Raw genomic sequence first — 56,416 nt, 5'->3', positions numbered from 1 at the left:
AAGAGGCCGACCATGTCCTCGATGCCGGGCACATCCGCGTCACGGCCGGAGACCGTGGAGCCGAAGACGACGTCGTTGCCGTGGAGGATGCCTCCCAGCGTCACCGCCCAGGCGCTGTGCACGGCCACGCTGAGCGGCACTCCCGCCGACCGGACGGCAGCCTCGGTGTCGTCCTCGGGCTCCACGGCGGTGTCGTGGAACCGGTCGGACGGGGTGTGCCCGTCGGCGACGAGCGAGGGTCCGGGCAGACCGGCGAGCTCTTCGCGCCAGACGCGGTCGCTCTCGTCGTCGTCGAGTCCGGCGAGCCGGCGCACGTAGTCGGGGAAGCCTCCCAGCGGGTACAGGGTGCCCGGCGCGTGGTACTCGGTGAGCAGGGCCCGGAGCATCGGCGGCACCGACCAGCCGTCGGCGATGATGTGGTGCACGGTCTGCACCAGTACGTTCCTGCCGGAGCCCGCGCGGATGAGGGTGTACCGCATCAGGGGGCCCTCGGCCAGGGCGAACCCCGTGCGGCGGTCACGCTCCGCGTGGTCACGTATCTCTTCGTCGCTGATGCCGGGGCGGTCGAGCGTGGTGAAGGGTGCCGTCACCGCGCTCTCCAGCACGGAGACGACGCGTCCGTCGGCGAGGGCCGTGAACCGGGCCGCCAGATTCGGGTACAGCGCGAGCAGCCGGGTCGCCGCCGCCGCGAGCCGCCCCGCGTCCACCTCGCCCTCGAGCGTGAGCAGTTGCTGTTCGACGTAGCTGCCCGCCGAGTCGTCGTCGAAGACCGAGTGGAAGTAGAGGCCCTCCTGCAACGGGGTCAGGGGCAGGATGTCACGGAGTTCCGGTCCGTCCAGGGTGTCGACGTCGGCCTGCGTGAGCGGCACCAGGGGGAAGTCGCCGGGAGAGTGGCCGCCCCGTTCGAGCGCGGCGAGGCCGGTCAAGGCCTCTCGGAGGTAGGCGCCGATGGTCGCGGTGTCCTCGTCGGCGAACACCCCGTCGGGCCAGGAGACGGTGGTGATCAGCTCGTACTCGCCGCTCGACGCGGGTTCGGCCACGGCGTTGAACTCCAGGGCGCGCGGCAGCCGCATCCTCAGGTCGCGCCGCTCACCCAGTTGCCCGGTGGCGCCGGCGAACTCCCAGTCCCCGGACGTGCCCGAGTCGAAGCGGCCCAGGTAGTTGAACAGCACCTGAGGCGCCGGTGTCGCGAGCCCGGCGTCGGTCAGATAGCGCAGGGCGCCGTAGGAGACGCCGTTGCTCGGCACGCGCCCGAGATCGTCCTTGACCGCCTTGAGGGCTGCCGCCAGGTACGCGGGCGAGGTGAGGTCGGCCCCCGCACCGGGATCCACGACCACCGGGAACAGGGTGGTGAACCAGCCCACGGTCCGGGACAGTTCCGGCTCGAAGCCGGCGCTCCCGGCCACGAAGCGTCCTTCGCGGCCGTGTCCTTCGAGCTCGATGTGCGCGAAGGTCTGGTCCTGACCGAGGTCGCGGCGCCACCGGGCCAGGGCGACGGCGAGCGCGGTCAGCAGCACGTCGTTGACGCCCGCGTGGAACATGCCGGGAATCTCCCCCAGCAGTGCGGCCGTGACCTCGGGCCCCACCCGGACGATGTGGATCCGTTCCCCGGCGACGGTGTCGGTGTCGGACAGGGCGCGCCTGCCCAGCGGCGCGTCCGTGCCCGGCAGTGGACGCTGGAAGGCCGCGCGGTCCGATTCGAACGCTGCGCCTTCCAGCAGCTGGGTCCAGCGCCGGAACGACGTTCCCACCGGCAGGAGCTCGATCGCACCGCCGGAGGCGAGCCCGGTCCATGCGGTGGCCAGGTCCTCCATGAGGATCCGCCAGGACACGCCGTCGATCACCACGTGATGGGCGACCAGGACCAGTTGCCGGGCCTCGCGGCGCCAGACGGCCCGCAGCATCACGCCGTTGTCCGGGTCGAGCCCCTCGGTGGCGCGCTCGACGCAGGCGTCGAGCGGGAGGCCGCTCTCCTCCCACCCGGCGAAGGTCCGGCCGGCCCGGTCCGCCTCCGGGATGTGGAAGCTCCACCGGTCGCCGCGCACCAGTTCGGCGCGCAGCATGTCGTGCCGCCCCACCACGGCGTTCAGGATCGCGTCGAGGGCTTCTGCGGTGAGGTCGGCCGGGGTGTTCAGCACGACCGACTGCACGAAGCCGTCGATCGCGTCCGTGGTCTCGCCGAGCCATTGCACGACGGGAGACCCGACGACGGTGCCGGTCGCCTCGTCGCCGTGCTCGGCGGCGGAGACGTCCTCGCGGCTCACGACCGCCGCCAGCGCGCCGACCACGCTGTGGGTGAAGATCTGCCGTGCCGTGACGTACAGACCGGCCCCGCGGAGCGCGCTGAGCAGCGAGATGGCCAGGATGCTGTCTCCGCCGAGCCGGAAGAAGTCCTGGTCGACACCGACCTGGTCCAGTCGCAGCACGCTCGCGACGGCCTCGCACACCAGGCGCTCGTTGTCGGTGACGGGCAGGACGAGCGTGCCCGTCCCGATGCGGGGTTCCGGGAGCGACACCCGGTCGAGCTTGCCGTTCGCGGTGAGGGGGAACTCCTCCAGCACGACGATGTGGGCGGGCACCATGTACTCCACCATGTGCTCGCCGGCCCACGCCTTGACGTCGTCGCCGTGCAGGGCCTCGCTGCCGGCGGCCGGGATCACGTACCCCACCAGGTAGGTACCGCCCGCCGTGTTCTTCTTCGCGACGACGCAGGTGTGCCGTACCCCGGGGTGCTCCGCGAGGCCCACCTCCACGTCCTCGATCTCCAGCCGCATGCCGCGGATCTTTATCTGGTTGTCGGCCCGGCCGAGGAAGTCCAGCGACCCGTCCGGGGCGAACCGCGCGAGGTCGCCGGTCCTGTACAGCCGGGAACCGTCCCCCGCGAACGGGTTCGCGACGAACCGGGACGCGGTGAGTCCGGCGGCGTTGACGTACCCGCGCCCGAGGAGGAACCCGCCGACGTACAGCTCGCCGCCGACCCCGACGGGGACCGGGCGCAGCTCGTCGTCCAGCACGTACAGCTGGGTGTTGGGGTTCGCCCTGCCTATGGACGTCGACAGGCGCTCGGCCTCGCCCCGGTAGATGACGTGCGAGACGCCGATCGTCGTCTCCGCGGGGCCGTATCCGTGGTACATGGGGATGTCGAGCCGGGTGCGGAACCGTTCGTACAGTTCCGGGGTCAGCACCTCCCCGCCGCACCACACGTGCCGCAGGCTGTCGAGACGCCCGGTGTCGCCCGCCATCTCCAGCAGCACGTCCAGCATGGACGACACCAGGTAGGTGAAGGTCACGCGCTGCTCGGCCAGCACGCTCAGCAGGTGTTGGGGGTCCCGTTCGCCACCGGGGCGCAGGACGACCAGCCTGCCCCCGCGCACCAGGGGCAGGAAGATCTCGTTGATGGAGATGTCGAAGGACAGCGGCGCCTTGAACAGTGACGCGTCGTCGTGTCCGAAGCCGAGGATCTCCTCGGACTGCCACAGCAGGCGCTCGCTGATCGCTTCGTGCCGGATCATGGCGCCCTTGGGGCGGCCGGTCGATCCGGACGTGAAGATCACGTACGCCAGGGCGTCGCCGTGCACGCCGACCTCGGGCCCCTCGGCGGGGAAGGAGCCGTACCGCCAGTCGGAGAGGTCGACCGGGACGGCCTCCGGCTCTCCGTCGTGCCGGCGGCCCGAGTCGTCGATCTGCAGGACGACCCGGGCGTCCTGGATGACGACGGCCCGGCGCGCGGCCGGCCACTGCGGGTCGAGGGGCACGAACGCGCACCCCGCCTGGAGCACTCCGAGCAGCCCGATCACCATGTCGGCCGAGCGGCCCAGCGAGATGCCGACGACCTGCTCGGCGGTGAGTCCGCGCTCGATCAGGTGATGGGCCAGCTGGCCGGAGAGCGCCGCTGCCTCACGGTAGGTCAGTGACCGGTTCTCGTCGACGATCGCGATCGCGTCCGGCCTCTTCCGGGCCTGCTCGCGGAACATCTCCACGACGGTCGGACGGATCCGGTCGGCCGCGGTGTCGTTCCACTCGGTCAGGGCACGGAGCCTCTCCGCAGCTCCGGTCGGACCGATCGTGCCGACGGGCCGGTCAGGGAAGTCCGCGAGGTCGTCCAGCGCCAGCTGCGCTTCGGCCGTGACGACACCGTCGGGGGTGGCGATGCTCCGACCGTCGGGGCCTGTCTCCCAACCGGCAGGTGCGGCACCGCCGTTGTCGGCCCACCGGAGGACGTCGGCGAACAGGGTGCCCGGGGTCAGGTCGATGCCGTCGGGGCTGCGGCCCGTCGCCCAGTACGACAGGCCGATGGCGCACGCCTCGGTGATGGTCCTGTCCGGGTAGTCGCCGGTCCGCCTGCGTACGTCGTCCAGGCTCGTGGGGGAAAGCAGCACGAGGCGAGCAGTCTGATCCGTCATCGAAGACCCATTGTCCTTCCAGCGTATGAGAGTGGGACCAACCTCGACCCGGGACGTGCCTAACTGCCCTCGCGCCAGGCCCGCCACAGTCGTGCGTACCGCCCGCCGAGAGCAACCAGCTCGTCGTGGGTTCCCTGTTCCACCACCCGCCCCGCGTCCAGCACCGCGATGCGGTCCGCGGCCATCGCCTGGGTCAGCCGGTGCGCGACGAACAGCGTGGTCCGGCCGGCGCACGCGGCCTGTACGGACCGCTCCAGCTCGGCCGCGCCCTCGCTGCCGGCTTCGGCGGTCGACTCGTCGAGCACGACGACCGGGGCGCGGTTCAGCACCAGCCGGGCCAGGGCGATCTGGGCGACCTTGGTGACGTCCAGGCGTTCGCCGCCCTCGCCGACCGGGGTGGCCGGGCCGTCGGGCAGCGCTTCCACCCAGCCGGCGGCGCCGACCGTGCGCAGGGCGTCCATCAGTCCGGCGTCGGTCGCGCGTGGCGCGGCCAGCCGGAGGTCGTCGGCGAGCGGACCGGAGAACACGTGCGTCTCCTGCGTCAGGATGCTCACGAGGGCCCGCGCGCCCGCCTCGTCCATCTCCGCGAGGTCGTGCGGACCGATGCGCACGGACCCGGCTTCGGGAGTCCCGATGCCCGCGATCAGCGCTGCCAGCGTCGACTTGCCCGCGCCGGTCGCCCCCACCAGGGCGAGCGAACCACCCGCCGGGATCGTCAGACTGACGTCCCGCAGCACCGGGTCCTCGGCACCGGGATAGCGGAAGGTCAGCCCTTCCACCGTCACGGGGTACGGCACGGCGTCCGCGGTCGCCACGGAGGCGTCGCCCACCAGCCGGTCCTCCGCGGGCTCCCCCAGCACCCCGACGAGCCGCGTGAGGCTCGCGCCCGACTTCTGCACCTCGTCGAAGGTGAACATGATGGCGCCGAGCGGGGTGAACAGCCGGTGGAACATGAGCGGCGCCGCCGACACCTCGCCCAGGCTCGCGGCGCCGTTCTCCAGGAGGACGTAGCCGACCAGAAGGATCAGGACCAGCCCGATGAACTCGGCGCGGTTCTCCCTGCCGACGAACCGGCCGAAGATCCGGAAGACCTCGATGCCGAGCTCGCGCACGCGCCACGACCTGTCGGTGACCTTCTCGCGGAAGGCGGTCTCCAGACCGTATGCCCGTACGGTGTCGATCCCGTTCAGCCCGCTGATCAACGCCTGTGCACGGTCGGCCTGGGCCACCCGCTGCCGCTGGTAGAGCGGCGCCGACCGGGGCAGGTACCAGCGCAGGGCCAGCGCGTAGGCGGGCAGCGCGCCGGCGCCCGCCAGGCCGAGCCTCCAGTCCAGTCCGAACATGCCGACCGTGGCGATGGCGACCAGCACACCGGCGGAGAACACCGTGGGGATGGCTGTGCGGATGCCCCTGGAGAGCACGGCCACATCGTCGCCGACCCGGGAGAGCACGTCTCCCCGGCCGACCTGTTCGATGCGTGCGCTCGGCATCCCCAGCACCGCCCGGACCGCGGCTTCCCGCAGCTGGGCCAGGAGATCCGCGCCCAGCCGCCCGATCAGAAAGGTCGAGACCGCGGTGGCCGCCGCGCCCAGCAGCGCGGCGGCTCCCATCAGGATGCCGACCGTGACCAGGACCGAGCGGTCGTCGCCCTGGACCACGCCGTCGACGACCCGGCCGAGCAGGAGCACGGGGAGCACCTGGAGCGCCGCCCCGGCCACCGTGGTGAGCACGGTGGCCGACGTGAGCCACGGCACCTCGCGGCAGCGCGCGGTGACCCAGCGGGTGGACTCGCCCCCGGCCGCGGTGCGCAGGGCGGCCGGGGCGACGCGCGTGTCGGTGGTGCTCACGCAGGCGCCGGGACGGGCATGTGGCGGGGCGGGCCGGCCGGCGTCACTGGTCGACCGACTTGACGAGCTCGTCGATCGCGTAGGGCAGGGACAGCAGGGTGCCCTGGGACATGGCGGCGCCCACCGCGGGGCCCTCGCTGTCCAGGAGGTAGGACACCTTGCCCGCCTTCACCGCGGGCAGGTTGGCGAACAGTTCGAACTTCTTCAGCGCGTCCTGGTCCGCCTTGTCGTTGATGACGAAGAGGCGGTCGACGTCGATCAGGTCGATGCGCTCGGGCGAGAGCTGGGTGTAGAACTTGTCGCCCGCGATCTCGTCGATCTTCGTGTTGCCCTTGAAGCCGATGCCCGTCACCAGCCGTCCCCGTACGTCGGTGGTGGTGAACGGCGCCACCTTGTCCTCGTACCAGGACAGCGGCACGGCCGTCTGGTCCGCGAACTCCGGGTGTGCCTCACGGGCGGTGTCGAGCTTGTCCTGGATGCCCTTCACCAGCGCGGTGCCCTCGTCCTCCTTGCCGAGCGCCTTGGCGATGTGGACGGCGTTGTCCTGCCACGGCGCGCTGAAGAGCTCCTTCTCGGCCTTGGTCCGGCCCACGGTCGGGGCGATCTTCGAGAGCTTGTCGTAGGCGGCCTGGTCGACCTCGGAGTAGACCGCGATGATCAGGTCCGGCCGCAGGGCGGCGATCTTCTCGTAGTTCGGGCCCGTGTCACCGTTGCTCATGATGACTTCCGGCTTCGCGTCGCCCCACTTGTCCTTCACCCAGGGCCACTGGGTGTTGATGTCGGGGGACGTCCCTGCCGGGTTCGGGTACTGGTCGACCATGCCGACGGGCTTGGTGCCGAGCGCCAGGACGGCCTGGTCGTCGGTGTAGCCCACGGTGACGACCCTCTCGGGGGTCTTGGTGATCTTCGTGGATCCGAAGGCGTGCTCAACCGTGACCGGGAACGCGCCGGCTTCGGCGGCCGGGGCCTTGTCGCTCGTCCCCTCGTCCGCGGGGTCGGAGCTGCAACCCGCGAGGAGGCCCACCCCGAGGGTCACGGCGGAGAGGGTCGCCGCCAGCCGCAGCCATGGCTGCGGAAACGTCGATCTGTGGAAGAGCATCCTTCAATCCCCTGCTTTCACGCTGTCCGCTACACCCCGTCCGAGGGCAGCCAAACCTTATCCGTGCCGAGTGAGGTTAGCCTAGCCTAACTGAAGCTATTTCCCTTATTGAAACATCAGTTGAGACGCACATGGGTGCGACCGATGGGAACGATGAGGGGGCGGTCGCCCACCGGATCGTCGATCACCATGGCCCGCAGCCCGAACGCCTCCTCCAGCAGCTCGGCGGTGATGACGTCGCGCGGATGCCCCTGTGCCAGGATCGCCCCCGCCCGCATGACGACGAGGTTGTCGCTGTAACGGGTCGCCAGGTTGAGGTCGTGCAGCACCATCACCACGGTTCGGCCCGACTCGTGCAGGTCGTCCACGAGATCGAGCACGTCGATCGCGTGCGCCAGGTCCAGATACGTCGTCGGCTCGTCCAGCAGGAGCAGATCGGTGCCCTGGGCCAGCGTCATCGATATCCAGACGCGCTGGCGCTGCCCGCCGGACAGTGAGTCGACCGGCCTGTCCGCCAGGTCCGACACCCCTGTCATGGCCAGCGCGCGCTCCACGACTGCGGCGTCGTCCGACGACCACTGCCGCAGCCAGCTCTGGTGCGGATGCCGCCCCCTGGCGACCAGGTCGGCGACCGTCAGCCCCTCCGGCGCGACCGGCGCCTGCGGGAGGAGGCCGAGTTTCTTGGCCACCTCCCTGGTCCTGAGCCTCACGATGTCCTCGCCGTCCAGCACGACCGCCCCCGCGGTCGGTTTGAGCAACCGCGTCAGCGTCCGCAACAGGGTCGACTTCCCGCACCCGTTGGGACCGATGATCGTGGTGATCAGCCCCGACGGGACGGTCACGTCGAGGCCGTCGATGACGGTCCGGCCCCCGTAGCCGACGGAGACACCCCGGGCGGCCAGCCGCGGGGTGTCACGGACCGCGGGATCGGCCTCGGTGATGTGCTGAACGCCCACAGGTCCCCCCGGTTGCCAGGTTCGTACGGTCTCTTCGGTCATCTATCTGAGGTTCGCCCGCACCAGCAGGTATACAAGGAAGGGCCCGCCGATCGCCGCGGTGACCACGCCGACCGGGAGGGTGACCGGCAGCGCAGAGCGCGCGACCAGGTCCGATCCGATCAGCAGCAGCGCGCCCACCAGCCCGGAGGCCGCCAGGGGCGGAGTGGGGCAGCGGGCGAGGCGCACGGCCACCTGGGGCGCCACCAGGGCCACGAACGGGACCGGGCCGGCCGCGCTCACCGCGGCGGCCGCCAGCAGCACCGCACACAGCAGGAGGACCGCCCGCACCCTCGAGAAGCGGACGCCCAGCCCCGCGGCCACCTCGTCACCGAGGTGCATCGGCTTGAACTGGAACGCGGCACCCGTCAGGACCAGCACGAGGACGAGCGTGCACCAGAACACCACCCGGACCTCGTCCCACGAGCGGTTGTCAAGCGAACCGACCAGCCATGCCTGGGCCCTTGCCACGTCCCTGATGTCGGCCGTGGCCAGGAGCCAGGTGGTGATCGCCTGCATCACCGCGGTCACCGAGATCCCGATGAGGATGAGCCGGAAACCGTCGATCCCGCGCCGCCACGCCAGGAAGTACACCAGCAGACCCGTACCGAGCCCGCCCGCCAGCGCCGCGGCCGAGAGGCCCACGGAGCCGACGACCGCGGCGGCGGTCCCGCCCGACACCGTCACCAGGAACACCGCGACGGCGCCGGCTCCCCCGGTGATCCCCAGGATGTCCGGGCTGGCCAGCGGATTGCGCGCGACGGACTGGGTGACGGCCCCGGACACCCCCAGGGCGATGCCCACCAGGAGACCGGCCAGGGCGCGCGGCATACGCAGGTCCATGACCACGAACTCGTCGACCTGCTCGCCGCGCCCCAGGATCGTGGCGATCACCCGGTCCAGCCCGAGCGGGAAGTCCCCGATCGAGATGGACAGGCAGAACACCAGGAAGGTGGCCGCCGCCAGCAGCAGGGTGACGCAGACCATCCAGGGCCGCCAGACGAAGGACATCTGCCCGAGCCGCACGCCGGGGACCACCGGTCGCTTCACATCTGTCGCGTTCATGCGCTCCTGAACTTTCCTCGCCACACCAGGACCGCGAAGAACGGGGCGCCGAGAAGGGAGACGACGACCCCCGCGTCCAGTTCGCCCGGCCGCACCACAAAGCGGCCCACGATGTCGCAGACCAGAAGGACGACCGCTCCGAGGAGGCCCGCGTACGGCACGAGCCAGCGGTAGTCCGGCCCGGTCATGTACCGGGCGACGTGGGCCACCATGAGCCCGAGGAACGCGATGGGGCCGCACGCCGCCGTCGCCGCTCCCGCCAGCAGGGTGATGGCGACGATCCCGACGGTCCGGCTCAGCGCGATGTTCACGCCCAGCCCCCGCGCCACGTCGTCGCCCAGGTTGAGCAGGTTGAGGGAGGGCAGGGTCGTCAGCGCCAGCACCAGCCCCACCAGGATGAACACGGACACCGGCCCGATGACGTCGAAGCCGACACCCGCGACGGATCCCGCATTCCAGAACCGCAGCACGTTCAGCGACTTCAGGTCGGAGAGCGCGACCGCCGTGGTCATCGCCGCGAGGAACACCGTGACTCCCTGGCCGGCCAGCGCGAGGGTCAGGGGGTTCCCGGCCCCCCGGCCCACGCTCGACAGCCCGAACACCACGACACCGGCGGTCCCCGCCCCCAGGAAGGCGAACCAGACGTACTGGTACGGGTCCGCGAACCCGAACAGCGCGACGGCGGTCACCACGGCGAACGAGGCACCGGAATTCACGCCCAGCAGCCCCGTGTCGGCGATGGGGTTCCGCGTGTACCCCTGGATCAGCGCACCGCCGACCCCCAGGGCCACGCCCGCCACGACCGCGAGCACCGTCCGGGGCACCCGCACCGTCTGCACGATGAGCCTGATCTCGGTGAGGCGCCGGTCGGCGTCCGGCGCGGTGAACAGCCCGTGCCACACCTCGGCCGGACTCAGCGCGCGCGCACCCACGGCCAGCGAGACGGCCGCCCCGATCACGAGGACCGCCACCAGCGCGCCCAGACCCGCCACCCGTCTCCGACGGGCCTCTTCCGTTCCCCGGGGAGCGGAGCGCTCCACTGCAGTCGTGCTCATGTCGACGTACGATATCCCTTTGATCTACGGGGAACGCGCGGCCAGTTGGGCACCTGCGCGGAACTGCTCCTCCCTCCCACCGGGTGGCGGGCCCGGGGACCGGGAGCTGCGCCGTCGCGTCGGCTAGCCGGCCGCACCGCCGGCCCTGTCGGCGACCAGCCGGGCCTCGTCGGAGGCGTCCTTGACGCCACGGGCGAGCAGCGAGTCCAGGATCTCTCCGACGCGGATCGCGGTGTTGGACAGCAGGGCGGACGTGATGCCGTGCGTGTGCTCCGTCCCGCCCTGCAGGTAGAGCCCGCAGCGCAGTTCGGGACCGGTCGCTATGCGGTAGTCGCGCTCGACCTGGACGCGGCCCTCCTCGTCGCGGAGGCAGTGGTCCGCGGCCTCGCCGAGGAGGCCGAGGGGGTCGACGGGACTGTAGCCGGTGGCGAACACCACGACGTCGGCGTCCAGAACGCTCTCCTCCCCCGTGACGAGGGACTTCACCGTGGCGTGGACCGTGTCCGGCTTCTCCTCGACGCCTTCGAGCCGGGACACGTTGATGAAGCGCAGCCGCTCGGTGCCGAGGACCTTCTCCTGGTACATCTGCCGGTACAGGTCGTCGATCAGGTCGATGTCCACCACGGAGTAGTTGGTGTTGCCGTGGTAGTCCATCAGCCGGCGCTTGACGCTCCCGGGCGCGGCGAAGTACTCGTCGACCGCTCCGGGGTCGAAGATCCGGTTGGCGAAGCTGCTGTCGTCGGCGGGGCTGTACCCGTAGCGGGAGAAGACCGCGCAGACTTCGGCCTCGGGGAATCGGCGGTGCAGGTAGGCGACGTTCTCGGCGGCACTCTGCCCGGCGCCCACGACGACGAACCGGGAGGGTGAAGTGCCCTTCAGTTCCTCGACCTTGGCCAGCAGCTCGGAGTTGTGCCAGACGCGTTCGCCCCGCTCGACCCCTTCGGGCATCAGCGGGCGCAGCCCTGTCCCGATGACGACGTTGCGTGCCCGGTGGACGACGAGCCCCTCCCCGGAGCGGACCGTCACGTCCAGGTGGTCCACGGTTCCGTCACGGACGACGGGCGTGACACCGACGACCTCGTTGCCGTAGGAGACCATGTCGCCGACCTTGGCGGCGGCCCACTCGAAGTAGTCGTGGAACTCGACCCGCAGGGGGAAGAGGTTCTTGTGGTTGATGAAGTCGACCAGGCGGCCCTTGCTCTTCAGATAGCAGAGGAAGCTGAACTCACTGGTCGGGTTCCGCAGCGTCACCAGGTCCTTGAGGAAGGACACCTGCATGGTCGCGTCGTCGATCAGCATCCCTCGATGCCAGCCGAAGCGCGGCTGCTGCTCGAAGAAGTGGGCGGACACAGCCTCCTGAGCACCGGCCTCCGCGTTGTGCTCGCTGAGCGCGATCGCCATGGCCACGTTGGACGGCCCGAAGCCGATGCCGATGAGGTCGAGGACCGGTGATGCGGTGTCGCCAGGCAGGACCTGTGACATGTCACTCCCATCGTGCGGTGAAGCCGCCGGAATGGCGTGGGGGAAGCAGGAACGAACGGGCACACCGCAAGGCGGCCCGTTGTTAGGTGAGCCTAAGCTCATCTCCCGGAGCTGTCGATAGCGCGCAGCCGGGAACGGCAGAACGGTGGCGTCCGCCAACACGTCTGTCGCGAAGCCCTGTTGCACAGTAAGGTAAGCCTCGCTTTACTGGCTGTTCGTCAGTCCCTGCTCCAAGGAGGAACCCATGCGGGTCGTCATGTTCGGGTACCAGACCTGGGGGCACCGAACCCTTCAAGCCCTCCTGGACTCCGAGCACGACGTGGTGCTGGTCGTGACACACCCCAGGAGCGAGCACGCGTACGAGAAGATCTGGAGCGACTCCGTCGCCGACCTCGCCGAGGCGCGGGGTGTGCCGGTGCTGATCCGGAACCGTCCCGACGACGACGAGCTGTTCGCGCGCCTCGAGGAGGCCGCCCCGGACATCATCGTGGCCAACAACTGGCGGACGTGGATCCCCCCGCGCATCTTCGGGCTCCCGCGCCACGGCACGCTGAACATCCATGACTCGCTGCTGCCCAAGTACGCCGGGTTCTCGCCCCTGATCTGGGCCCTGATCAACGGCGAGTCCGAAGTGGGCGTCACCGCGCACATGATGAACGACGAGCTCGACGCCGGCGACATCGTCCGCCAGGAGGCTGTTCCGGTCGGCCCGAAGGACACCGCGACCGACCTCTTCCACAAGACCGTCGACCTGATCGGCCCGGTCACCGTCGGGGCACTCGGCCGCATCGCCGCCGGGGAGACCGAGTTCACCCGACAGGACCGCACCCGGGCGACCTTCTTCCACAAGCGGGCCGCCGAGGACATCCGCATCGACTGGACCTGGCCCGCCGAGGACCTCGAACGCCTGATCCGCGCCCAGTCCGAGCCGTACCCCAGCGCCTTCACCTACCACCGGGGCAAGCGCATCGAAATCCTCGCCGCGGTGGTCTCGGAGGGCCGTTACGGCGGGACGCCCGGCCGTGTCTTCTACCGCGAGGGCGAGGGCGTGGTGATCGTCGCAGGCGCCGACGCCCGCACCGGGCGCAACCACGGCCTGGCCATCACACGCGTACGCACCGAGGACGGCCGGGAGGTGCCGGCGACGGAGCACTTCACCACCATGGGCGGCTACCTGACGAGCCGCCCCTGACCCTCACCCCTGACGGCCGTCCCGGCCACAGCCGCACACGGAAGTACCGCCCGGGACGGCCTGCCAGTCCGGGGCGAGGCATACGGCACCCCCCACCCGCCGCCGAGTGGGGGTGCCCGTCGCGAGCACGCCTAAGGGCAGGCTAACCTAACGCCCATGAGAGCTGGTGAGATCACTTCCAGTGCTGTGGGCACCCCTATGGCCGCCGCCGTGCCGCGTACACGTGGACACGGACTGTCCGCCGCGGGGGTCACCGTGGCGTACGGCCGCGTCGACGTCGTCCACGAAGCAGCCATCACCCTGCGGCCCGCCGAGGTGACCGCCCTCGTGGGCCCCAACGGCAGCGGTAAGTCCACGCTGCTGCGCACGCTCGCCCGGCTGCAGAGCCCGCGCACCGGCTCGCTCACCGTCGACGCGGGAACCGACGAGGCCGCGGACGGCTTCGCTCTCGGCGCCCGTGAGTTCGCACGCCGCGTCGCGCTGCTGACCCAGTCCCGCTCGACGCCGGGAGGACTCACCGTCCGGGACGTGGTCGACTTCGGCCGCTACCCCTACCGGGGGCGCTGGGGCCGTCCCGATCCGCACGGCACCGCCGCGGTGGACCGGGCGCTCGGCCTCACCGGTGTCGCGGACCTCGCCGACCGGGGCGTCGAACAGCTCTCCGGCGGTCAGCTCCAGCGCGTATGGCTCGCGAGCTGCCTCGCGCAGGAGACGGGCGTCCTGCTCCTGGACGAACCGACCACCTACCTCGACCTCCGCTACCAGGTCGAACTCCTCGACCTGATCCGCGATCTCGCCGACGACCAGGGCATCGCCGTGGGCGTCGTCCTCCACGACCTCGACCAGGCCGCGGCCGTCGCCGACCGCGTCGCCCTGCTGCGGGCAGGGCGCATCGTCGCTGACGGTGCACCCGAGGACGTGTTCACCCCAGACCTCCTGTCGGACGTCTACGGCATCCGTATCGACGTGGGCACCGACCCCTCCACCGGCAGGCTGCGCACCCGCGCGATCGGCCGCCACCACTCCAGATCCGAAAGGCTCAGCACCTCCTCATGAGACGCCACCTCCTCGCCACGGCCACCGTCGCCGTCGCCGCCCTCTCCCTGGCTGCCTGCGGGACCACGGAGCCGTCCTCCGACGACGCCGCGGCTTCGAAGAAGCCCGCAGGGAAGATCACGCTCACCGACGCCAAGGGCACGAAGGTGACCCTCGACGGCCCCGCGACGAAGGTCGTCGCCACCGAGTGGAACGTGGTCGAGGACCTGGTCTCCCTCGGAGTCGCACCCGTGGGCGTCGCCGACGTGAAGGGCTACACCGCGTGGAACACCGCGGCCCCGCTCACCGGTGACCCGAAGGACATCGGGACCCGCGGCGAGCCGAGCATCGACACCGTCGCCGCGCTCGCACCCGACCTCGTGGTCGCCACCACCGACCTCGCCCCGGCCGTCGTGAAGCAGCTCCGCAAGGTCGCGCCCGTCCTGGAACTGACGGCCGCCGACGGCGCCGACCAGATCGGCTCCATGACGGAGAGCGTCGACCTCATAGCGAAGGCCACCGGCAAGGAGACCGAGGCGGACGCCCTCAAGAAGGACTTCGAGGCGAGTCTTGCCGACGGCAAGAAGGCCCTCGAGGAGGCCGGTCTCGGCGGCGCCGAGATCGCCTCCGCCGACGGTTACGAGGCGTCGAACCAGGTCTCCGTCCGGGCTTACACCGGCACGTCCCTCCTGGGCGCCGTCAACGAGAAGCTCGGCCTGAAGAACGCCTGGAAGGTGAAGGGCGACGCCAGTTACGGCCTCGCCACCACCGACGTCGAAGGCCTCACCGGCCTCGGCGACGTCCAGTTCACCTATGTCGCCAACGACGCCGACGGTGACACGTTCACCGGCCCGCTCGCGAAGAACGCCGTGTGGAAGTCGCTGCCCTTCGTGAAGGACGGCAACGTGCACCGGCTGCCCGACGGCGTCTGGATGTTCGGTGGCCCCCGCTCGATGGAGGCGTACATCGACTCCCTCGTCGACGCGCTGACGAAGTAGCGCGCCGTGGCCGTCATCGACAAGACCGCGGTCGGCCGTGACCGCACCACCGCGGCCACGACGGGCGCGGTCGCCGTGGCGGCCACCCTCGTGCTGCTGGTCGTGGTCCTCTCCGCCGTCGACATCACCCAGGGCACCGCGGATGTCGGCGCGTCGGAGGTCTGGAACGCCCTCACCGGCAACGCCGAGGCCGGGGACGCCTCCGTCGTCATCGCGTCCCGGCTGCCGAGGATGGTCGCCGCCCTCCTCGTCGGGCTGGCCCTCGGCATGGCCGGCGCCGCCCTTCAGGCGGTCAGCCGGAACGTGCTCGCCGCACCGGACACACTCGCCGTGAACGCCGGCTCCTACCTGGCACTCGGGGTGCTCGCCGTCACGGGAACCACCCTCCCGCTCCTCGCCTCGTCGGGCGCCGCGTTCGTCGGCGGGCTCGCCGCCGCGGCCGTCGTGCTCGGGCTGTCCGGGCTCGGCAAGGGCACCGTCCGCCTGGTTCTCGCGGGAACCGCCCTCGCTCTGGGGCTGAACGCGGTGACCGATGCCCTGCTGCTCCTCTTCCCGCAGCAGACCGAGGGGCTCTACCGGTGGAACCAGGGGAGCATCGGCCAGAACGGGTTCGACGGCGTCGTCCAGATGGCGCCGGTCATCGTCATCGGCCTGGTCGGGCTGCTGCTCGTCGCCCGCCGCGTCGACGCACTGGCCCTGGGCGACGACGCCGCCCGGGGGCTGGGTGTCCCCGTCCGCGGGACCCGGGTCACCACGGTCGTGCTGGCCACGCTGCTCTCCGCGGCGGCGGTCACACTCGCCGGTCCGATCGGCTTCGTCGGCCTCTGCGCGCCCGCGCTCGTCCGCCCGCTCACCCGTCGGTTCCGGGGACTCGTCCGCTCCCGGGTGAGCCTGCCCGTGGCAGGTCTGGTGGGTGCCGCGCTCGTCCTCCTCTCGGACGTCGTGCTGCGCGCGGTCGTGCCCGCCGACACCGCCGTGGAGGTGCCGACCGGCGTCGTCACGACCCTGGTCGGTGGAGCGTTCCTCGTCGTGATGGCGCTCCGCACCCGGGACACCGCCTCGGCTGACGCGCCGGACCGTCTGCGGATCCCGGGGCGGAGGGCGTTCCTCGTCACGGTGGCCGTGCTCGCCGTCGTCCTGGTGGGGGTGCTGCTCTCGGCCGTCCTCCTCGGCGACTCGAAGCTGCTGCTCGGTGACGTCGTGAACTGGGCCCAGGGCCGTGCGGGCCGGATCGTCACCTTCGTCCTCGACACGCGGGTTCCCCGGGTGACGGCCGCGCTCCTCGCCGGTGCCGCACTCGCCCTGTCCGGCACCCTGGTGCAGGCGGTGACCCGCAACCCGCTCGCGGAACCGGGCATCATGGGGGTCTCCGGAGGCGCCGGTCTCGGCGCGGTCCTCCTGGTCACCACCGCGCAGTCCCCTGGCTCGTGGGAGGTCGCGGGGGCGGCGTTCGGCGGGGCGGCGGTCACCGCAACGCTCGTCTTCGGACTGGCCGCGCGAGGTGGGTTCCGTCAGAACAGGCTGGTGCTCCTGGGATTCGGGGTGTCCTCCGCCGCGGCCGCGCTGATCAGCCTGGTCATCGTGCTCAGCGACCCGTTCGACACCACGAAGGCCCTGACCTGGCTGTCGGGCTCGACGTACGGGCGGACCATGCCCGATGCGGTGCCGGTCGCCGTCGTGCTCGCCATCGGCATCGTCGTGGCGGTGACACGCCGCCGGGAGCTGGACCTCGTCGCGCTCGACGAGGACACTCCGAGGCTCCTCGGCCTCGGTCTCCCCCGGGCACGTCTCGGCTTCCTCGTGGTGTCCGTCCTGCTCGCCGCCACCGCGGTGGCGGCGGCGGGGACGATCGCCTTCGTCGGACTGGTCGCCCCGCACGCGGCGCGCGCCCTCGTGGGGCGACGGCACGTGCGGGTGGTGCCGGTCGCCGTCCTCCTCGGGGGGCTCCTGGTCTGCCTGGCGGATCTGGCAGGGCGCACGGTGATCGCACCGGCGCAGCTCGGCGCCGGCTTGATGACGGCCGTCATCGGTGCGCCGTACTTCGTCTACCTGCTGGTCCGCACCCGTCGCTGAGGCGTGGCGGGCCCTCGCCGCCCGAGGGTCCGCCGCCCCGCGTACGCCGGAGCGCGCCTCCGGACCGCTACCGTTCGGTTCCCACACGAACTCAGGTCAGGAGTCGCCGATGTCCGTCCGCCGTGTCATGCCCGACATCAGCTCGGAGGCCATGGAGGAGAGCCGGGGCTTCTACGGACTCCTCGGCTTCGAGGAGGTGATGAACCTCGGCTGGGTCATGACACTCGCCTCGTCCACGAATCCCACCGCGCAGGTCACCCTCATGACCCACGACAGGACGGCTCCGGTCGTGCCGGACATGAGCGTCGAGGTCGACGACGTGGACGCGGTCCACGCGGCCGTGCGGGAGAGCGGCGCGGAGATCGTGCATCCGCTCCAGGACGAGGAGTGGGGAGTCCGCCGGTTCTTCGTCCGTGACCCCAACGGCCGGGTCGTCAACGTGCTGAGCCATCGATGACCCGCCCCTGGCTCCCGCTTCCCTCCTGAGGACACCGGTCACGCGCGAAGGTCCGGCCCTCGCGCGGGGGCGTGCGCCGTTCGTGCGAAAGAAGGCGGCGCTCCGCGCGTTCGGAGCGGCAGAGGGAGGCCCTCGCCGTTGGATGGGCCACTGGTGCGAAACGTGTGGGAGGGAGCGGTCCGGGCCCCCGGGTCCGGACCCGAGGACGTCCGGAGGTGTCGCGTGACCGGCCTTCAGCTGTCGGTCGTCGTGCCCTGCTTCAACGAGGCCGAGGGCATCGGAGCTTTCCACACGGCCCTGACCACCGTTCTCGAAGGCCTCGGCGAGACCTTCGAGATCTGCTACGTGGACGACGGCAGCGGCGACAGCACGCGCCTGCTGCTCAACGCCTTCGCCGCCGCGGACGAGCGGACCCGCTACACGGCGTTCAGCCGGAACTTCGGCAAGGAGGCCGCCATGCTCGCCGGCCTCCGGATGGCGCGCGGGGCCGCCGTGGTGATCATGGACGCCGACCTCCAGCACCCGCCCGGGCTGATCCCCCGCATGCTCGAGCTGCACCGCCACGGATACGACCAGGTCATCCCGCGTCGCGACCGCTCCGGCGAAGGCCTGGTCCGCAGCACGCTCAGCCACACCTACTACGCGGTCGTACGCCGCTGTGTGGACGTCGAGCTCCTCGACGGGACGGGCGACTTCCGGCTGCTGTCCCGGCGGGCGGTCCGGAGCGTCCTGTCCCTGCCGGAGAGCAACCGCTTCTCGAAGGGGATCTTCTCCTGGATCGGCTTCGACACCGTCAGCTTCAGCTACCGGAACAGCGAACGCGTGGCGGGCCGGTCGAAATGGGGAAGCAGGCGGCTGCTGAACTACGGCATCGACGGGCTGCTGTCCTTCAACAACCGTCCGCTCCGCCTGGCCATCTACACCGGTTTCTGGGTCTTCCTGTCGGCTCTGGCCTACGCGATGTGGACCGTGGTGAAGGTCGTGCTGCACGGTGCGGACACGCCGGGCTACGCCACTCTGCTCACCGCGGTGGTGGCGCTCAGCGGGATCCAGCTGGTCACCCTCGGCGTCATCGGCGAGTACGTGGGCCGCATCTACCACGAGGCGAAGCACCGCCCGCCCTACGTGGTGAGGGAGACCGACGAGAACGGTCCGGCCCTGTCGGTCCGCCCCGCTCCTCCGGTCACCGCGGATCTGCGGGAGCACGTCACCTCCCGGGTCCGCACCGCGCGCCAGTTCGGCAGCTTCGTCCTGGTCGGGTGCGTGAACACGGCTGTCTATCTCGGCGTCTACGCCGTCCTGAACCGGTGGATCCCCTATCTGGTGGCTCACGTACTCGGCTACGCGGTCAGCATCGTGTGCTCGTTCCTGCTCAACTCCTACGTCACCTGCCGGACGAGGCCGACATGGCGCGCCTTCGTGCGCTATCCCCTGTCGAGCGCCGTCAATCTCGTGGCATCCGGCGCACTGCTGTACGGGGCCGTCGGCGGGCTCGGCATGGACAAGAACCTGGCAGCCCTCGTGGCCGGTGTGCTCGTCACCCCGTTCTCCTTCCTGCTCGCCCGGTGGGCGATCATGTCGGGCCGGCGTGACGGCTCCGCGCCGGCCGGGGATGCCGGACCGCTTCCCGGGCGGCCGGTGATCGCTCCGCTCCCCGAGCGCCCCCTCCACTCCTCAGAGGACCGGTGAGCTCGGATGTCCGACGGCACACCGGAGTCCGCGGTCCCCGGCCCTCCGGAGGCCGGGCGGCGTCCGGACGCTCCTGAAGCGCGGGGCGTGCCGGATCATGGGCGGCTGCGACGCCCGCGGGCCCAGCTCTGGCTGACGGCTCTCTCCCTCCCGCCCTTCGCCCTGCTCGCCGCGGCCGCGTGGTTCGGGCGGTCGGTCAGGCCCGGCGCCGACGACTGGTGCTTCCTGCCCGTGGTGCGGGACGAAGGTGTCACGGGCCTCATCGGGCAGTTCTACTTCGAGGACAACGGGCGGGTCGCCAACGCGCTGCTGGTCGGCGCCTACGCGACCTTCCAGGTCCCCGGCCACCAGTGGTTCGGCCTGGTCAGCGGTGTGCTGACACTCGTGGTGCTCCAAGCCGCGGTGGTGCTCGCCCTGCGACGTGCCCGGCTCGCAGCGCCGCGCGGGCTGCCGCTGCTGGTCTCGGCCATGGCGACGGCCCTCTTCCTGTTCGCCACGCCCAACACGTACAAGACGTTCTACTGGCCGGCCGCGTCGGTCTCGCACACGATGCCGTCCGTGCTGGCGTGCGCCGCGCTGATCCCGTTCCTGACCGCCCGTTCGCGCCGCGGCAGGGGCGTGGCCCTCGCCGTCGCGGCGTTCGCCGGCCTGGTCATCGGCACCCTGTCGGAGGAGACCGCGATCGTCGTGGCGGTGCTGCTGGTCACCGTCCTCCTCCTCAGCCTCCGTGCCGCCGCGGGGCCGTCCCGGAGCTTCCTCCGCCTGTGGTGCGCGGCGGGGATCACCGGGGTCGGGGCCGGGGCCGTCGTCCTGGTCACGTCCCCCGGCTCGAACCACCGGCGGGAGCGGTTCGGGGCGGGCACGGCGTCCATGGTCGCCCCGGAGTCACTCGCGGCCTCCCTGCGCGGGTTCGGGGAGATCGTCCTCACCGTGATCACCACCTGGCCGTACATCGGGGCGGTCGCCGTGGGGATGCTCCTGGGCCTGCTGTGCCGACGCCCGGACGGGAACCCGCCCCGGCCTCCCGCCCACTGGTCCCGGACGGCGTGTGCCGGAGTCGTCGCGTTCCTGGTGTCCGGCTACGTCTGCACGGTCATCACCTATCCGGTGTTCCAGGACCGGGTGAGCGCGCCCAGTGCAGCCCGCCTCTGGAACGACTACCTCCTGCTGTTCTTGGCCCTGCTGATCGGTGCCGGCGCGCTGCTGGGGCTCGCGGCCAGGAGCCGCACGCGGACGGCGGCCGGGCCTCTGCGGGCCGTGTGCGCGGCGCTCTGTGTCCTGGCCTGCGTCGGCCCGGCCGTCGGACTGCTCGATCTCGACGCGGAGCTGCGCTCACGAGCCGTGAAGTGGGACGCCCAGGACCGGCGGCTGCGCGAGGGTGCGAGCGCCGGCGCGGAGGTCCTTCCCTACGAGCGGCTCGTGATCAGCCAGATGCTGGAGCCGTTCAGCCGGCGGGGTCGCGCCTACTGGCCCGGAGGGTGTGTCGCGGACTACTACCGGATCGACCGTGTCACCGACGCGGCCCGGCCCGCCGGGCGGACGTAGGCGGAGCGCCGGCCGATTGTTCACGCGAGTGAAACGGCCGGACCCTGGCCCGCGCCGGGCCTGCCTGCCTACCGTGGCCGGGTGACCGTTCCCTCCCTGTACCGAAGGCTGTACGTGGATCTGGCGCACACGTCCGCGTCCCTCTGTCGACGAGCCTGACGCCGTCCCGCACGACCACAGGCACGAGCTGAGAGAGAGACGGACATGACCACAGTCACCACTCACGAAATACGGCGCGCCGGCCCCCGATTCGGGGCCGAGGTGGTCGGGGTGGACCTCACGCGCGCCGTCGACGACGCCACCGCGGACGAGTTGCGCCAGGCCTTCCAGGATCACAAGGTGCTGGTCTTCCGCGACCAGAACCTGACGCCCGATCAGCACGTGGCGGCCGTACGCATCTTCGCGGAGCCGTTCGACCACCCCACGGCCGCGAAGGACGCGGGCAATCCGCTGGTCTACCCGTACAACGTACGGCAGACCGGCAAGGCGAGTACCTGGCACATCGGCGGACTGTGGCGCAGCCCGGTCTTCGCCATCGAGTCGCTCACCTACGAGGAGGTGCCCGCGCTCGGCGGGCACACCCTGTGGGCGGATCTGCAGACGGCGTACGACGGCCTCTCGGAACCGTTCAAGGTGCTGCTCGAATCGGTGGGAGCCGTCTACGACGCCGACCCGCAGAACTACGCCCAGGGCACGAAGCGGAGTTCCGTCACGGAGACCGTCGAGCATCCCGTCGTACTGGAGCACCCCGTCACCGGGAGGAAGGGGCTGTTCATCAGCACCTCCGCCCTCGGGCTCACCGGCGTCAGCAAGGAGGAGGGCAAGATCCTGCTGGACCACTTGCTCAGGCACGCCTCGTCGCCGGACTACACCATCCGCTTCGGCTGGAACCCGGGTGACTTCGTGCTGTGGGACAACCAGGCGACCTGGCACTACGCCGTGGACGACTACGGCGACGGGGCCCGTGTGTACCGCAAGGTGATCGGCGTGGAACGGCCCGACGCCGCCTGATGAGTTCGCGCCGGTTGTGGGGGCGGGCCGCCCGGGCGCCGGGCTCCCCCGTCCCCCCAACCGGACGTCGCCCGGACGCTGCGTCACATCGGTAACACACGTGATACGTATGCGTATTGAACCTATCCCTTGAGTGATCATAGACTTCGTCGCCGTCGGCTCCGGCTCCCGTCCGCGACTGTGACCCAGCTCCGCGGACGTGCGCGCGACCACCGTCACGCCCGTCACGGCGGGGCGCCGCTGCTCGGCCCGCACCACTGCGAAACCCCGTACCCACGAGCCGGGAGAAGCATGTGAGAGCACGTCGCACGGCCGGATGGGCCGCATCAGCACTGGTCACCACCCTCGCACTGGCCGGCGTCCTCGCCGGCCCCGCAGCCGCCTCCGGGCGGACCTCGGCGCAGGGGCCGGCCGCCGCCGCGGCCGTCCCCGTCACCCACCAGGAGAACGACCGCGTACCCGAGGGTTCGCGCTGGACCCAGCACTACTTCCCGTCCTCGGACCGCTCCGGCACCGAACTGCACGCCGACGTGCTGCTGCCCGAAGGGCTGCCGAAGAAGGCCGAGGTGCCCGTCATCCTGTCGGTCGGCCCGTACTTCGGGCACTCCGGACAGACCGGCTCCGAGGGCTGGACGCACACGGGGCCCTCCCCGCGCTTCCAGGACTTCATCGAGGGCACCGACCTGTTCGACGAGGGCTACGCCTTCGTCATGGTGGATCTGCGGGGATTCGGCGGCTCGACCGGCTGCCTCGACTGGGGCGGTCCGGGGGAACAGGCGGACGTGAGGGCGGCGGTCGACTGGGCCGCGAAGCAGCCCTGGTCCACGGGTTCGGTCGGCCTGTACGGCAAGTCCTACGACGCCGTGACGGGCCTCATCGGCAACAACCTGGACCAGCGGGCGCTCAAGGCCGTCGTCGCCCAGGAGCCCGTCTGGGACATGTACCAGTACATCTACTCGAACGGCGTGCCCCGTCCGAACGTCAGCGGCACCGCCAACGCCTACAACTCCATCGCCACGCTCGGTCAGCTGCCGGACGACGACCCGCGCTACCTGGCCAACTCGCGCTACGAGCAGGCCCATCCCGAGTGCCTGACGCAGAACTCCGCCGGGTACCGGATCGCCGACCAGGACGACGCGCACTGGGTGTCCCGCGACCTGGCGAAGGCGGCCGAGGGCTCCGACACCCCGCTCTTCGTGACCCAGGGGTTCATCGAGAACAACACCAAGCCCGAGGAGATGCAGGAGTACCTCGACAACCACAAGGGCCCTGAGCGCGGCTGGGCCGGGCAGTGGGACCACGTGCGCGGCGGGGACCGCACCAGCGACGGCCGGCTGGCCATGGGGCGTGAGGGCTGGTACGACGAGACCCTCTCCTTCTACGACCAGTACCTCAAGGGCATCAGGCCCGCGGTGCGCTATCCGGCCTACTCCGTCGAGGACTCCACCGGTGCCTGGCGGGCACAGAAGACCTGGCCGGTCGTCGAGCGCCGGGTCACGCTGCCCCTCGGCGGCGGCTCGTACGTGGACGACGGCGGGCTCTCCGGCATCGCGGCGCCGGGCACAGCTGGCGGAACAGCGTCCCGGGAACCCGCCGAGCGGTCCGGCGAGTGGGACATGGAGAACGCTCCCGCGACGGACCGGACCGCACCGGAGGGGCCGGCCGAGGAACTGAGCCGGCTCCAGGAGACCGGGGCTGTCACGTCGAGCTTCTTCGTATGGTCCAAGGCGCTCAGGAACGCCGTGCGGGTCACGGGCACCCCGCGGATCAGTCTGCGCGCCGAGGGTGAGGGCAATGTCATGCTCAAGTTGTACGACGTCGCTCCGGACGGCACCGCCGTCATGTTCGACGAGCAGGTCTCGCTCCTGACCACCGGCAGGCTCAGCGTCGACCTCAAGGCGACCGACTGGACCCTGGGTGCCGGGCACGTCCTGGCCGTGGAGGTCGGGTCGGTCCGGACCGGCTCGTGGCGCGACACGCCTTCCGGCGAGACGATCCAGGTCGAGGGGGCGCGGCTCCAACTGGCCCTGGACGACCCGTCCGACGACGTGGCCACCGGCGGTGAGCGGTCACCGTACCTGGACACCTACCTGAGGCAGTACACGGTGAGCCTGCCGGCCGGCCCGGCCACGTTCACCGTGGTCCCGGGCGGCCGCCTCTGAGCCACGGTCCGCGTCGGCCGCGGCTCCCGGATTCCGCAGGGAGCCACGGCCGGCGTCCGCGCGCCTGCGGACCGGAGCCCGACGGGGACGGGGCGCCCAGGAGGGCCGGTGTCACCACCCGCCTGAGCCCGCTCCGGTCTCACCTGCTGAAACAGTGGCCGGTCAGCACTTGAGCCGGGCGGCACCGCTCCCCCACAATGCCTGACATGACCGCTGCTGCCGACCTCCTCGTGGCGCGCCTGCACGTCGACCTGTGTCGACAGTCCAGCGCGACCTGTCGCAGCTGACGCCTGTCGGGCCCTCGGGGCCGTAGGGCCCTTCACCCTCCCCTCCCGACGCATCCGCGTTCCCACGGCGCCGCACGACGCCGCGGCCTCGTTCTCCCGTGTCCTCGCGTGCCTCGACGCGTACGTGTGCGTACGCCGCCGGGCCGCTGTGCCATGCCCTGAGGGGTGTGGCCGGGACGTCGTCCTCCGCACCCACCTCCGGAGCACCCATGTCTGCCCTGACCTTCCATTGGTTCCTGCCCACGACCGGTGACAGCCGGCACGTCGTCGGCGGCGGCCACGGCTCGACGCCCGGCGCCGCCGGCGGGGACCGTCCGGCCTCCGTCGAGTACCTCGGCCAGATAGCCCGCACGGCGGAGCAGCTCGGCTTCGTCGGCGCTCTCACCCCCACGGGCGCGTGGTGCGAGGACGCCTGGGTGACGACGGCCATGCTCACCCAGGTCACCGAGCGGCTGAAGTTCCTGGTCGCCTTCCGCCCCGGTCAGATCAGCCCGACGCTGTCGGCTCAGATGGCCGCGACCTATCAACGGCAGTCGCACGGACGGCTGCTGCTCAACGTCGTCACGGGAGGCGAGTCCGCCGAGCAGCGCGCGTACGGTGACTTCCTCGACAAGGACCAGCGGTACGCCCGCACCGGGGAGTTCCTGGACGTCGTGCGCCGGCTCTGGGCCGGTGAGACGGTCGACCACCACGGCGAGCACCTGCGGGTCGAGGCGGCCGCGCTGAGCCGGCTACCCGAGCCTGCGCCGCAGATCTACTTCGGCGGATCGTCGCCCGCCGCCGGTGAGGTCGCGGCACGGTACACCGACGTGTATCTGACCTGGGGCGAACCGCCTCAGCAGGTGAAGCAGAAGATCGACTGGGTGCGCTCGCTGGCCACCGCCCAGGGCCGTACCGTGCGATTCGGCATCCGCCTGCACACCATCACCCGGGACACCTCCGCGCAGGCCTGGGCCGAGGCGGAACGGCTGCTCGCCGCCATGGACCCGAAACGCGTCGAAGCGGTGCAGCAGGGACTGGCGACAAGCGAGTCCGAGGGGCAGCGGCGGATGCGCGAGCTGCACAACAGCGGCGACACCGGAAACCTGGAGATCCACCCGAACCTGTGGGCGGGGATCGGGCTCGTCCGCGGGGGCGCGGGCACGGCGCTCGTGGGCAGCCACACGGAGGTCGCGGACCTCATCGAGGAGTACCACCGGCTCGGCATCGACGAGTTCGTCCTGTCCGGTGTACCGCATCTGGAGGAGGCCTACTGGTTCGGTGAGGGCGTGCTGCCGTTGCTGGAGAAGCGCGGTCTGTGGCGGCATCCGGCCGGCCCGCGTCGCGTCGAGGCGGGCACCGTCCCGTTCGCCGGCCGGTGAGCGCCGCGCCCGTGCCCGCGGAGGCACCACGGAGCGCCGTGGATCCGGAGCGGGGTCCCACCACTCCCCGCCGCCTGAGGACGGTGGTCCTCGCCAGCCTGCTGGGCACCACGGTGGAGTGGTACGACTTCTTCCTCTACAGCACCGCTGCCGGGCTGGTCTTCGGCAAGCTGTTCTTCCCCACGGCCGACGGCACGGTCGGCACGATGCTGTCCTTCGCGACGTTCGCGGTGGGCTTCGTCGCCCGGCCCGTGGGCGGCCTGCTCTTCGGGCACCTCGGCGACCGGATCGGCCGTAAGCACACCCTGGCCTTCACGATGGGCCTGATGGGTGTCTCCACCGCCCTCATCGGTCTGCTGCCCACGTACCAGCAGGTAGGTGTCCTCGCACCCGCGCTTCTCCTGGTCCTGCGCGTCGCCCAGGGCGTGGCGCTGGGCGGGGAGTGGGCCGGGGCGGTGCTGCTGGCCGTGGAGTACGGGCCCGCGGGACGCAAGGGCCGGTTCGGCAGCTACCCACAGATCGGGCTCGCTCTCGGACTGGCCCTGGGCACCGGGGTGTTCGCCCTCCTGAGCAACGTGCTGAGCGAGTCGGCGTTCCTCGACTACGGATGGCGGATCGCCTTTCTCATCAGTCTGGTGCTCGTCGTGGTCGGGCTGGCCGTACGTCTGAAGATCGACGAGACCCCCGCGTTCCGTGCCGCCCGCCGACTCCGGGAACTGCCGCGTGCGGCGCCCCTGGTGGAACTGGTGCGAGAGCCGGCCGGGCGTCGGCACGTGCTGCTCGGCATGCTCGCACGGTGGGGTGAGGGGGCCGCCTTCAACACCTGGGCTGTCTTCGCCATCACCTACGCGACGGGGACGCTCGCGCTGGACCGCACGCCGGTGCTGCTCGCGGTCACGGCGGCGGCCCTCGTCATGGCCGCGATGATCCCGGTGTCCGGAACCGCGGTCGACCGCTACGGGGCCCGCCGGGTCTACCTGGTGGGCATGGCGGCCTTCACCGTCTCGGTCTTCCCCGCCTTCTGGCTCTTCGGCGTCGGTGGGACCTGGGCCTTCGCGGCCGCGCTCGTCGTGACGCTGGGCCTCGTGCACGGCTCGTTCTACGGCGCTCAAGGGACCTTGTTCGCGGGCCTGTTCGCGACCCCGGTCCGGTACACGGGCATGTCGTTCGTCTACCAGGTGTCCGGCGTCTTCGCGTCCGGCATCACTCCGCTCGTCATGACCGCGCTGCTGGCACTCGGGGCGGGCAGCCCCTGGTGGGCCTGCGGCTATCTGGTGCTGACCGGCCTGGTGAGCGTGTGGGCGACCGGCCGGCTGCGGGACGGGGACCAGCACGTGCCGACCGGACGCTCCTTCCCGGCCCCGCCCCCGTCGCGCGGCTCCACCGCACTGGTGGGGACCGGGACCGGCGGGATCGGGGGCGTCCGCGCCTGAAGCAGGGACAACAGGGCGGTCACGCCCCCAGGCGGTGTCGGCGCTCCGTGTACCGGCAGTCCATGTGTCGCGCTCCGCGTGTCGTCCTCGTCGCAGATACTGGAGCCGCTCGTGGATCACCGTGCGACCTGGCCGCGCCGCCGCTTCGTCCCCCACCTGACCGCTGTGAGCTGTCGGCGGCCGCCCGGCCGCCGACCCGGATACGCCGGACTCGACGTAGGGAGCACTGCATTGGACGTCCACGGGTCTTTGACCGAGGTGGTCGGCAACACCCCGCTGGTGAGGCTCAACCGGGTCACCGGCGGAGCCCCCGCACCTGTCTACGCGAAACTGGAATACGTCAATCCAGGTGGCAGCGTGAAGGACCGCATCGCCCTCGCGATGGTCGAGGCGGCCGAGGACGCCGGGCTGCTGCTGCCGGGCGGCACCATCGTGGAGGGCACGTCGGGCAACACCGGAGTCGGCCTGGCCATGGTCGCCGCACAGCGCGGCTACCGTTGCGTCTTCGCGATCCCGGACAAGAGCAGTGCGGAGAAGATCGCCGTGCTGCGCGCCTACGGTGCCGAGGTCATCGTCTGCCCGAGCGATATTCCGCGCGAACACCCCCGCCACGTGCACTCCGTGGCGGCCCGTACAGCCGCGGGGACGCCGGGCGGCTGGCTGGCCGACCAGTACGACAACCCGGCCAATCCGCGGGCCCACTACCGGACCACCGGGCCGGAGGTCTGGCGGCAGACCGACGGAAGGGTCACCCACCTGGTGTCGGGCATCGGCACCGGCGGCACCATCACCGGGACCGGGGAATACCTCAAGGAGGTGAGCGGCGGCCGGGTGACCGTCGTCGGCGCCGACCCGGAGGCCTCGCTCTACTCCGGCGGTGACGGGAGCCCGTACCAGGTCGAGAGCATCGGCAGGTACCGCCACCCAGAGACGGTGGACGACACCTGGCCGCAGTCCTACCACCCGGAGGTCGTGGACCGGTTCGAGCGGATCAGCGACCGTGACTCCCTGCTGACCGCACGGCGTCTGGCCAGGGAGGAGGGGCTGCTGGTCGGCGGGTCCGGGGGCACCGCGGTGGCCGCCGCACTGCGGGTGGCGGCCGGTCTGGGTCCGGACGACCTCGTGGTGGTCCTGCTGCCGGATTCCGGCCGCAACTATCTCTCCAAGGTCTTCGACGACGACTGGCTCCGCCGACTCGGCCTCCTGGACGGCGCGGCTCCGGCTGAACTCTCCCACCGGACCGACGCCACCACACCGCCGGACGTGCGCCGGTGACGGCGTCGCTCCGCACCGCACCGCTCTGCACCACCGCATCGCATCACACCGCATGAGAGGCATCCCATCGTGACCGTCTCCCGTCCCCGGGCGACCCTCTTCCCGCATCCGCGCGGGAGCGCCGCTCCGGACCGCTCGGACCGGACCGTGAGCGCCGTCCGGCCCGGCGCCACGACCGGTGAGGACGACCCCGTGAGGTGGCTCGCCACCAGCTGGGACCACCTCGACGCGCTGGCCCTGCGCACCCGGATGGACACCGAGTTGCGCCCCCGCTACGCACCCTTCGACGCCCAGCGTGCCGGTCGCCGTCCCGGGCCGCCGACCGCCGGGGAGATCGTCGTCACCTGGGTCGCCTACGAGGGCCGGGAGCCGTTGGCGACGGCCTCCCTTCGGATGCTCCACGAGGATGACGCCACGGTCCGGTACGAGGTCAAACGCGTCTACGTGCACGACGAGCACCGCGGGCGCGGCCTGGCGAGGGCCGCGCTCGACGCCGTGGAGAACAGTGCCCGGGCACTCGGCGTGGCCCGGCTGTCCCTGCAGACCGGAAAGCTGCAGCCGGAGGCGATGGGACTCTACGAACGGCAGGGCTGGCACCGCATCGCGTGCTACCCGCCCTACGACACCGACCCGTTCAGCGTCTGCTACGGCAAGAGCATGTGAACGCCCGGCCGCACGCACGGACTTGCCCGCGACCATCCTCCGGAGCGCGGCGGGGCCTGCCCCGCTGTCCGATGCGCTCCCGCGCCGCCCACCCGGCCTCGAACGGCCGACCCCGGCCACCGGTAGCATGCGGCCTCATGATGCGCGCCTGGATCTCGCCGGTACTGCTCGTGGCCTGCGGCGCACTCGCCGCCACCTCGCTTCTCGCCAAGGGGCTGCCCCGCACCGCCGTCGCGCTCCTGCTGCTCTTCGTCCTGCTCGCAGGGCTCTACTCGCCGCTGATGTTCCCACGGCCGGTCGGTGCCGCGGAAGCGCAACGCCGCAGCGCGGCCGACGGCCGGCCGATCGTCTACTGGCGCACGGGCTGCGCGTACTGCCTGCGCCTCCGGCTCCGACTGGGCCGCAACGCCGGCCGGCTCCACTGGGTCGACATCTGGCGCGACACGGACGGCGCGGCAGTGGTGAGGGCGGCCAACGACGGCAACGAGACAGTGCCGACCGTCGTGGTGTCGGGCCGGCCCCACGTCAACCCCGATCCCGAATGGGTGCGCGCACAGCTCTCGCCGCCGGCGTGACCGCGCGCGGCTGAGGCGGAGCGGCCCGCCTCCGGGCCGCGCGTCGCGGAAACCCGGTGGATTCCTGCCGGGGCCGCTGGCTAGGGTCCGGGGATGAGTACGCGTACTTTCCGTATCACTGTCCGCGGTGTTTTCGACGGGCTCACCACAGACCAGCGCGCAGGGCTCCTGGCCCGGGCCTCGGAGCACGATGTGCTGCACGCCGCGTTCACCCCTGAAGGCCACCTCAGCTACGACATCGCCGCACGGTCCGCGTTCACCTTCCGCTTCCAGGACTCCGGCGAGGAGGAGGAAGACATCCTCGAGGCGACCGAGCGAGCCGAGGAGGCGGCGAAGACATGGCTGGCACAACACCGCTACGGCTACAAGAATCTCCGGTCCCAGGCCGAGGACCTCTCCCAGGCGCCTCTGGGTAAACGGCAGCGTCGTGCTGCCGCGCAGAAGAACGCCTGAGCACCGAGGGCGGTGTCCTCGACCACGCCGCCCGGTGCACGACGCCCGTCCGTGATCTGCCGGTTCCACGGCAGATCACGGACGGGCCCTTCCTGAGCCCCGAGCGGTGCGCCGTCACACGGCGACGCGCGTGCTCTCCGGCTCCGGGTCCGGCTCCGCGTCCGGCTCGCTGAGCTGCTCGCGCAGATAGTTCCAGACCACCGCGATCAGCGCCGCGGCCGGCACGGCGAGGAGGCTGCCCACGATTCCGGCGAGGCTGCCGCCCAGCGTCACCGCGAGCAGGACCACCGCGGCATGCAGGCCGAGCCCTCGGCTCTGGATCATGGGCTGGAACACGTTGCCCTCGAGCTGCTGCACCACGACGATGATCGCCAGCACGATCAGCGCGTCGGTCGGCCCGTTCGACACCAGGGCGATGAGGACGGCAACGAAGCCGGCGAAGAGGGCTCCGACGATCGGCACGAAAGCGGACACGAACGTCAGGACCGCCAGAGGCAGCACCAGCGGTACCCCCACGATCCACAATCCGACGCCGATGAGGACGGCGTCGAGCATGCCGACGTACGCCTGGGAACGCACGAACTCGCCCAGTGTCGCCCAGCCACGCGCGGCTACCGCCGGAACATCGGTGGCCAGTCGTCCGGGCAGCTGCCGTGCGAGCCAGGGCAGGAACCGGGGCCCGTCCTTGAGCATGAAGAACATCAGGAAGACCGCCAGGACCGCGGTGACCACACCGTTGACCACCGTGCTCACTCCCGTGACGACGGTGGTGACCATGCTGCCGATGCTGTCCTGGATACGGGCGGTCGCGGAATCGAACGCCCCGGTGATCTGGTCGTCACCGATGTTGAGCGGCGGCCCCGAGGCCCATTCGCGCAGCTTCTGGATGCCTTCGACCACGCCGTCGGTCAGCTCACCCGACTGAGAGGCGACCGGGACCGCGATCAGCGCTACGACTCCCCCGGCGACCAGGAGGAACACCACGGTCACCACCGAGGCCGCGAGAGCCGGGGGCCACCCCCGCCCCCGCAGGTAGCGGGCCGAGGGCCACGTCAGGGTGGTGAGCAGCAAGCCGACCACGAGCGGCCAGACGACCGACCACATGCGGCCAAGAAGCCAGATTGCGGTCGCGACCATGACAAGTACGAGAAGCAGCTCGACCGAGACGCGCGCCGAGGTGCGGAGAGCGGCCCGGGTCTTGATGGAGCTCAGCGTGACAGACATGCGATCACCCTATTGGCCGATGCCTTCTTCGCGGACAGCCCCTCCGGAGCCGCTGGTTCCGATCTGCCCCCGAGGGGAGTCGTGCGCCGTTCGGGTGGGGCGCGCCCCGGCGTCGGCGCGCCCTCGCGCCAGCTATTCGAACAGACGTACCATTCACGGGTGACCACGTACGACTTTCCTCAGGACCTGCGCGACGCCCAGCTCGCCCTGCACCAGACCCGCGCCGCCTACGAGCAGTACGCCCGGACCCTGCCGTGGTCGGCCGAGCCCATGCCCGGGTGGGAAGGGGACAAGCACCTGCACAGCGACTACCGGTCCTCCAAGCCCGACAGCCCCGGCTACACCGAGGACCAGCACCGGGAGATCGCCGCGTACCGGACCCGCTTCCTCGAACTGAGCATCGTGGTGTCGACCCATCCGTTCTGGGCGACGCTGGAGCGGGGTGCGGTGGTCGCGGGGCGCATGGCGCTCAAGCACACCCACGAGGCCGTGGCCGCGGCGGCCGACGAGACGGTCTGAGTCCGGTGTCGGATCCCGGCGGGATATCGCGGCTCGAGAAGTGGCGGGCCACGCGGGAGTACCTCGCGTGGCAGCTGAGGTGCGCGGACCAGAAGGTCCGGGAGCTCGAGACCCAGGAGAAGCTGGACAGACGCCGACGGGAGCAGGCGCGGGCCGAGCAGGCGTGGAAGATACAGCCGCAGCGCTCCAGCGGCAGTGCGCTGCTGCACCGGGGGTCGTGCACCCTGTACAGGAACGATTTCGGATACATCAGCCGCCGGGACGCGCTCGTCGCACTGGCCGAGCCGGGCATCGAGGCGTGCGAGATCTGCACGCCGCAGACGGGGCTGCGGTAGGTGGGCGGCATCCGGACATGGCGAAGCCCCGGCCGGTCAGGAGACCGGCCGGGGCGGTGGGCGCGCGCGGGAGGCGCCGAGCCCCCGGGAGGGGCATGGTCGCGCCTGCGCCGCCATCAGTGATCAGTAGGCGGAGTCGACGTTGTCGATGGAGCCGTACTTGTCGGCGGCGTAGTTGGCGGCCGCGGTGATGTTGGCGACCGGGTCGGTCACCTTCTTCGGCGTGCCGGAGACGTGGTAGGCGTCGAACGTCGGCTGGATCATCTGCAGCAGGCCCTTGGAAGGCGTGCCGTTCTGCGCGTTGATGTCCCAGCCGTTGGACGCGTGGGGGTCGCCGCCGGACTCACGCAGGATGTTGCGGTGCAGGCCCTCGTAGCTGCCCGGGATCCCCTTGTCCTTCATGATCTTGAGTGACTCGCGGATCCAGCCGTCGAGGTTGTCCGGGTCGGAGGCGGCCTTGTCGGCCTTCTTCGCGAGGGCGTGAGCCTGCGCGGACACTCCGGCTGCCGAGACCCCGGCCGTGGACACACCCTGCGAGGCCGGCTCGGCAGCGTGCGCCGGGGACGGAGCGAGGGTCAGGGCCGCTGCTGCGGCTCCGGCGGCGCAGAGACCGGAGACCGAGAACCTGCGGATCCGGGCGGCGCGGGTGACGGGGGCCAGGGTCTGAGCGGACGTACGGATAGAACACTCTCCTTGCGACGATGTCAGGGATGCCACGGGGCCGGCGGCTGAGCGGACGTGTGCGGCGGGGCCCGTACGTGATGTGCGGGGCGGGGCCCGTACGCAGGAACGTGCGGCACTCGACCGGTTCGCGACCTCGGCTCCGGGGCGTCGCTCCATGGTCAGCGGCACGCCGGCGAGAGGGCAACGACCCCTGTTACTACGCGTCTACGTAGAGCCGGGCCGGGAGGCCGGTCGATGCGCTCGATCATCGCGGGCCTGTCCGGCCGGTCCTACTACCGCGCCTCGTATGTGACCTGCGACCTATGGGCGGGCTCACAACCACGGGCCGGTTCCGGGCCGCCGGCAATGGGGCGGGGCCTGGCCGTACAGGTCATTCGGCTTGCTCCCACGGAATGTGTGCGGTGAGGCGGAAGATCCCGCCGGGCCGCTGTTCGGTGGTCAGCGTGCCGCCGAGTGCGGTCAGGCGCTCCCGCAGCCCGGTCAGGCCGGTGCCCGCGCCGGGTGGCGCATCCGCCGAGCCGTCGTTCTCCATCACCAGCAGGGCCGAGGCCGGACCCGCGGTGCTCAGCGACACGGTGCAGCGGGAAGCGCCCTGCGCGTGGCGCAGCACGTTCGTCGTCGCCTCACGGACCACCCACCCGATGGCTGCCTGCACGTCGGAGGGGAGGCGGGCCGCCGGTCCGTACTCGATGCGGCACTCGATGCCCGCGGCCTCCAGGACGGAGCGCGCCCCGGCGAGTTCGGTGTGCAGATCGGCGCTGCGGTACCCCCGGACCACCGACCGGATCTCCCGCTGGGACTCCTGGGCGATCCGCTGCACCTCCTCCATGTGCTCGACCGCCTCGGGACGGCCGCGCCGGGCCAGTCGTGCCGCGAGTTCACTCGTGAACGCCACGACCGCAAGGTTGCGGCCCAGTACGTCGTGCAGGTCACGGCCGAAGCGCAGCCGTTCCTCGGCCACGGCGAGCCGTGCCTGTGTCTCACGCGCGGCGACCAGTTCCTCGACCAGCCGGACGCCCCAGCCGGTGGCCCGGAAGGCGGCGCCCAGGAACGGGACGAGCAGCGCGGTGCCGCTGATGACGACGGCCAGGGGCGAGCCGCTCAGACCTGCCGCGACAGCCCCTGCCAGGGCCCCGGTCGTGACGGCCGCCACGAGGACGGCACCCACCCGGGGCGGCAGTGCCAGGACGGTCGGCCCGGAGTAGAACATCAGCAACCACAGCAGGCAGGAGGACAGTTCGCGGTCGTCGATGCGGCCGGCCGACAGCAGCACGCACCCCAGCGCGGCGATGGCCACGGTCACGGCCGCGTACAGCACCACGAGCCGGCCCGGCCGTGGTCCGTCGGCGAGGTAGTGGCGCAGGGCCGCACGGCTGAGGAACATCTGGATCACGGCGTGCGCCACGCCGAGTACGGCGACCGACGCCCGGGTGGCCGCGGCGGCATCCGTCGTCGCCGCCCAGAGCGTCCAGAGCCCCACCTCGCAGACGGGGAAGAAACCGACGCTCGCGAGTGCGGAGCGGCGGTACCGGCGGAGGCCGTCCGGGCCGCCGAGCCGCTCCACCCAGTCGTTGACGCTCATGGTCTCGGCTCTCCCGTCCTGGACCGTGTGCTCAATGGCGCGGGCCCCAGCGGAACCACTGCCGCACACCGAGCGCCGCCACACCTGTCCAGGCCAGAGCGGCGACCGACAGGCGGCCCTGGTCGATGACGCCGAGGTCTCCGGTCCAGGCTCCCCGCAGGAGATCCATCACCGGTGAGAAGGGTAGCCAGGTGCTGATGTCGGCGACCGCGCCGGGCAGTACCTCACGCGGTACGAACATCCCGGAGCCGGCCATGCTCAGCAGCCAGAACGGCAGGAACGTCAGCTGCGCGCTCTCTGCCGTCCGGGTGACGGCTGCGGTCAGCGCCCCCGCGGCCACGAGCAGGGCCACGCCGGCCAGCAGCCCGAGGAGCACCAGGTGGGGCGCGGCGGGCGCGGGAGCGTCCAGGGCCACGGTGAGGCCGATGATCAGCAGCACGCACTGCACCAGCGCCAGCAGCAGCGCGGGGAGCGCTCCTCCGGCGAAGATCTCCCAGTCCCGCACCTCGCCCGTACGCAGCCGCACGAGCACGAGGCTCTCCCGCCGGGTGACGTACACACCGACGAGATTCGCGTAGACGGAGAAGATCAACGCCAGTCCCAGCGAGCCGGGCAGCAGGACGGTGGCCATCGACAGGCCGGTGCCGCCCAGATCCAGGCTCTTGACCATGCCCCGCATCGAGAAGGCCGTGACGGCCGGCACGAGGAGCGCGGTGATCAGCGCTGCCCTGCTGCGCATCAGCAGAGTCAGCTCCGCCCGGCCGAGCGCGGCCAGCCGGGCCGCGGTACCGCTCCGCGCGGGCACGACGGCGTCCGGTCGTGCCACTCCTGCGGTCGTCATCGTGTCTCCCCGCTCTCCAGGCCCTTGGCGATCTCTCCGGGAACCGCCTGCCGCTCCCGCGGTTCCACCAGTTCCGGCGTGGCGGTCTTCCCGGCGCCGTCGGTTCCGAGCAGGGCGGACGGCTCTGCGCGAGCCACGGAGCGATCGGCTCCGCGCACGGCGTCGAACCCCCGACGACTCCGCCTCAGCCGGACGCGTTCGATGATTGCGTTCATGCCTTCCAGGCTCCCGGCGACGCGAGCCGGGTGGCAGTGCGGTCTGTCATCGGTTCACATGACATCTCTCATACGCGGGTACGGCCTCGGACTCCGCTGCGCGAACGGCGCCACGCGTGCCCGTGGCCCTTCTTCCCTTCGCAGGCGCCCGCGCCCTCAGGCCCCGACGCAGGCGCGTATCGACTGTGGACCGGGGCGGCGCGTGACGGCCGACCGGGGACCGGAACGAGGATCACCGGCCTGATGCCGACCGGCGAGGGAAACACGGCCGCCGTGGTGCTCGTGCACGGCCTGTACCACCGCCCCGAGCACTTCTCCGTCGTGGCGGAGCAGTTGCGTGCCGCAGGAACCGAGGTGCTCGTCCCCGCGCTCCACCGGGGCTCGTTGTCCGCCGACACAGCGGCGGTCCAGGCTGCCGTCGACAGTCTGCCGGAGCCTCCCGTCCTGCTCGGTCACTCCTACGGCACTCTCCGTTCGCAGGACAGCCCCTTCTCCTCGTGGAACTCCTGCGCGAGCTGCTCGCCGCACCCGCCTCATGAGGGGGTTCGACGCTATCCCAACCGCCCCTCGACGGCGTTCACGACGTCGGGGACAGGGCCGGGCACGGACTCCGTCCGCACGGCGTGCCGCTGGCTGAAGCGGGCCGCCCCCAGCGACTGCGGCATGCCCGCGTGAACGGCTGCCCGACCGGTGCTGCGCTCAGTCCTTGCGACCGGTCGTCGCGATGGTAAGGCCGAGGCCGATCATCGTGATTCCGCCGACGCCTCCGACCAGGGAGAGCCGCTGGGGCGAGCGTGCGAACCACTCCCGGCCGGTGGACGCCAACAGCCCCCAGACACTGTCGCAGGCGAGAGCGATGACGTTGAAGACCAGCCCGAGCAGCAGCATCTGGGCGACGACGTGTCCTTGGCTGCGGTCGACGAACTGGGGCAGCACTGCTGCGAAGAACACGATGGTCTTGGGGTTGGCCACGCCGACCGTGAACCCCTCCGACAAGGTGCGCAGATCTCCCCGCGCTGCCGTGTCACCGGTGAAGGCGGCCCGCAGCGAGCCACGTTGACGCCACGCCTTGACCCCGAGGTGGACCAGGTAGGCGGCACCGGCCAGCTTCAACACCGTGAAGATCAGGACGGAACGCTCCACGACCGACCCGACCCCGAGAGCCACGGCCACGATGAGCACGTAGGAACCGAGCGTGTTCCCCGCGACCGTGGTCAGAGCAGCGCGTCGCCCCTGCGCCAACGCCCTCCCGATCACGAACAGCACGCTGGGCCCGGGAATCACGATCAGCAGGAACGACACAGCCGCGAAGGCGAGCAAGCGCTCGGCAGACACCATGGCGCTCATGTAAGCACGACCGGGATCACCCTCTCACTCCCTTTTTCCTCCCCCCTGGAGAACGGGGGCCCGGTCGCAGAGCTGGGCCCGGGTTTCGTTTGGGGCCGGGGTGCACGTCTCCCGGGTTACGAGCCGACTCGGGCGCGCTGCCGGAGGACGGCCGCCCGTCAGCCCTCCCGGCGGGCGTTCAGCCGGGCGGCCTGGCGTGTGAGGTGGTCTCGCTCGGAGAGGTTGGGTGCGGCATGGGCAGCCTCGGCGTAGAGGCGTGCCGCCGTCGCCAGATCGCCGTCGCGCTCGTGGAGATAGGCCGCCACCGCTGTGTGCCGGGGCAGTGAGTCGTGCAGCGCGGCAAGCGCCGCCAGGCCGGCACGCGGCCCGTCCGCCTCGCCGACGGCCACCGCACGGTTGAGGCGGACGACCGGGCTGTCGGTCAGGCGAGCGAGCTCGTCGTACCACTCGACGATCTGCACCCAGTCGGTCTCCTCGGCGGTGGGCGCGTCGGCGTGGAGTGCCGCGACGGCGGCCTGCGCCTGGAACTCGCCCAGCCGGTCGCGGGCAAGGGCCGCCTGAAGGATCTCCACGCCCTCGGCGATCGACTCGGTGTCCCACCGGCCCCGGTCCTGCGCAGCGAGCGGCACCAGGCTGCCGTCGGGCGCGGTCCGGGACGCGCGCCGGGCATGGTGGAGCAGCATGAGTGCGAGCAGCCCCGCCACTTCGGGATGGTCGACCCGGGCCGCGAGCTGCCGGGTGAGCCGGATGGCCTCGGCGGCGAGGTCGACGTCTCCGGAGTAGCCCTCGTTGAAGACCAGGTAGAGGACGCGCAGCACCGTGGCGACATCGCCGGGCTGCTCGAACCGCACGTCGCGGACGGTGCGCTTGGCCCGGCTGACGCGCTGTGCCATCGTCGCCTCGGGCACCAGGTAGGCCTGGGCGATCTGCCGGGTGGTCAGCCCACCGACGGCACGCAGCGTGAGCGCGACGGCGGACGACGTGGTCAGCGACGGGTGGGCGCACAGGAAGTAGAGCTGGAGTGTGTCGTCCACCGCCGGCGCGTGCCCGGGTGCGGGCTCCTCGTTGACCCGGTCCTCACGCCGGCGGCGAGCGGCATCCGAGCGGGTGGCGTCGAGGAACTTGCGCCAGGCCGCGGTGACCAGCCAGCCCTTCGCGTCCCGCGGAGGGTCGGCCGGCCAGACGCGGACCGCCTCGACCAGTGCGTCCTGTACGGCGTCCTCGGCCGCCGCGAAGTCGGCTCCGCGGCGGACGAGGATCCCGAGCACGCTCGGGGTGAGGCTCCGGATCAGGGCCTCGTTCATCGGAGAGGTCATTCCGTGATGGTGGGCGGCTCGGTCAGGAACGGGCGCAGCTCGAGCCACTCGTGGATCGGATCGCCGCCTGCCCCGGGGGCGGCCGAAAGCTCCCCGGCCAGCTCGACGGCGCGCTCGTAGCTGTCGACGTCGAGCACCATCCAGCCTGCGATGAGGTCCTTGGTCTCGGCGAACGGTCCGTCGGTGACCGCCGGGCGCCCCTCGCCGTCGTACCGGACCCACGCCCCCTCGGGTGCGAGCGCCTGGCCGTCGACGAATTCGCCGGACGCCCTGAGCCGGTCCGCGAAGTCGTTCATGTACCGCATGTGCGCCGAGATCTCCTCCGGCGTCCACTTCGCCATCGGTACGTCGTTGACCGCCGCCGGAGCGCCGCGGTAGTGCTTCAGAAGCAGGTACTTGGCCATCGTGGTTCTCCTCGGTGCTGGTGCGACCCTTTCGGTCGCGTTCACCCCTGGGACGGAGCCGGTCGTGGGTTCTCGACATCGCCGCACGAAATTTATTCTGGCTCGTGGAGAACGTGCGTGCAGGAGGTTCCTGGCACGCATGCCCCGGGGTCGTGACCGACCGGCCGTCCGAGTGTGCCGAATGCAGCCGGGCACACGCCGGACCCCACGCCGCAGGGCGACCGTGCCTCACGCCTCCTCGCGGCAGAGCTCCCCCGAGCCGGATCGCGGCCCGTGGCCCGCCGCTCGGGGCGGGGCGCTCGGGGCGGGGCGCTCGGGGCGGGGCGCTCGGGGCGGGGCGCTCGGGGGGCGCTCGGGGTCAGGCGCGGCAGCGCAGCATCGTCAGAGGAGGGTTGGCGGCGTAGTCGTCCCAGAACTCCTTCCCGTACTCGCGGATGCCTGCGGCGGAGACTTCCAGCGGAACCCATGCGATCTCGTTGAATCCGGCAGCCCGCAGGCATTTCTCGTAGACGTCGCGGCTGGGCGGCGTCGCCACGAACGAGATCGGCGGGTCGAGGAGAGCGGTGATCCTGACGCGCGGCCCGATCATCGTCTCCTCTCCGAGCGACTCGCACAGGAAGCCGTACTTGGCCAGGGACGCCTCGCCGAAGCGGAAGTCCGGATTCTGCACGAACGCGAAGAACTCGGCCCCGCCCGCGATGCTGCGGTGGATGTGGCGGCACATCCGCTCGATGGTGGCGACGTCCTCGGCGTAGTTGAACAGCTGGACCGCGACCGCGAGGTCGAAGCGCCGCTCGAAGGCGCGCAGCTCGGCGACATCGCCGACCTCGTAGCGCACACCCAGCGGGTCACGCTCCTCCAGGGCCCGGGCGGCGTCGACCATCACGGAGGAGATGTCGACGCCGAGGACGCGGGATGCGCCCCTGCGCTTGAATTCACGGCTGTAGAAACCGGTTCCGGAAGCAAGGTCGAGGACCGACCTGCCGTTCACGTCGCCGACGAGGGCGAGGAGACCCGGCACCTCCGCGTAGCGCGCGAGAGGAAGGGTCTTGAAGCCCTCGAACGCCTCGCCGATCTCGTCGTACAGCTGACCGCTCATTGCGCTGGTCCCCCTTCTGTCGTGGGGCCGGTCGTCCGGACAGACCCGCGCCCCTCGCGGGAAGTCTCCCTCTCACCGGCCGGAGCGTCGTATTGGCAGAAGGTCCGAATATGCTGTGCCCGTGCTGTGTCGTGGTCGCTTCCAGGCCGGACCGGATCCGGAGCTCGCCCTAGGCAGTGTCGTCGAATGCCGCGTCCGCCCTCGCACGCGGTGCGTTCGGCAGCCATCGGCATTGTCATAGCCACCTGGCACCATGATCGGCATGAGTGAGACAACTGAGCCTGAAGAGAATGAAGTTGCCGGTGTTCTGGCCACGCCGGAGGAGTGGCGTGTCTTTCTCGAGCGATACGGCGAGCTGTATGTGAAGGCCCGTGCCGACGGTGAAGAGTTGGTCGATCTGCTGGATGACGATCAGCTGGAGGTTCTGGATCGAGGGGGGCGGGTTGAGCTGTGGTTGGGTGAAGCCCCTGCTCGGGAGGAAGCTCTGGTGGCATCCGAGGAGCGGCTCGGAGTGCGGTTCCCACCGAGTCTGCGGGGATTCTTCCTGGCGAGCGACGGATGGACGCGCCTGGACGCCTGGGTGGACGGTGTCCATTCCTGCGGTTGCGTCTTGTGGATGCGGGACAGCGAGGCCGGCAGACGCGTGACTGATACCTACGACTCGATACCCGGCAATGAGGACGATGTTCAGTTGTTTCGCCGGTCCATCGAGATCGCCCGGGGAGAGGACTTCTGGTTGCTCGATCCGACCGACGTCGGGCCGGACGGCGAGTGGGCCGCCTACGAGTTCGCACCGAAGTACGGCAACCCGACGAAGTACCCCAGCTTCTCCGCGTTGATCCGCTCCGGGTACGAGAGCATGGAGGAGGACGAGGACTGAGTTGGTTCGTCAGCCTTCACGCCCGCATCAGGAGTGATGCGAGGGTGACGGCCGCTTCGTAGGACTGGGCGGTCTTGTCATAGCGGGTAGCGATGCCGAGCCACTGCTTCAGACGGTTGAAGCACCGTTCCACGACGTTGCGGTGCTTGTGGACCTCACGGTCGCAGGTCGGCGGGCGGCCACCGCGATTCGGGCAGCAACGGCCAGACGAACTCCCACTCGGCATCCGGCAGTTCATGGCGACATATCACGGCACCATGATCCACCGGCGATGATCATTTGACGACACTGCCTAGTAGCCGGCGATCGGTGCGGCGGCGTGGCTGACAGGAACGGTGTGCGTGACCCACGCGGCGCCTGCGAGAAGGTGCAGCAGGAAGGACGTGGGTTCCGGGGCATAGTCGGGGACGCCCTCGCCCAAGGCCAGGCCGCTCTGGAGGTGGGTGCTCGGCGCGATGGCGAGGGTACTGCCCGCGAAGGGGGCGGTGACGGGGCGGTGGACGTGGCCTGCCAGAACGCGGGCGACCTGAGGGTGACGGGCGATCACCTCGGCCAGGGAGTCGCCGTCCGACAGTCGCATCCCGTCCAGGAAGGGGATGCCGATCGGTATCGGTGGATGATGCAGGCAGACCAGCGCGGGAATGTGAGGTCTACGCCCGAGCGCCTCGTCGAGCCATGTCAGTTGGGAGGCCCCGAGGCGGCCGCCGGCGGCGCCGGGCACCTTGGAGTCCAGAACGACGATGGTCAACGCGGGATGCTCGACCACGTAGTGCGCCTGGCCGGCACCGCCGAGGAGGCCAGTGCCGCCGAACGCGTCCAATAGCGCTTCGGATTCGTCGTGGTTGCCCGCCACCAGGTACAACGGCAGTGGGAAGTTCCCGATGACCTCCCGCAGCACGCTGTACTCGTCCGGTCGGCCTCGGTCGACCAGGTCTCCGGTGATCACCACGCAGTCCGGCAGCCGGTCGAGGGTGAGAACGCGGCTGAGTGCCCGTCTCAGCCCTGCCGCTGGTGCACTCGCCAGCACGCCGGTCGTCATGTGCGGATCACTGAGGTGCGCAACGGAAAGGGCCATGGCGTCATCCTCCCGCCGCGACTGCGAACGACACCGGATCACGCTGACGGCGAACGGCCCAGTCCCGACTCCGGCGTCACCGCACGGGCCGGCAGGGCGCCGAGCGCTGCCTCCGATGGAGGCTTCGCGCGTTCCTCCGGAGATGGTTCTGCCGGAAGGACCGCGGCGGTGCCGTACTGCCCCGTGAGGCGGTGGCGCGCTGCGTACCGGTGCTGCCGCGCTGCCGGCGGTCAGGACGGCTGGACTTCGTCGAAGAGGGCAAGGGCTTCGGTGGGATCCGGGCTCACGAGTCGTTCCAGACCGGCCGTGGTGATCTTCGCCCACCTGCCGGCCCGTGCCCACATCCGTTCTTCGAAGACGCGCACGGTCTCGTCCAGATCTCCGGAGCCCGTGGCGATGGACTCGGCGAGTTCGGCGCCTTCCAGCATCGCGAGGTTCGCGCCCGCTCCCAGCGGGGGCATCAGATGGGCGGCGTCGCCCAGCAGAGTCACCCCGGGGACATGGGTCCATGTGTGGGATACGGGCAAGACGTGCAGCGGGCGGTGGGCGAAGGCGGTGCCGCGCCGGAGGAGGTCGAGGACGGGAGCCGCCCAGCCGTCGAACAGAGCCAGCAGCCTCGACCGCACGGCCTCGGCGTCGGTCAGGTCCAGGCTCGCGGGCCAGTCCAGCGGCGCGCGGAACTGTGCGTACACCTTGACCTGGCCGCCGCTGCCGCGCTGGGCGACGAGGGCCCGGTTCGCGCCGTACACAGCCACGGAACCGTCGCCGACCAACCGGGCGAGGTCGGGGTGGCGGGTGTCGACGTCGTCCAGGGAGGTCTCGACAAAGGTGACGCCGGTGTAGTGCGGCGTCACCGACGAGACCGCCGGGCGGGTCCGGGACCAGGCGCCGTCCGCGCCCACCACGAGGTCGAAAGTCTCCTCTCGTCCGTCCTCGAACGTGACCAGAACGCCGTCCCGGCCCCCCGGTACCACCTGCGTCACGCCCTGCCCCCACCGTACGGAGAGGCGGCCGAGCAGCAGGTCCCGAAGTTGCCCGCGGTCGATCTCGGGGTTGGCCCGGTCGCCGGGGCGGGGTTGCCAGTCGCGCAGGACGGTCCCGGCCGTGTCCAGGATGCGCATGGCCTGGCCCTCGGGACGAGACAGCGCCTGGAACTCCGCCAGCAGCCCCGCCTTGTCCAGCGCGAGCTGCCCCAGCCCTTCGTGCAGGTCCAGCGTGCCTCCCGGAGGGCGCGCGTCGGGGGCGGGATCGCGTTCGAGGACGACGACGGGGCGACCATGGCGGTGCATGACGCGTGCGAAGGCGAGGCCGGCGGGGCCGCCCCCGACCACAGCGATTCGTTGTCTCATGTCGATACACTGTATTGCTCCGATACGGCGCATCGCAACAGTACGATGTGACCATGACTGTGTGGGACCGGCCCGAGCCGCCGACTCGCCCCGTACCGCTCGACCGGGAGCGGATCGTCGCCGCCGCCATCGCGCTGGCCGACGAGGGCGGGCTGGAAGCGGTGTCGTTGCGCAAGGTGGCCGCCCGGCTGGACGCCGGCCCGATGCGGCTGTACGGATACATCTCCACGAAGGAGGAGTTGTTCGACCTCATGATGGACGAGGTCCACGCCGAGGTGCTCCCCGAGGAGCAGTCGGATGACTGGCGGGAGGCGCTGCGCGCCCTCGCCCACCGCACCAGGCAGGCCGCCCTCCGTCACGAGTGGCTTGCCGACCTGCTGGGCGGCCGCCCGACCCTGGGCCCGAACGGCCTCGCCGTGACCGAGGCCACACTGGCCCCCCTCGACGGCCTCGCCGACATCGACACCGTGATGCGCGCCGTGGAGACTGTCAGCGCCTACTTCACCGGCGCGATCAGACGCGAGATCGCGAACGTGCGGGCCGAGCGCACCACGGGCCTGTCCAAGCACGAATGGCAGCGCGCCTCCGGCCGGCGCGTGACGGACATGCTGGCCACGGGCCGCTTCCCCGCGCTGGCCAAGGCCGTTCACGACGGCACGGACGTGGACGCCGAGACAACCTTCGCGACCGGCCTGGACTGGGTCCTGGATGCCGTGGCCGCCAAAATGGTCCGACCGCCGGTGTGACGCCCGGCTCGCGCCGAACGCGAGCAAGGTCCGAGCGGGTCCCCACAGGCAGTACGAGACGCGCCGCCACCATCAGCACCATGCCCGGGGAGCAGCACCGACCACAGCACAGTGGGGTACGGAGTGCCTCGACACCCTTGCGGAGTCGTGGGCGGCGCCCGGTCCCGACGGCTGGAGCCTCCCCGGCGCGTACCGCAACTCGCCACTCCTCGCGACCCAGCTCGCCCCGGCGCGCCCGCCGACTCGGACGCGTATCCAACATCGCTTCCACCGACGGAACCCCAGCCCTCTTGCCCGGCGAGCCGACCGCACCTTATCTTACCCGGGAGTAAGTTTACTTCCTGGTAAGGAGAGTGACTTGATCGCCTACCGGACAGTCATGGTCGGCACGGACGGCTCGGAGTCGTCCTTCGCAGCGGTCGAGGGGGCGGCCAGGCTCGCCGCCGTCTGCAAGGCCGAACTCGTGATCGCCTGTGCGTATCTGCCGATGCGCGGACCAGAACTCGCCCTGGCACAAGATCAGTTAGGTGCCGAGGCGTATCAGGTGGTGGGCTCGGCACCCGCCGAGGACACCTTGCGGACCGCCAGGGACCGGGCCCGCGCGCAGGGTGCGGTGAACGTCCGGTCGGTCGCGGTGCAGGACGAACCGGTCCCCGCACTCGCACGGATCGCCCGCGAGTGCTCGGCCGATCTCCTGGTCGTCGGGAACCGGGGACTGCGCTCGCTCGCCGGACGCATCCTCGGCTCCGTCCCCGCGGACATCGCGAGGAAGGCAGACCTCGACGTGCTGATCGTGCACACCACATGAGTGCGGCAGGACCGGCCGAGGAACCGACGGACCCGTCCGGCGCCGATGATCCGAGCCGGACCGTCGAAGAGGTACTGCTCGGTGGCGGCCGTATCTGGACGAGGCAGGACATCGCCGAGCGCTCCGGCGTCGGGCCCGAGCGCACCGCGCAGATCTGGCGTGCGCTCGGCTTCCCTCTGACCGACGACGGCGCGAGGGTGTTCACCGACGCCGACGTCGAGGCGCTGCGGGCGGGGGAACGGCTGATCGCCGCCGGCCTCATCACCGAGGAGAGCGAGACGATGATGGCGCGCGCCCTCGGGCACCACCTGTCCCGCCTCGCCGAATGGCAGGTGCACACGCTCTGGGCCTGGATGAACCACGACCCGGCCGCTCTCCCGGACGACAGGACGTTGATGGCGCACGCCGCGGCCCTCCTTCCCGAGATCGAGCTCCTGCACCAGCATGTCTGGCGTCGGCATCTCGCGGCGTCCGCAGGACGGGTGCTCGCCGAGACGCAGGAGGACGTGCTCGTCGGGCGGGGGCCAGGGAAGGACGGCACGGGAGAGGCGGTGTCGCCCCGTGAAGGTGCCGACGTCCGCGACCGAGCTGTGGGATTCACGGACATGGTCGGCTACACGCGGATGACCCGCGGACTGGGCAGTGCAGAACTCGTCGAGGTGCTGGACCGGTTCGAGAGCCTGACCGGTGATGTGGTCGCCGAGGGCCGGGGCCGCGTGGTGAAGACCATCGGCGACGAGGTGCTCTTCGTGTGCGAGTCCGCACAGGCGGCCGCAGACATCGCCCTGGAACTCACCGCCCGCGCCCGGACGGAAGGCAGGCTGCCCCAACTGCGGACGGGCCTGGCCCACGGCGCCGTCCTCAGCCGCTTCGGCGACGTCTACGGAGCGGCGGTGAACATCGCTGCCCGGCTCACCGCGGTGGCCCGCCCCGACACCGTCCTGGTGAACACGGCGCTGGCCGGCGAACTGGCCGGCTCGGAGGCGTACGAACTCAAGGTGCTCCGCACCGTATCGGTGCGCGGGTACAGCAGACTGCGACCGGTGCTGCTGCGGTCGACGCGGCCCGCCAAGGCCTCGAAACGCTAGCTCTTCATGTCGCGGGTCGCCGATTCGGCTGGAGATCGAGGTCGGGCAGTGTCCGGTACGGAGAAGTCGTCGCCCTGTGCGTGGCTGCGGGAGCTCGATGAGAACTGCACGATGCGGCGATGAGCTTTCCCGGCCCGGCCGGTCTACCGTTCGTCAGGTGATCGGAAAGCGCGAAGCAGGAGGAGCGGTATGAGCCAGTTGCTGCGGGTCCAGAACTTCACCGTCTCGAGCGACGGGTTCGGCGCCGGCGAGGGCCAGAGCCTCGAGAAGCCGTTCGGCCATGCCGATCCGGGGAGTCTGCTCGCCTGGGCCTTTGCCACCGACCACCCACCCATCGACCGCTCCGAACCCGGTGGCCGCGGTCTGGACGACTACTTCACGCGGGACTACGCCCGCAACATCGGCGCCGAGATCATGGGCCGCAACAAGTTCGGGCCGCAGCGCGGGCCCTGGCAGGACCACGAGTGGCAGGGATGGTGGGGTGACGAACCCCCCTTCCACACACCGGTGTTCGTCATGACACACCACAAACGCCCGTCGTTCACGCTCTCCGACACCACGTTCCACTTCGTCGACGGCGACCCGGCAGCGGTGCTCGCCCAGGCGAAGGAGGCGGCGCAGGGCCAGGACGTCCGGCTTGGCGGTGGGGCCACGGTCATCCGGCAGTTTCTCGAGGCCGACCTCCTCGACACCCTGCATGTGGCGGTCGCGCCGACGAAGCTCGGCTCCGGGGCCCGGCTGTGGGAGTCCCCCGATGAGCTGCTCGACCGGTTCCACCAGGACGTCGTGCCCAGCCCGAGCGGCGTGACGCACCACCTGTTCTGGCGGAAGTAAGGCAGGACCAGCCGGCCGGCGCGGGCTCCGTCACCGGCGCCCGCGGCTTGGCCGCTGCCCAGCGGCGTCCTGGCCCCGCATTCCGTAGGTCGCTGCGGGCGCTGTTCAGGTCTGCTGCCGGCATGGACGTCCCGCTTCGAGCCCCCGTCACAGCCGCATGCCCGATCACCCCGCCCCACTCGCCTCATTCGTCTCACTCGTCTCATTCGTCAAGGAGACAGGTTCCGTACGGGGGGGCGTCAGGAGATGCTGGACCAGTGCGCCGTAGCGGGTGACGAGGGTGGGGCGATCGGTGTCGAGCAAGGTCTCGTCCCGTGCCACCCACAAGGAGTAGAGCAATCCAGCCGCGATCGACGCCGCCATGCGCGCCCGGAGGTCGGCGTCGGGTCCTGACAGGCGTGCGCGCAGTGGTTCGATCAGGACTCTCTCGTGAGTGTCCTTGAGCCGTCGCAGGATCTCCGGCTCGTTGCTGCCGCGCACCAGGGCGAGGAACACACCCCTGGCGCTGCCGTCGAAGCCGATCACGAGGTCGATGAGGCGCTCGCCGAGCACCTCCACGGGGACGTCGAGGAGCGGCTCGTCGTCGATGGTCAGGTGCATCGTCTCCAGGAACAGCAGTTCCTTGTTCTTGAAGTGACGGATCACTAGAGCCGGGTCGGCCCGGGCTGCCGCGCCGATCTGACGGACGGTCGTCCCGGCGTATCCCTGCTCCTGGAACAGCCGGGTGGCGGCCGCGTGGATGGCCTCGCGCGTCGTGGTTGCTGTTCCGGGCTGCGCCATGCGCCCCAGAGTAGGGCCCGACAGCTGCAGCGGCGTGGGCGGGATCCGGTGAGGTACGGGATACACAGGCTGCGAGGTTCGGAAGGAAGAGTCCGCGTCCGAGATCCGGGAAAGTTGTGTCAACTTTGTTGACGCCGCCGCGGAGGTGGCCCACATTACCTAGGGGTAGCACTGGGCGGTAACCGCACCCGCCACGTTCGGAGTTACCGACGCGCGCACACCGCCGACCACCCCACCGGCGCCGGGCGCCACCCAGTTCGAGCCGCTCCTTCACCCGCGGACCGGCCACCGCGAGGCGGCCCGCAATCCCCCACACCGCTCCCGAGAAGAGAGAGCACATGACCAGAACCCGTAATGTCATGTCAGCGTCAGCACTGGCCTGCGCCTTGGCCCTCACGACTGCCGGAACCACCAGCGCGCACGCCTCGGCACCACTGGACTACGTCGCCCTGGGTGACAGCTACAGCGCCGGCTCGGGTGTCCTGCCCGTGGACCTGTCCAACCTGCTCTGCCTTCGCTCCACCGCGAACTACCCCCACGTCATCGCCTCCTCGACGGGCGCCCACCTCAAGGACGTGACCTGCGGCGCCGCCCAGACCAAGGACTTCACCCAGTCCCAGTACCCGGGGGTGGCCCCGCAGGCCGACGCCCTCGGCGCGGACACCGACCTGGTGACGTTCACGATGGGCGGGAACGACAACAGCACCTTCATCAACGCCCTGCTCGCGTGTGGCACCGCCGGTGTCCTCAGCGGCGGAAAGGGCAGCCCCTGCAAGGACAAGAACGGCGCGTCCTTCGACGCCCAGATCGACGCGAACACCTACCCCGCCCTGAAGTCCGCTCTGCAGACCCTCCGCACCAAGGCACCCAACGCCCGCATCGCCGCCCTGGGATACCCCTGGATCACGCCGGCGACCGCGGACCCGTCCTGTTTCGCGAAGCTGCCGATCGCCTCCGGCGACGTGCCCTACCTGCGGGCCATCCAGGCCCACCTCAACGCCGTCGTCAAACGCGCCGCCGAGGAGACCGGTGCGACCTACGTGGACTTCGCCCAGGCCTCCGAGGGCCACGACGCCTGCAAGGCCTCCGGAACGCGATGGATCGAGCCGCTCCTGTTCGGGAAGAACATCGTCCCCGTCCACCCCAACGCCCTGGGAGAGCGGCGCATGGCCGAACGCGCGATGACCGTCCTCGGACTGGACTGACCGCGCTCCGCCCGCCCCCGGGCGAACGCAGGGAACGGGACGCGCCTGGGGCGGACCGGGATCGGCCCGCCCTCGGCCGACATGGCGCCTTCGAGGCCGGAAGCCCCGCTCAGGTCCGGCGGACCGCGTACCCCAGGTACGTCACCATCGGCCTGCCCTCCGGCTCGAGCACCATGTCGACCAGCGCCGGCAACTGCTCGTCGGTGAGCGTGCCGCGCCTGCGCCCGCGCGTCGCGCGCATCAGACTCCGCACGTCGCGCGGCTTGAATGCCGCAAGACCCCTCGCGGAGAGTCCCGCCCGGTCCAGGGCCTCAGCCAGCTCCGCCGGGCGCCGCAGGCGGTGTGCGGCGTAGCGGCCGTGCGGCATGATCCGCGTCCCCGGGAAGAGCTGGAAGGCACCGAGATAGACGAGACGGGAGACGGGGGTGCGGTTCACCGTGTCGTAGACGAGGACTCCACCGGGGCGCAGCGCACGCGCCGCCTCCGCGAGGACCGCGTCCGGCCGTTCGGTGATCTCCAGGGTGTCGGCGCAGTAGACGAGGTCGAAGGAGCCTTCCGGAAGGTGGAGTTCCTCCGCACGCGTCGTCAGGTAGGTGATGCCGAGGCCGCCGTCCGCCTCTTGGGCGAGGGCCGTCGCGGCCGGCGACGGGTCCGCGGCGACGACCTCGAACCCGAGCCGGGCGAGACCGTGCGCCAGCAGACCGCGTCCGCTGCCGACGACGAGCGCCCGGCCGCCGGCCGAGGCGAGGCCCAGCTCCCGAAGCACGTTCCGCAGGTACTCCAGTCGTACGGACTGGAAGGTCACGGCCCGGATGTGCCGACCGTCGACGACCGCGGGCCCGGCCGAGTCGAGTGCGATGCGCGGGACGGAGGTCATGGCAGTTCCCTCGGCATTCCGGAGAAGGTTCCCTGAGTAAACCTAGCATCGACAGGTTCCTTGAGGGAACCATGGATCGATACGATGAGACAGTGACCCGCACCCCTCTCTCGGACGTCGCCTGCTCGATCGCCCGCGCCACCGACCTGTTCGGCGACGCCTGGACAGCCCTGATCATGCGCGACGTCCTCCTCGGCATCCGCCGCTTCGGCGAACTGGCGGAAGACCTCGGCCTGTCGCGCAAGGTCCTCGCCGCGCGACTGGCCCGGCTTGTCGAGGAAGACGTACTGACACGCGTGCAGTACCAGGACGTCCCGCCACGCGAGGAGTACGTGGCCACGCAGAAGGGCCGCGAGCTCTATCCCGTCCTGCTGACGCTGATGGCATGGGGCGACAAGTGGTACGCCGGACCCGCGGGGCCTCCCGCCAGGATCCTCCACGACGCCTGCGGGCACCTCGCAACGCCGGTCGTGGCGTGCGACGCCTGCCAGGAGCCACTCACGGTGGCCGACACCACCCAACTGCCCGGCCCCGGGGGGCGGGCAGGTCCGGGCACGCGACTTCTCGGGCCACTCGTCGCCGCGCGGGAGGCCCAGGCGGAGTCGGAGACGGAGGCGGACCAGGACGGCGGTCAGGAACCCACCCGATCCGCTCTCTCCTGATCGTGCCACTCACGACCCGGGCGCGGCGCCACCCGGCCGGCATCAGTTCGTGATCGCGTCCTGCGGTGGTCCCTGAATCCGGGAAACCACCGCAGCTGTCCCCGAGCGACGCGACCGACCGGCCGACCGCCGACCCCTCACGGGCGGGTGGATCCACAGCGCGCGCAGGTCCGACACCTGAACGCGATCGCATCGATCACCTTCCGGCGATCCACTGGACGAGTCGGCGTTGTTCCATGTCAGACCAGCTTGAAGCCGCTCCGGAATACGCCACCGTACTGCCCGGGCGTCTCCCAGCAGGTGTAATGACGACCGGGAAGATCGGGCAGGGCGATCCCCAGCTGCTCCGCCAGTCCGGCGGCGCCGGTCCTGGATGTCCGAGAGGGGTCGTCCGCCGCTCGGCAGTGCGCAGTTGCGCCGCGCAGTTCGACCACCACGTGCTCAACGCGCCTGCCGGCGTCGACCTCGGGCCCCTCGTGGTTCTGCTCGTGCCGGGCATCCACCACTTGCCCGCAGAGTCCGCAGCGCAGGTTGTGCTGTGAGGTATCCACGGCAGGCATCGTACGGCCCCCTCGAACATGTGCTGCCACCAGCCGTTTCGGACGTCAGCAGGGGCACTCCAGGAACCGGCTCCAGGGACATCGGCTGTCCCGAGCCCGTAAGAACGGGGACCGGGCCGGGGAACCTCGGCTCACGGCTCGTCAGCCGGTTCGAGAATCTCGGCCGGTCCGGCGAAGGCCAGGAACAAGGAGCGGGAACCGAGGAGCCACAGGCCGTTGACCTTCAGAAAGGTGTCCTCGTAGTGGCCCACTTGAGTAGGAGGCCGTGCGGGCACGTAGCCGTTGCTGTAACCGTCGACGCGGTAGGTCGCGAAGTACGTGGTCGCCGTCGCAGTTGCCTCGGATGTGAGGGTCACCAGGATGTTCGTGCACATCCGGCGCGAGAGGCGATCCGCGGGACGACCGGCGAAATAGGACCGAAGTGCGTCACGGCCCTGGATCCGGCGGTCGCCTTCAGCCCACTCCCAGACTCCGTCATCCGAGAACAGCTCGGCCACCTCAGCCGGGTCGCCGAGGTCGAGCCTGTGGGCGAACTCGATGATCAGTCGCTCGTACGCTCGCTCCGCGACGAGACTCGGTGGGATCAAGGGCTTCAGTGGTGAACATCTTTGCTGTCTACCAGGGTGGCATAGGCCATCGCGACACCATTTCGACGCCCTCGAAATCTCACCTCCGCCCTGCTTCGGCCTGCCTCCGTGCCGGTGAACTCCATCGAGCGGAACGACCGGAACGACAGGCCCTGAGGTGCGCCGCCACCGACGAGGGACGGACGGACGGGGCAGGCGAACGGTCCCTCACGGAACGGATGTTAGCTTCTTCCCCGTGACGGGACACCAGGACGAGACCAAGGCGGCCTACGACGGAGTCGTCGAGCTCTACGCGTCGTTGTTCGCTGACCGACTGGAGACACAGCCGTTCGCGCGGTCCATGCTCGGCACCTTCGCCGAGTTGGTGCGCGGGACAGGGAACCGACGGGCAGCCGACGTCGGGTGCGGGCCCGGACATCTGACGGCCATGCTGAACGACTTGGGCCTGGACGCCTTCGGCCTCGACCTCTCGCCGGCCATGATCCGCCATGCACGGCAGGCGCATCCCGCGCTGCGGTTCGACGAGGCGCGAATGGAGTCCGTGCCGGTCGAGGACTGCTCGCTCGGCGGAGTGCTGGCCCACTACTCGATGATTCACACCCCGCCCGAGGAAGTGCCCGTGCTGCTCGCTGAGCAGGTCCGTGTCCTGGCGCCCGGCGGCCTGCTCCTGGTCTCGTTCTTCGGCACCGACGGACAGGAGCCGGTCCGCTTCGACCACAAGGTGACGCCCGCCTACAGCTGGCCGGTGGACCGGTTCGCCGAGTTGCTCACCGCGGCAGGGCTCACTCCGTTCGCCCGCCTGCTCCACGACCCGGCCTCCGAACGGGGCTTCCTCGACGCCCACCTTCTGGCCCGACGCCCGTAGTGCGCGTGTGGCCTCGGCTCACGACGGTCGGCCCAGCCGCGACTTGGCCTGCGGGCCAAGGGCGTGTCGCCAGGATCCGCCAACAGGTGCCGCCGCCGTCGGAATCTCCGGGGCCAACCCGCATGACAGCCAGGCCCTGAGCCCTCTCGTGAAGGGCATCCCGCCGGTCCGCTCGCGCCGTGGCCGACGGCGGCGCAAGCCTGGCAAGCTCCACGCCGACAAGGGCTACGACTACAACCACCTGCGACGATGGTTGCGCGGGCGAGGCATTACCCACCGCATCTCCCGCAAGGGAGTTGAGTCCTCACAACGCCTGGGCCACCACCGCTGGACCGTGGAACGCGCGATGGCATGGATCGCTGGATGCCGCCACCTTCACCGCCGCTACGAGCGCAAAGCCGACCACTTCCTGGGCCTCACCAGCATCGCCTGCACCCTCATCTGCTGCCGCAGACTCGCCAAATGAGATGGTCTCTAAGCGCTTGCTCAGCCTATGTCAGTCGAAGTTACTCATCGGTCACCCGGTCAGCCCAGAGTCCGAGTCTGTGATCCAGCGCCCTTCGGCGGAGTCGTGCACGTACGCCGGCCTCCCCCTGGTCCCGCTCGTGCGGAACGGCTTCCCGCCGTCCGTGATACGCACCGTCCCCGTACGGCCCCCGGCGCTCCACTCCAGCTCCAGGTACCAGCGGCAGTCGCATCCCGCCGTCCGCGCGGAGACCAGCAGCTCTTCGGGGTCGGAGGAGGTGACCTTGTACGGGAAGGAGACGGCCGGGATCTTCCGGACCTCGGCGCCGGAGGCGTCAAGGCCGTCGACAGGCCTCGCGAGCGGGCGCGGCCGGTCGAGGTCCACGGCGAAGTGGCGCGGGGTGACGGCACCGCCACAGCCGTTGTCCATCCGGTACGCGTTCCACGGCAGCGGCGCGGCGCGGTCGACCACGCGCACGTGCAGGGCATGGAGGACGACCGCGTCGGACGGTGACCGGCCCTGGACCGTGATCCGCACCAGCGCCTCCCCGCCGTGCACGGCACCGTGCGTCCCGGCCCACGCCCCGGAGTCGGCCGCGACCGGCGGCGGGGCGACCGCGCGGGGGGCCCGGTCCACGAGGTAGGTGTGCCCGCAGCCGCCCTCCCAGAGCTGGGAACCGATGCTCCAGGTGAAGGGGAGGGGGGCCGCGGTCCGCCCCGGAGCGGTGGAAGCGTGAGCGGGGGCGGAAGCCGTACGGGTGGGGCGGCCGAGCAGGGTGGCGGCGAGGGCGAGCACGACGAGGGCGACGGCGGCGGCGACGAGGAGGGGAGCGGGGGCGCCACGGCGGGGGCGGGCGCGGGGCGCCTCCGGCGCGGACGGTTCCGGGTTCGATTCCGGCGCGGCCGACACGGCCGGCACAGGCGTGGGCGCGGGCGAGGCCGCTCGGCGGCGGGCGCGGTCCGCCTCCGTCCAGGCCGCCTCCAGGGCCCGCCGTTCCTCCTCGTCCGCCCCGCACAGCAGGGCGAGGCGGTCGACCACGGCGAACTCCTCCGGGACGGTCGCGCCCGAGCAGTAGCGGTGGAGGGTGGACGCGCTGACGCTCAGCCGCCGGCCCAGCGCCTCGTAACTCCTCCCGTCCCGCGCCTTCAGCGCGCGCACGAGCCCCGCGAACTCCTCGACGGCGGCGTCCTTCGGCATTCCATCCCCCTCGACCCTGCGTCCCATCCTTCACGTCCTTGCACGTCAGCGAGGGTGGAATGGTTCCGGGACGGCTGGTGGGCGCGTGATCGTTGCAGCCGACGGGCTCCGGCCCCACGCTGGTTGAGCACTGACCGAACGAACGACCCGACGGGGGATCTCCCACCATGAACAAGCTCCGCACCGCACTCGCCACCGCAGCCGCTGCCGCACTGGGCCTCGCGGCCCTCGCCACAGCCCCGGCGCAGGCCGCTGCCCAGCCCGCCTTCCTCGCCGCCTCCCAGATGCCGCCGTCGTCGACGCCGTGGACCGCCACCCAGGTCTTCACCGGCGTCCCGGAGAACGGTGGCGTCCTCTGCGCCCCGTACAAGATCCCGGCGCAGAACACCCGCTACCGCGAGTTCAGCACCGAGCTCGACACCAACGGCGTCCAGGTCACCACCGTCGCCCGTACCGAGGCCGACGCCGTGAAGCTGGTCGACACCCTCCGCGGGGCCCTCGCCGGCTGCGGCCCCCTGCTGGAGCAGCAGAACCCGGGCCTGCAGGCCGTCAGCGCCTCCCACGGCAAGCTCGCCGTCGAGGAGGGCGCCTGGGTCTACAGCCTGGACACCGCCGACCCGCAGATCGGCATCTCCGACATCCACCTGTTCTCCGTCGGCCGCGACGGCCGCACCGTCACCCTCGTCCGCTGGGGCCAGATGGGCGACTTCGAGGACGCCCCGCTGACCGCCTTCCGCACCACGACGAAGACCGCCGTCAACAAGCTCCACTGACCCGGGGGCTCCCCCGAGGGCTGACCACAGCTCGACAGCGGCGCGGCCGGAACCCGGGCGCGCCGCTGTCGTGCCCACCTGCTCCGCCGGCGGCGACCACTTCCTGGCCTTCACCAGCATCGCCTGCACCCTCATCTGCTTGCGCAGACTCGCCAAATGAGATGGTCTCTAAGTCCACCCCTGCGCAGCAACCGTCGCATCCCTCTTCATCCCGGCTCTGCACATGATCGGCCGGACAGCTCCTGGGCGAACAAGCAGCGCAACGCCGTCGAGCGGTGCATCAACCGACTCAGGCAGCGGCGCGGCCCAGCCATGCAAACGGAGGAACTCGCCGCTCCCCTCCGATCCGCACTCAAACTCGCCGCCGTCCTCATCTGGACCCGCAGCTGAACGAAAGTGCGACGAATTGGCTAGGAGCTTCTGTCTCCCTCGACATTGGCGATCATCGTGCGCAGTACCTTGAGCGCGGCCACGTACTCCTCGTCACTGATGTCCTGGTGAACCTCTGCGCGCAGCTCCGTGGCCAGTCGGCGCAGCCGGACCCTGGCAGCCTCGCCGGCATCGGTGAGGTGCAGCTTCTGGCTGCTGTCGATCCGTAGCCAGCTGCGGTGCAGCAACTGGTCGATGACTCGAGGGATCTCGTGCTGCCCGTCTGCGAGGGGGGTGAGCTGGGTGATCACCTCTTCACGGCCGGGTGCCGTGGGCCCGCCGGTCACCCGGTTGAGTACCCAGTACTGCGGCTGGGTGACATCGATCCTGGCCATGGCGTCACGCAGACGCCGGGTCACCGCCTCGTGGACCAGGCCTGCCCAGTAGCCGATGGGCTGGCCGGCCAATGTGCCGTCTGTGGCGGCCGGATCAGCCGGTGCCTGGTCGATAGCGCTGCCGCTCAACGGTTCCATGATCGCGACGCTACACCTCCACCATGCACGTGGACACTGACGAACACCGCATCTCCGCCACACGCACCGCACGGCATTGCCGGTCCCCCCGTGAGGCTCGCCATTGCTACCAAGTCGCCCCATCTGATGCGCAGTTCCGTTGATCGGCGCCAACCAGAGAGACGGGCCCCAGCTGTTGCATCGTTGCCGGGGCTGACCGGCGGCGTCCTCGCGATCCGATTCTGGCGACCCCTCTCGTACGCTTCCCGGATGACGGCCGGTATGCGAGCGGCCTCGCCATCGTGGTTTCGTTCACGAGAACGGGCAGCAGACCTTGACCACTTCGGGAGGGCCGTCGAGAGGAGTTGGTTCCGCGTCATCATGAACGCCGAGGACATCGGGATGCCTTGGCCGGGCGAGGTCGACGGCACGTTCGCCGAATTCCACATCGAGGACGCCGACGTGGGCGAGGCACTCGGTGTCTGGCGCGAGGAGTGTGCCCGCGCCCGCGCCGTCGCTTCCTCCTTCGTATCCCTCGACGACACCATCAGCCGGCGCGGCGAGACCGTCTCGTACACCTCTCACCGGTCGACGAGCCGGTTCCCGCATGAGCCGTGGGACCAGGCCGTCAGGCCGACTTCATGCCCGCCCGGGGACACGTCATTCGTCCGCGGCGTCCTCGGCCTCCCAGCGCAGCAAGTCGCCCGGCTGACACCTGAGCACCTCGCAGAGGGCGGCGAGCGTGGCGAAGCGCACCGCCCTGGCGCGGCCGTTCTTGAGCACAGCAAGGTTGGCGGGCGTGATCCCCACACGGTCCGCGAGCTCGCCCACGGACATCTTCCGCCTGGCCAGCATCACGTCGATGTCGACGGTGATCGGCATCAGATCACCTCGTCCAACTCGGCCTGCATCTGCGCCGCTTCGCCATCGCGCGCGACGGCCTGGGTGAGCAGCATCCGCAGCACGAGCACGATGAGCGCGACCCCCAGGATGGCCACGCCGATCCCGCCCATGATGACCGTGACACCCGGGTCCTCCCGCTGGCCCGGCGCGTTGAACGCG

The 56,416-nt window shown here is 70.9% G+C and carries 53 protein-coding genes and 3 pseudogenes (2 of these 56 running past the window's edge); 29 read left to right on the top strand and 27 right to left on the bottom strand.

Annotated features, from left to right (window positions below):
- From ACFUNE_RS05710 to ACFUNE_RS05680, 7 genes are all read right to left on the bottom strand, one after another.
- A protein-coding gene (locus tag ACFUNE_RS05710) for an amino acid adenylation domain-containing protein (protein ID WP_383562564.1) crosses the window boundary here: on the bottom strand, positions 1 to 4,403 show its beginning. It extends 6,496 nt beyond the left edge of the window; only the first 4,403 of its 10,899 coding nucleotides appear in the window; the start codon lies at positions 4,401 to 4,403; the stop codon falls past the left edge of the window.
- Positions 4,404 to 4,462: 59 nt separating this feature from the next.
- Complete coding sequence (locus ACFUNE_RS05705; RefSeq protein ID WP_383562561.1) at positions 4,463 to 6,250, bottom strand: ABC transporter ATP-binding protein; 1,788 nt, start codon at positions 6,248 to 6,250, stop codon at positions 4,463 to 4,465.
- 43 nt (positions 6,251 to 6,293) lie between these two features.
- Positions 6,294 to 7,349 (bottom strand): iron-siderophore ABC transporter substrate-binding protein, encoded by a 1,056-nt coding sequence (locus ACFUNE_RS05700; protein WP_383562558.1) that lies wholly within the window; start codon positions 7,347 to 7,349, stop codon positions 6,294 to 6,296.
- 116 nt (positions 7,350 to 7,465) lie between these two features.
- Positions 7,466 to 8,305, bottom strand: coding sequence for an ABC transporter ATP-binding protein (locus ACFUNE_RS05695; protein ID WP_383562555.1), 840 nt, complete (start codon positions 8,303 to 8,305; stop codon positions 7,466 to 7,468).
- Positions 8,306 to 8,347: 42 nt separating this feature from the next.
- Entirely contained in the window at positions 8,348 to 9,409 is a 1,062-nt protein-coding gene (locus tag ACFUNE_RS05690; RefSeq protein ID WP_383562552.1) for a FecCD family ABC transporter permease, read from the bottom strand.
- Positions 9,406 to 10,464 (bottom strand): FecCD family ABC transporter permease, encoded by a 1,059-nt coding sequence (locus ACFUNE_RS05685; protein WP_383562549.1) that lies wholly within the window; start codon positions 10,462 to 10,464, stop codon positions 9,406 to 9,408. Before ACFUNE_RS05685 ends, ACFUNE_RS05690 begins: the two co-directional genes overlap by 4 nt.
- A gap of 123 nt (positions 10,465 to 10,587) precedes the next feature.
- Positions 10,588 to 11,946, bottom strand: coding sequence for a lysine N(6)-hydroxylase/L-ornithine N(5)-oxygenase family protein (locus ACFUNE_RS05680; protein WP_383562546.1), 1,359 nt, complete (start codon positions 11,944 to 11,946; stop codon positions 10,588 to 10,590).
- A gap of 244 nt (positions 11,947 to 12,190) precedes the next feature.
- On the opposite strand from ACFUNE_RS05680, the gene ACFUNE_RS05675 reads away from it, so the two are divergent.
- The 16 genes from ACFUNE_RS05675 (at position 12,191) to ACFUNE_RS05600 (ending at position 30,155) form a co-directional block, all read left to right on the top strand.
- Entirely contained in the window at positions 12,191 to 13,138 is a 948-nt protein-coding gene (locus ACFUNE_RS05675; RefSeq protein ID WP_383562543.1) for a methionyl-tRNA formyltransferase, read from the top strand.
- Positions 13,139 to 13,294: 156 nt separating this feature from the next.
- A complete protein-coding gene (locus ACFUNE_RS05670; RefSeq protein WP_383562540.1) occupies positions 13,295 to 14,194 on the top strand; it encodes an ABC transporter ATP-binding protein in 900 nt (299 codons plus the stop codon).
- Positions 14,191 to 15,171, top strand: coding sequence for an ABC transporter substrate-binding protein (locus tag ACFUNE_RS05665; protein ID WP_383562538.1), 981 nt, complete (start codon positions 14,191 to 14,193; stop codon positions 15,169 to 15,171). Before ACFUNE_RS05670 ends, ACFUNE_RS05665 begins: the two co-directional genes overlap by 4 nt.
- Before the next feature lie 6 nt (positions 15,172 to 15,177).
- The gene (locus tag ACFUNE_RS05660; protein WP_383562536.1) at positions 15,178 to 17,244 is read left to right on the top strand and encodes an iron ABC transporter permease; all 2,067 of its coding nucleotides are present in this window, start codon (positions 15,178 to 15,180) and stop codon (positions 17,242 to 17,244) included.
- Positions 17,245 to 17,353: 109 nt separating this feature from the next.
- Entirely contained in the window at positions 17,354 to 17,701 is a 348-nt protein-coding gene (locus ACFUNE_RS05655) for a VOC family protein (RefSeq protein WP_383562534.1), read from the top strand.
- Positions 17,702 to 17,923: 222 nt separating this feature from the next.
- Complete coding sequence (locus ACFUNE_RS05650) at positions 17,924 to 19,390, top strand: glycosyltransferase (RefSeq protein WP_383562532.1); 1,467 nt, start codon at positions 17,924 to 17,926, stop codon at positions 19,388 to 19,390.
- Positions 19,391 to 19,396: 6 nt separating this feature from the next.
- Positions 19,397 to 20,935, top strand: coding sequence for a DUF6056 family protein (locus ACFUNE_RS05645; protein ID WP_383562530.1), 1,539 nt, complete (start codon positions 19,397 to 19,399; stop codon positions 20,933 to 20,935).
- 204 nt (positions 20,936 to 21,139) lie between these two features.
- Entirely contained in the window at positions 21,140 to 21,946 is an 807-nt protein-coding gene (locus ACFUNE_RS05640) for a TauD/TfdA dioxygenase family protein (RefSeq protein ID WP_383562528.1), read from the top strand.
- Between the two features lie 293 nt (positions 21,947 to 22,239).
- Positions 22,240 to 24,108, top strand: a complete 1,869-nt coding sequence (locus ACFUNE_RS05635; RefSeq protein ID WP_383562526.1) for a CocE/NonD family hydrolase — start codon at positions 22,240 to 22,242, stop codon at positions 24,106 to 24,108.
- A gap of 197 nt (positions 24,109 to 24,305) precedes the next feature.
- The gene (locus ACFUNE_RS05630; RefSeq protein WP_383562524.1) at positions 24,306 to 24,395 is read left to right on the top strand and encodes a putative leader peptide; all 90 of its coding nucleotides are present in this window, start codon (positions 24,306 to 24,308) and stop codon (positions 24,393 to 24,395) included.
- Positions 24,396 to 24,604: 209 nt separating this feature from the next.
- Positions 24,605 to 25,756: an LLM class flavin-dependent oxidoreductase gene (locus ACFUNE_RS05625; protein ID WP_383562523.1), complete on the top strand. Its 1,152-nt coding sequence runs from the start codon at positions 24,605 to 24,607 to the stop codon at positions 25,754 to 25,756.
- Between the two features lie 38 nt (positions 25,757 to 25,794).
- Positions 25,795 to 27,189, top strand: a complete 1,395-nt coding sequence (locus tag ACFUNE_RS05620) for an MFS transporter (RefSeq protein WP_383562521.1) — start codon at positions 25,795 to 25,797, stop codon at positions 27,187 to 27,189.
- A 231-nt stretch (positions 27,190 to 27,420) separates the two neighbouring features.
- Positions 27,421 to 28,464 (top strand): PLP-dependent cysteine synthase family protein, encoded by a 1,044-nt coding sequence (locus tag ACFUNE_RS05615; RefSeq protein ID WP_383562519.1) that lies wholly within the window; start codon positions 27,421 to 27,423, stop codon positions 28,462 to 28,464.
- 69 nt (positions 28,465 to 28,533) lie between these two features.
- Positions 28,534 to 29,127: a GNAT family N-acetyltransferase gene (locus ACFUNE_RS05610; RefSeq protein WP_383562517.1), complete on the top strand. Its 594-nt coding sequence runs from the start codon at positions 28,534 to 28,536 to the stop codon at positions 29,125 to 29,127.
- A 137-nt stretch (positions 29,128 to 29,264) separates the two neighbouring features.
- Positions 29,265 to 29,702 carry a glutaredoxin domain-containing protein gene (locus ACFUNE_RS05605; RefSeq protein ID WP_383562515.1) on the top strand — a complete coding sequence of 146 codons (438 nt, stop codon included), beginning with the start codon at positions 29,265 to 29,267 and terminating at the stop codon, positions 29,700 to 29,702.
- A 93-nt stretch (positions 29,703 to 29,795) separates the two neighbouring features.
- Positions 29,796 to 30,155 (top strand): DUF6204 family protein, encoded by a 360-nt coding sequence (locus ACFUNE_RS05600; protein WP_383562513.1) that lies wholly within the window; start codon positions 29,796 to 29,798, stop codon positions 30,153 to 30,155.
- A 114-nt stretch (positions 30,156 to 30,269) separates the two neighbouring features.
- Here ACFUNE_RS05600 and ACFUNE_RS05595 read toward each other — a convergent pair whose 3' ends face one another.
- Positions 30,270 to 31,379, bottom strand: a complete 1,110-nt coding sequence (locus ACFUNE_RS05595; protein WP_383562511.1) for an AI-2E family transporter — start codon at positions 31,377 to 31,379, stop codon at positions 30,270 to 30,272.
- A 159-nt stretch (positions 31,380 to 31,538) separates the two neighbouring features.
- On the opposite strand from ACFUNE_RS05595, the gene ACFUNE_RS05590 reads away from it, so the two are divergent.
- Together ACFUNE_RS05590 and ACFUNE_RS05585 are read left to right on the top strand one after the other, a co-directional pair.
- Positions 31,539 to 31,898 carry a hypothetical protein gene (locus ACFUNE_RS05590; RefSeq protein ID WP_383562509.1) on the top strand — a complete coding sequence of 120 codons (360 nt, stop codon included), beginning with the start codon at positions 31,539 to 31,541 and terminating at the stop codon, positions 31,896 to 31,898.
- A gap of 5 nt (positions 31,899 to 31,903) precedes the next feature.
- Entirely contained in the window at positions 31,904 to 32,233 is a 330-nt protein-coding gene (locus tag ACFUNE_RS05585) for a DUF6233 domain-containing protein (RefSeq protein WP_383562507.1), read from the top strand.
- 123 nt (positions 32,234 to 32,356) lie between these two features.
- Here the strand turns inward: ACFUNE_RS05585 and ACFUNE_RS05580 are convergent, their stop codons facing one another.
- The 4 genes from ACFUNE_RS05580 to ACFUNE_RS05565 form a co-directional block, all read right to left on the bottom strand.
- On the bottom strand, positions 32,357 to 32,914 hold the full coding sequence (locus ACFUNE_RS05580) for a transglycosylase SLT domain-containing protein (protein WP_383563046.1): 558 nt from the start codon (positions 32,912 to 32,914) through the stop codon (positions 32,357 to 32,359).
- Between the two features lie 373 nt (positions 32,915 to 33,287).
- On the bottom strand, positions 33,288 to 34,499 hold the full coding sequence (locus ACFUNE_RS05575) for a sensor histidine kinase (RefSeq protein WP_383562505.1): 1,212 nt from the start codon (positions 34,497 to 34,499) through the stop codon (positions 33,288 to 33,290).
- A gap of 31 nt (positions 34,500 to 34,530) precedes the next feature.
- On the bottom strand, positions 34,531 to 35,340 hold the full coding sequence (locus ACFUNE_RS05570) for an ABC transporter permease (RefSeq protein ID WP_383562503.1): 810 nt from the start codon (positions 35,338 to 35,340) through the stop codon (positions 34,531 to 34,533).
- Positions 35,337 to 35,477 (bottom strand): hypothetical protein, encoded by a 141-nt coding sequence (locus ACFUNE_RS05565; RefSeq protein WP_383562501.1) that lies wholly within the window; start codon positions 35,475 to 35,477, stop codon positions 35,337 to 35,339. Before ACFUNE_RS05565 ends, ACFUNE_RS05570 begins: the two co-directional genes overlap by 4 nt.
- A gap of 321 nt (positions 35,478 to 35,798) precedes the next feature.
- On the opposite strand from ACFUNE_RS05565, the pseudogene ACFUNE_RS05560 reads away from it, so the two are divergent.
- Positions 35,799 to 36,020: pseudogene (locus ACFUNE_RS05560) on the top strand (alpha/beta fold hydrolase); the annotation flags it as partial.
- 234 nt (positions 36,021 to 36,254) lie between these two features.
- On the opposite strand, the gene ACFUNE_RS05555 reads toward ACFUNE_RS05560, so the two are convergent.
- The 4 genes from ACFUNE_RS05555 to ACFUNE_RS05540 all read right to left on the bottom strand — a co-directional run bounded on the left by ACFUNE_RS05555 (position 36,255) and on the right by ACFUNE_RS05540 (position 39,721).
- A complete protein-coding gene (locus ACFUNE_RS05555; RefSeq protein WP_383562499.1) occupies positions 36,255 to 36,893 on the bottom strand; it encodes a LysE family translocator in 639 nt (212 codons plus the stop codon).
- A gap of 167 nt (positions 36,894 to 37,060) precedes the next feature.
- The gene (locus ACFUNE_RS05550) at positions 37,061 to 38,206 is read right to left on the bottom strand and encodes an RNA polymerase sigma factor (protein ID WP_383563043.1); all 1,146 of its coding nucleotides are present in this window, start codon (positions 38,204 to 38,206) and stop codon (positions 37,061 to 37,063) included.
- Between the two features lie 8 nt (positions 38,207 to 38,214).
- On the bottom strand, positions 38,215 to 38,622 hold the full coding sequence (locus ACFUNE_RS05545) for a YciI family protein (protein ID WP_383562497.1): 408 nt from the start codon (positions 38,620 to 38,622) through the stop codon (positions 38,215 to 38,217).
- A 358-nt stretch (positions 38,623 to 38,980) separates the two neighbouring features.
- Positions 38,981 to 39,721: a class I SAM-dependent methyltransferase gene (locus ACFUNE_RS05540; RefSeq protein ID WP_383562496.1), complete on the bottom strand. Its 741-nt coding sequence runs from the start codon at positions 39,719 to 39,721 to the stop codon at positions 38,981 to 38,983.
- 253 nt (positions 39,722 to 39,974) lie between these two features.
- Between ACFUNE_RS05540 and ACFUNE_RS05535 the strand changes: the two genes are divergently transcribed.
- Positions 39,975 to 40,601 (top strand): SMI1/KNR4 family protein, encoded by a 627-nt coding sequence (locus ACFUNE_RS05535; RefSeq protein WP_383562494.1) that lies wholly within the window; start codon positions 39,975 to 39,977, stop codon positions 40,599 to 40,601.
- 16 nt (positions 40,602 to 40,617) lie between these two features.
- Here the strand turns inward: ACFUNE_RS05535 and ACFUNE_RS05530 are convergent.
- The 3 genes and pseudogenes from ACFUNE_RS05530 to ACFUNE_RS05520 all read right to left on the bottom strand — a co-directional run.
- A pseudogene (locus ACFUNE_RS05530) lies at positions 40,618 to 40,785 on the bottom strand (transposase); the annotation flags it as partial.
- A gap of 108 nt (positions 40,786 to 40,893) precedes the next feature.
- Positions 40,894 to 41,676: a phosphodiesterase gene (locus ACFUNE_RS05525; RefSeq protein ID WP_383562492.1), complete on the bottom strand. Its 783-nt coding sequence runs from the start codon at positions 41,674 to 41,676 to the stop codon at positions 40,894 to 40,896.
- 230 nt (positions 41,677 to 41,906) lie between these two features.
- Entirely contained in the window at positions 41,907 to 43,025 is a 1,119-nt protein-coding gene (locus tag ACFUNE_RS05520; RefSeq protein WP_383562490.1) for an FAD-dependent oxidoreductase, read from the bottom strand.
- Between the two features lie 53 nt (positions 43,026 to 43,078).
- Here ACFUNE_RS05520 and ACFUNE_RS05515 point away from each other — a divergent pair, with 53 nt between their 5' ends.
- From ACFUNE_RS05515 to ACFUNE_RS05500, 4 genes are all read left to right on the top strand, one after another.
- Positions 43,079 to 43,771 (top strand): TetR/AcrR family transcriptional regulator, encoded by a 693-nt coding sequence (locus tag ACFUNE_RS05515; RefSeq protein ID WP_383562488.1) that lies wholly within the window; start codon positions 43,079 to 43,081, stop codon positions 43,769 to 43,771.
- Positions 43,772 to 44,129: 358 nt separating this feature from the next.
- Positions 44,130 to 44,579, top strand: coding sequence for a universal stress protein (locus ACFUNE_RS05510; RefSeq protein WP_383562487.1), 450 nt, complete (start codon positions 44,130 to 44,132; stop codon positions 44,577 to 44,579).
- Entirely contained in the window at positions 44,576 to 45,667 is a 1,092-nt protein-coding gene (locus tag ACFUNE_RS05505; protein WP_383562484.1) for an adenylate/guanylate cyclase domain-containing protein, read from the top strand. Before ACFUNE_RS05510 ends, ACFUNE_RS05505 begins: the two co-directional genes overlap by 4 nt.
- A gap of 189 nt (positions 45,668 to 45,856) precedes the next feature.
- Entirely contained in the window at positions 45,857 to 46,501 is a 645-nt protein-coding gene (locus tag ACFUNE_RS05500; protein WP_383562482.1) for a dihydrofolate reductase family protein, read from the top strand.
- A 165-nt stretch (positions 46,502 to 46,666) separates the two neighbouring features.
- Here ACFUNE_RS05500 and ACFUNE_RS05495 read toward each other — a convergent pair whose 3' ends face one another.
- Positions 46,667 to 47,281: a TetR family transcriptional regulator gene (locus ACFUNE_RS05495; RefSeq protein ID WP_383562480.1), complete on the bottom strand. Its 615-nt coding sequence runs from the start codon at positions 47,279 to 47,281 to the stop codon at positions 46,667 to 46,669.
- A 359-nt stretch (positions 47,282 to 47,640) separates the two neighbouring features.
- Between ACFUNE_RS05495 and ACFUNE_RS05490 the strand changes: the two genes are divergently transcribed.
- Positions 47,641 to 48,486, top strand: a complete 846-nt coding sequence (locus ACFUNE_RS05490) for an SGNH/GDSL hydrolase family protein (protein ID WP_383562478.1) — start codon at positions 47,641 to 47,643, stop codon at positions 48,484 to 48,486.
- A 109-nt stretch (positions 48,487 to 48,595) separates the two neighbouring features.
- Here the strand turns inward: ACFUNE_RS05490 and ACFUNE_RS05485 are convergent, their stop codons facing one another.
- Positions 48,596 to 49,363, bottom strand: coding sequence for a methyltransferase domain-containing protein (locus tag ACFUNE_RS05485; protein ID WP_383562476.1), 768 nt, complete (start codon positions 49,361 to 49,363; stop codon positions 48,596 to 48,598).
- A 92-nt stretch (positions 49,364 to 49,455) separates the two neighbouring features.
- Here ACFUNE_RS05485 and ACFUNE_RS05480 point away from each other — a divergent pair, with 92 nt between their 5' ends.
- Complete coding sequence (locus ACFUNE_RS05480; protein ID WP_383562474.1) at positions 49,456 to 50,025, top strand: winged helix-turn-helix transcriptional regulator; 570 nt, start codon at positions 49,456 to 49,458, stop codon at positions 50,023 to 50,025.
- Positions 50,026 to 50,264: 239 nt separating this feature from the next.
- Here the strand turns inward: ACFUNE_RS05480 and ACFUNE_RS05475 are convergent, their stop codons facing one another.
- Complete coding sequence (locus ACFUNE_RS05475) at positions 50,265 to 50,576, bottom strand: hypothetical protein (protein ID WP_383562472.1); 312 nt, start codon at positions 50,574 to 50,576, stop codon at positions 50,265 to 50,267.
- Between the two features lie 140 nt (positions 50,577 to 50,716).
- A complete protein-coding gene (locus tag ACFUNE_RS05470; protein ID WP_383562470.1) occupies positions 50,717 to 51,172 on the bottom strand; it encodes a nuclear transport factor 2 family protein in 456 nt (151 codons plus the stop codon).
- Positions 51,173 to 51,407: 235 nt separating this feature from the next.
- Here ACFUNE_RS05470 and ACFUNE_RS05465 point away from each other — a divergent pair, with 235 nt between their 5' ends.
- Both ACFUNE_RS05465 and ACFUNE_RS05460 read left to right on the top strand, forming a co-directional pair.
- Positions 51,408 to 52,037, top strand: a complete 630-nt coding sequence (locus tag ACFUNE_RS05465) for a class I SAM-dependent methyltransferase (protein WP_383562468.1) — start codon at positions 51,408 to 51,410, stop codon at positions 52,035 to 52,037.
- A 94-nt stretch (positions 52,038 to 52,131) separates the two neighbouring features.
- Positions 52,132 to 52,503: pseudogene (locus ACFUNE_RS05460) on the top strand (transposase); the annotation flags it as partial.
- A gap of 51 nt (positions 52,504 to 52,554) precedes the next feature.
- On the opposite strand, the gene ACFUNE_RS05455 reads toward ACFUNE_RS05460, so the two are convergent.
- Positions 52,555 to 53,700 carry a helix-turn-helix domain-containing protein gene (locus ACFUNE_RS05455; protein ID WP_383562466.1) on the bottom strand — a complete coding sequence of 382 codons (1,146 nt, stop codon included), beginning with the start codon at positions 53,698 to 53,700 and terminating at the stop codon, positions 52,555 to 52,557.
- Positions 53,701 to 53,867: 167 nt separating this feature from the next.
- On the opposite strand from ACFUNE_RS05455, the gene ACFUNE_RS05450 reads away from it, so the two are divergent.
- A complete protein-coding gene (locus ACFUNE_RS05450) occupies positions 53,868 to 54,473 on the top strand; it encodes a hypothetical protein (RefSeq protein WP_383562464.1) in 606 nt (201 codons plus the stop codon).
- 410 nt (positions 54,474 to 54,883) lie between these two features.
- Here the strand turns inward: ACFUNE_RS05450 and ACFUNE_RS05445 are convergent, their stop codons facing one another.
- The 3 genes from ACFUNE_RS05445 to ACFUNE_RS05435 form a co-directional block, all read right to left on the bottom strand.
- Positions 54,884 to 55,375: a MarR family winged helix-turn-helix transcriptional regulator gene (locus ACFUNE_RS05445; protein ID WP_383562462.1), complete on the bottom strand. Its 492-nt coding sequence runs from the start codon at positions 55,373 to 55,375 to the stop codon at positions 54,884 to 54,886.
- A 639-nt stretch (positions 55,376 to 56,014) separates the two neighbouring features.
- The gene (locus tag ACFUNE_RS05440; protein WP_383562460.1) at positions 56,015 to 56,236 is read right to left on the bottom strand and encodes a helix-turn-helix domain-containing protein; all 222 of its coding nucleotides are present in this window, start codon (positions 56,234 to 56,236) and stop codon (positions 56,015 to 56,017) included.
- Positions 56,236 to 56,416, bottom strand: the end of a protein-coding gene (locus tag ACFUNE_RS05435; RefSeq protein ID WP_383562458.1) for a DUF2975 domain-containing protein. The gene runs 305 nt beyond the window's last position; only the last 181 of its 486 coding nucleotides appear in the window; its start codon lies off the right edge, out of view; the stop codon is at positions 56,236 to 56,238. Before ACFUNE_RS05435 ends, ACFUNE_RS05440 begins: the two co-directional genes overlap by 1 nt.

Origin of the sequence: Streptomyces sp. NPDC057287 (assembly GCF_042667905.1) — a bacterium.
Classification (GTDB): Bacteria; Actinomycetota; Actinomycetes; order Streptomycetales; family Streptomycetaceae; genus Streptomyces.
The sequence above is the reverse complement of the archived record's forward strand: the minus strand, read 5'-3'. Positions and strand labels throughout refer to the sequence as shown.

Coding starts and splice junctions, on each gene's coding strand:
- ACFUNE_RS05700 (WP_383562558.1), bottom strand. CDS start 7,349: ATGCTCTTCCACAGATCGACGTTTCCGCAGCCATGGCTGCGGCTGGCG.
- ACFUNE_RS05690 (WP_383562552.1), bottom strand. CDS start 9,409: ATGAACGCGACAGATGTGAAGCGACCGGTGGTCCCCGGCGTGCGGCTC.
- ACFUNE_RS05685 (WP_383562549.1), bottom strand. CDS start 10,464: ATGAGCACGACTGCAGTGGAGCGCTCCGCTCCCCGGGGAACGGAAGAG.
- ACFUNE_RS05680 (WP_383562546.1), bottom strand. CDS start 11,946: ATGTCACAGGTCCTGCCTGGCGACACCGCATCACCGGTCCTCGACCTC.
- ACFUNE_RS05675 (WP_383562543.1), top strand. CDS start 12,191: ATGCGGGTCGTCATGTTCGGGTACCAGACCTGGGGGCACCGAACCCTT.
- ACFUNE_RS05670 (WP_383562540.1), top strand. CDS start 13,295: ATGAGAGCTGGTGAGATCACTTCCAGTGCTGTGGGCACCCCTATGGCC.
- ACFUNE_RS05665 (WP_383562538.1), top strand. CDS start 14,191: ATGAGACGCCACCTCCTCGCCACGGCCACCGTCGCCGTCGCCGCCCTC.
- ACFUNE_RS05655 (WP_383562534.1), top strand. CDS start 17,354: ATGTCCGTCCGCCGTGTCATGCCCGACATCAGCTCGGAGGCCATGGAG.
- ACFUNE_RS05645 (WP_383562530.1), top strand. CDS start 19,397: ATGTCCGACGGCACACCGGAGTCCGCGGTCCCCGGCCCTCCGGAGGCC.
- ACFUNE_RS05640 (WP_383562528.1), top strand. CDS start 21,140: ATGACCACAGTCACCACTCACGAAATACGGCGCGCCGGCCCCCGATTC.
- ACFUNE_RS05630 (WP_383562524.1), top strand. CDS start 24,306: ATGCCTGACATGACCGCTGCTGCCGACCTCCTCGTGGCGCGCCTGCAC.
- ACFUNE_RS05625 (WP_383562523.1), top strand. CDS start 24,605: ATGTCTGCCCTGACCTTCCATTGGTTCCTGCCCACGACCGGTGACAGC.
- ACFUNE_RS05605 (WP_383562515.1), top strand. CDS start 29,265: ATGATGCGCGCCTGGATCTCGCCGGTACTGCTCGTGGCCTGCGGCGCA.
- ACFUNE_RS05600 (WP_383562513.1), top strand. CDS start 29,796: ATGAGTACGCGTACTTTCCGTATCACTGTCCGCGGTGTTTTCGACGGG.
- ACFUNE_RS05595 (WP_383562511.1), bottom strand. CDS start 31,379: ATGTCTGTCACGCTGAGCTCCATCAAGACCCGGGCCGCTCTCCGCACC.
- ACFUNE_RS05575 (WP_383562505.1), bottom strand. CDS start 34,499: ATGAGCGTCAACGACTGGGTGGAGCGGCTCGGCGGCCCGGACGGCCTC.
- ACFUNE_RS05570 (WP_383562503.1), bottom strand. CDS start 35,340: ATGACGACCGCAGGAGTGGCACGACCGGACGCCGTCGTGCCCGCGCGG.
- ACFUNE_RS05555 (WP_383562499.1), bottom strand. CDS start 36,893: ATGGTGTCTGCCGAGCGCTTGCTCGCCTTCGCGGCTGTGTCGTTCCTG.
- ACFUNE_RS05550 (WP_383563043.1), bottom strand. CDS start 38,206: ATGAACGAGGCCCTGATCCGGAGCCTCACCCCGAGCGTGCTCGGGATC.
- ACFUNE_RS05545 (WP_383562497.1), bottom strand. CDS start 38,622: ATGGCCAAGTACCTGCTTCTGAAGCACTACCGCGGCGCTCCGGCGGCG.
- ACFUNE_RS05540 (WP_383562496.1), bottom strand. CDS start 39,721: ATGAGCGGTCAGCTGTACGACGAGATCGGCGAGGCGTTCGAGGGCTTC.
- ACFUNE_RS05535 (WP_383562494.1), top strand. CDS start 39,975: ATGATCGGCATGAGTGAGACAACTGAGCCTGAAGAGAATGAAGTTGCC.
- ACFUNE_RS05525 (WP_383562492.1), bottom strand. CDS start 41,676: ATGGCCCTTTCCGTTGCGCACCTCAGTGATCCGCACATGACGACCGGC.
- ACFUNE_RS05520 (WP_383562490.1), bottom strand. CDS start 43,025: ATGAGACAACGAATCGCTGTGGTCGGGGGCGGCCCCGCCGGCCTCGCC.
- ACFUNE_RS05515 (WP_383562488.1), top strand. CDS start 43,079: ATGACTGTGTGGGACCGGCCCGAGCCGCCGACTCGCCCCGTACCGCTC.
- ACFUNE_RS05505 (WP_383562484.1), top strand. CDS start 44,576: ATGAGTGCGGCAGGACCGGCCGAGGAACCGACGGACCCGTCCGGCGCC.
- ACFUNE_RS05500 (WP_383562482.1), top strand. CDS start 45,857: ATGAGCCAGTTGCTGCGGGTCCAGAACTTCACCGTCTCGAGCGACGGG.
- ACFUNE_RS05495 (WP_383562480.1), bottom strand. CDS start 47,281: ATGGCGCAGCCCGGAACAGCAACCACGACGCGCGAGGCCATCCACGCG.
- ACFUNE_RS05490 (WP_383562478.1), top strand. CDS start 47,641: ATGTCAGCGTCAGCACTGGCCTGCGCCTTGGCCCTCACGACTGCCGGA.
- ACFUNE_RS05485 (WP_383562476.1), bottom strand. CDS start 49,363: ATGACCTCCGTCCCGCGCATCGCACTCGACTCGGCCGGGCCCGCGGTC.
- ACFUNE_RS05455 (WP_383562466.1), bottom strand. CDS start 53,700: ATGCCGAAGGACGCCGCCGTCGAGGAGTTCGCGGGGCTCGTGCGCGCG.
- ACFUNE_RS05450 (WP_383562464.1), top strand. CDS start 53,868: ATGAACAAGCTCCGCACCGCACTCGCCACCGCAGCCGCTGCCGCACTG.
- ACFUNE_RS05445 (WP_383562462.1), bottom strand. CDS start 55,375: ATGGAACCGTTGAGCGGCAGCGCTATCGACCAGGCACCGGCTGATCCG.
- ACFUNE_RS05440 (WP_383562460.1), bottom strand. CDS start 56,236: ATGCCGATCACCGTCGACATCGACGTGATGCTGGCCAGGCGGAAGATG.